The organism is Methylobacterium sp. WL8 (assembly GCF_008040045.1).
GTDB lineage: Bacteria > Pseudomonadota > Alphaproteobacteria > Rhizobiales > Beijerinckiaceae > Methylobacterium > Methylobacterium cerastii.
This window is the reverse complement of record NZ_VRVF01000034.1, coordinates 1-51960: the sequence shown is the minus strand read 5'-3', so window position 1 is coordinate 51960 and position 51960 is coordinate 1. Positions and strand designations below refer to the sequence as shown.

55 protein-coding genes and 1 pseudogene are annotated in these 51960 nt (G+C 71.1%); 31 read left to right on the top strand and 25 right to left on the bottom strand.

From position 1 onward, the window contains the following. The 4 genes and pseudogenes from FV234_RS13940 to lgt form a co-directional block, all read right to left on the bottom strand. A pseudogene (locus tag FV234_RS13940) lies at positions 1 to 238 on the bottom strand (porin family protein); the annotation flags it as partial. Positions 239 to 498: 260 nt separating this feature from the next. Further along, positions 499 to 1269 (bottom strand): peptidoglycan editing factor PgeF, encoded by a 771-nt coding sequence (pgeF, locus tag FV234_RS13935; protein WP_147829830.1) that lies wholly within the window; start codon positions 1267 to 1269, stop codon positions 499 to 501. Positions 1270 to 1366: 97 nt separating this feature from the next. Continuing rightward, positions 1367 to 2437: an SAM-dependent methyltransferase gene (locus FV234_RS13930; RefSeq protein WP_147751135.1), complete on the bottom strand. Its 1071-nt coding sequence runs from the start codon at positions 2435 to 2437 to the stop codon at positions 1367 to 1369. Continuing rightward, complete coding sequence (gene lgt / locus FV234_RS13925; protein WP_147829828.1) at positions 2434 to 3339, bottom strand: prolipoprotein diacylglyceryl transferase; 906 nt, start codon at positions 3337 to 3339, stop codon at positions 2434 to 2436. Before lgt ends, FV234_RS13930 begins: the two co-directional genes overlap by 4 nt. Before the next feature lie 172 nt (positions 3340 to 3511). On the opposite strand from lgt, the gene FV234_RS13920 reads away from it, so the two are divergent. Together FV234_RS13920 and FV234_RS13915 are read left to right on the top strand one after the other, a co-directional pair. After that, on the top strand, positions 3512 to 3745 hold the full coding sequence (locus FV234_RS13920; RefSeq protein ID WP_147751137.1) for a type II toxin-antitoxin system Phd/YefM family antitoxin: 234 nt from the start codon (positions 3512 to 3514) through the stop codon (positions 3743 to 3745). Then, positions 3742 to 4128 (top strand): type II toxin-antitoxin system VapC family toxin, encoded by a 387-nt coding sequence (locus tag FV234_RS13915; RefSeq protein ID WP_147751138.1) that lies wholly within the window; start codon positions 3742 to 3744, stop codon positions 4126 to 4128. The genes FV234_RS13920 and FV234_RS13915 overlap by 4 nt, the downstream gene beginning before the upstream one ends. Before the next feature lie 21 nt (positions 4129 to 4149). Here the strand turns inward: FV234_RS13915 and FV234_RS13910 are convergent, their stop codons facing one another. The 5 genes from FV234_RS13910 to FV234_RS13890 all read right to left on the bottom strand — a co-directional run bounded on the left by FV234_RS13910 (position 4150) and on the right by FV234_RS13890 (position 8082). Next, positions 4150 to 5145, bottom strand: coding sequence for a catalase family peroxidase (locus tag FV234_RS13910; protein ID WP_147751139.1), 996 nt, complete (start codon positions 5143 to 5145; stop codon positions 4150 to 4152). Between the two features lie 114 nt (positions 5146 to 5259). Further along, entirely contained in the window at positions 5260 to 6198 is a 939-nt protein-coding gene (locus FV234_RS13905) for a VOC family protein (protein WP_147829826.1), read from the bottom strand. Next, positions 6195 to 7097 carry an SMP-30/gluconolactonase/LRE family protein gene (locus FV234_RS13900; RefSeq protein ID WP_147829824.1) on the bottom strand — a complete coding sequence of 301 codons (903 nt, stop codon included), beginning with the start codon at positions 7095 to 7097 and terminating at the stop codon, positions 6195 to 6197. The genes FV234_RS13905 and FV234_RS13900 overlap by 4 nt, the downstream gene beginning before the upstream one ends. A gap of 11 nt (positions 7098 to 7108) precedes the next feature. Continuing rightward, positions 7109 to 7570 carry a cupin domain-containing protein gene (locus FV234_RS13895; RefSeq protein WP_147751142.1) on the bottom strand — a complete coding sequence of 154 codons (462 nt, stop codon included), beginning with the start codon at positions 7568 to 7570 and terminating at the stop codon, positions 7109 to 7111. A gap of 38 nt (positions 7571 to 7608) precedes the next feature. Next, positions 7609 to 8082: a DoxX family protein gene (locus FV234_RS13890; protein WP_246686195.1), complete on the bottom strand. Its 474-nt coding sequence runs from the start codon at positions 8080 to 8082 to the stop codon at positions 7609 to 7611. Between the two features lie 242 nt (positions 8083 to 8324). Between FV234_RS13890 and FV234_RS13885 the strand changes: the two genes are divergently transcribed. Further along, a complete protein-coding gene (locus FV234_RS13885) occupies positions 8325 to 9893 on the top strand; it encodes a GMC family oxidoreductase (protein ID WP_147751143.1) in 1569 nt (522 codons plus the stop codon). 62 nt (positions 9894 to 9955) lie between these two features. Here FV234_RS13885 and FV234_RS13880 read toward each other — a convergent pair whose 3' ends face one another. After that, entirely contained in the window at positions 9956 to 10813 is an 858-nt protein-coding gene (locus FV234_RS13880) for a carotenoid 1,2-hydratase (protein WP_147751173.1), read from the bottom strand. Beyond that, the gene (crtD, locus tag FV234_RS13875; RefSeq protein ID WP_147829822.1) at positions 10810 to 12348 is read right to left on the bottom strand and encodes a 1-hydroxycarotenoid 3,4-desaturase CrtD; all 1539 of its coding nucleotides are present in this window, start codon (positions 12346 to 12348) and stop codon (positions 10810 to 10812) included. The genes FV234_RS13880 and crtD overlap by 4 nt, the downstream gene beginning before the upstream one ends. 105 nt (positions 12349 to 12453) lie before the next feature. Here crtD and FV234_RS13870 point away from each other — a divergent pair, with 105 nt between their 5' ends. The 15 genes from FV234_RS13870 to FV234_RS13800 all read left to right on the top strand — a co-directional run bounded on the left by FV234_RS13870 (position 12454) and on the right by FV234_RS13800 (position 26205). Beyond that, complete coding sequence (locus tag FV234_RS13870; RefSeq protein WP_147751145.1) at positions 12454 to 13323, top strand: polyprenyl synthetase family protein; 870 nt, start codon at positions 12454 to 12456, stop codon at positions 13321 to 13323. 139 nt (positions 13324 to 13462) lie between these two features. Then, entirely contained in the window at positions 13463 to 14599 is a 1137-nt protein-coding gene (locus FV234_RS13865) for an acetylserotonin O-methyltransferase (RefSeq protein WP_246686194.1), read from the top strand. 86 nt (positions 14600 to 14685) lie between these two features. Beyond that, positions 14686 to 15621 carry a chlorophyll synthesis pathway protein BchC gene (gene bchC, locus FV234_RS13860; RefSeq protein ID WP_147751174.1) on the top strand — a complete coding sequence of 312 codons (936 nt, stop codon included), beginning with the start codon at positions 14686 to 14688 and terminating at the stop codon, positions 15619 to 15621. Next, entirely contained in the window at positions 15618 to 16604 is a 987-nt protein-coding gene (locus tag FV234_RS13855) for a chlorophyllide a reductase iron protein subunit X (RefSeq protein WP_147751147.1), read from the top strand. The genes bchC and FV234_RS13855 overlap by 4 nt, the downstream gene beginning before the upstream one ends. Before the next feature lie 5 nt (positions 16605 to 16609). Further along, entirely contained in the window at positions 16610 to 18196 is a 1587-nt protein-coding gene (gene bchY, locus FV234_RS13850) for a chlorophyllide a reductase subunit Y (protein WP_147829818.1), read from the top strand. Next, complete coding sequence (gene bchZ, locus FV234_RS13845; RefSeq protein WP_147829816.1) at positions 18196 to 19662, top strand: chlorophyllide a reductase subunit Z; 1467 nt, start codon at positions 18196 to 18198, stop codon at positions 19660 to 19662. Before bchY ends, bchZ begins: the two co-directional genes overlap by 1 nt. A 125-nt stretch (positions 19663 to 19787) precedes the next feature. Next, complete coding sequence (locus FV234_RS13840; protein WP_147751150.1) at positions 19788 to 20003, top strand: hypothetical protein; 216 nt, start codon at positions 19788 to 19790, stop codon at positions 20001 to 20003. Between the two features lie 161 nt (positions 20004 to 20164). After that, positions 20165 to 20398: a light-harvesting antenna LH1, beta subunit gene (gene pufB, locus FV234_RS13835; RefSeq protein WP_147730005.1), complete on the top strand. Its 234-nt coding sequence runs from the start codon at positions 20165 to 20167 to the stop codon at positions 20396 to 20398. A gap of 11 nt (positions 20399 to 20409) precedes the next feature. Further along, positions 20410 to 20592 (top strand): light-harvesting antenna LH1, alpha subunit, encoded by a 183-nt coding sequence (pufA, locus tag FV234_RS13830; RefSeq protein ID WP_147730006.1) that lies wholly within the window; start codon positions 20410 to 20412, stop codon positions 20590 to 20592. A 156-nt stretch (positions 20593 to 20748) separates the two neighbouring features. Beyond that, a complete protein-coding gene (gene pufL, locus FV234_RS13825) occupies positions 20749 to 21573 on the top strand; it encodes a photosynthetic reaction center subunit L (protein ID WP_147751151.1) in 825 nt (274 codons plus the stop codon). Positions 21574 to 21669: 96 nt separating this feature from the next. Beyond that, positions 21670 to 22650, top strand: coding sequence for a photosynthetic reaction center subunit M (gene pufM / locus FV234_RS13820; protein ID WP_147751152.1), 981 nt, complete (start codon positions 21670 to 21672; stop codon positions 22648 to 22650). After that, positions 22647 to 23777: a photosynthetic reaction center cytochrome PufC gene (gene pufC / locus FV234_RS13815; RefSeq protein WP_147751153.1), complete on the top strand. Its 1131-nt coding sequence runs from the start codon at positions 22647 to 22649 to the stop codon at positions 23775 to 23777. Before pufM ends, pufC begins: the two co-directional genes overlap by 4 nt. Positions 23778 to 24328: 551 nt before the next feature. Continuing rightward, positions 24329 to 24454 carry a type B 50S ribosomal protein L36 gene (gene ykgO, locus FV234_RS13810; protein WP_003601867.1) on the top strand — a complete coding sequence of 42 codons (126 nt, stop codon included), beginning with the start codon at positions 24329 to 24331 and terminating at the stop codon, positions 24452 to 24454. Positions 24455 to 24565: 111 nt separating this feature from the next. Beyond that, on the top strand, positions 24566 to 25192 hold the full coding sequence (locus FV234_RS13805) for a hypothetical protein (protein WP_147829814.1): 627 nt from the start codon (positions 24566 to 24568) through the stop codon (positions 25190 to 25192). Further along, complete coding sequence (locus tag FV234_RS13800; RefSeq protein ID WP_147829812.1) at positions 25189 to 26205, top strand: alpha/beta hydrolase; 1017 nt, start codon at positions 25189 to 25191, stop codon at positions 26203 to 26205. The genes FV234_RS13805 and FV234_RS13800 overlap by 4 nt, the downstream gene beginning before the upstream one ends. A gap of 36 nt (positions 26206 to 26241) precedes the next feature. Here FV234_RS13800 and FV234_RS13795 read toward each other — a convergent pair whose 3' ends face one another. The 4 genes from FV234_RS13795 to FV234_RS13780 all read right to left on the bottom strand — a co-directional run bounded on the left by FV234_RS13795 (position 26242) and on the right by FV234_RS13780 (position 29847). Beyond that, a complete protein-coding gene (locus FV234_RS13795; RefSeq protein ID WP_147829810.1) occupies positions 26242 to 26433 on the bottom strand; it encodes a DUF1737 domain-containing protein in 192 nt (63 codons plus the stop codon). Positions 26434 to 26503: 70 nt separating this feature from the next. Next, complete coding sequence (gene pyk, locus FV234_RS13790; protein ID WP_147764211.1) at positions 26504 to 27940, bottom strand: pyruvate kinase; 1437 nt, start codon at positions 27938 to 27940, stop codon at positions 26504 to 26506. Between the two features lie 137 nt (positions 27941 to 28077). Then, entirely contained in the window at positions 28078 to 28467 is a 390-nt protein-coding gene (locus tag FV234_RS13785; protein WP_147728959.1) for a DUF1036 domain-containing protein, read from the bottom strand. Between the two features lie 72 nt (positions 28468 to 28539). Next, complete coding sequence (locus FV234_RS13780; protein WP_147829808.1) at positions 28540 to 29847, bottom strand: glycerate kinase; 1308 nt, start codon at positions 29845 to 29847, stop codon at positions 28540 to 28542. Positions 29848 to 30058: 211 nt separating this feature from the next. Between FV234_RS13780 and FV234_RS13775 the strand changes: the two genes are divergently transcribed. From FV234_RS13775 to FV234_RS13765, 3 genes are all read left to right on the top strand, one after another. Then, positions 30059 to 30826, top strand: a complete 768-nt coding sequence (locus FV234_RS13775) for an N-formylglutamate amidohydrolase (RefSeq protein WP_147829806.1) — start codon at positions 30059 to 30061, stop codon at positions 30824 to 30826. 60 nt (positions 30827 to 30886) lie between these two features. Beyond that, positions 30887 to 31195 (top strand): DUF1244 domain-containing protein, encoded by a 309-nt coding sequence (locus tag FV234_RS13770; protein WP_147829804.1) that lies wholly within the window; start codon positions 30887 to 30889, stop codon positions 31193 to 31195. A gap of 88 nt (positions 31196 to 31283) precedes the next feature. Next, on the top strand, positions 31284 to 31562 hold the full coding sequence (locus tag FV234_RS13765; RefSeq protein ID WP_147727302.1) for a DUF2312 domain-containing protein: 279 nt from the start codon (positions 31284 to 31286) through the stop codon (positions 31560 to 31562). Between the two features lie 208 nt (positions 31563 to 31770). On the opposite strand, the gene FV234_RS13760 is transcribed toward FV234_RS13765, so the two are convergent. From FV234_RS13760 to FV234_RS13720, 9 genes are all read right to left on the bottom strand, one after another. Further along, complete coding sequence (locus tag FV234_RS13760) at positions 31771 to 33063, bottom strand: aminotransferase class I/II-fold pyridoxal phosphate-dependent enzyme (protein WP_147829802.1); 1293 nt, start codon at positions 33061 to 33063, stop codon at positions 31771 to 31773. 220 nt (positions 33064 to 33283) lie between these two features. Then, positions 33284 to 33670, bottom strand: coding sequence for a response regulator (locus FV234_RS13755; RefSeq protein ID WP_147751161.1), 387 nt, complete (start codon positions 33668 to 33670; stop codon positions 33284 to 33286). A gap of 75 nt (positions 33671 to 33745) precedes the next feature. Next, entirely contained in the window at positions 33746 to 34072 is a 327-nt protein-coding gene (locus FV234_RS13750) for a YnfA family protein (protein ID WP_147751162.1), read from the bottom strand. An 89-nt stretch (positions 34073 to 34161) separates the two neighbouring features. After that, a complete protein-coding gene (locus FV234_RS13745) occupies positions 34162 to 35349 on the bottom strand; it encodes an HWE histidine kinase domain-containing protein (protein WP_147829800.1) in 1188 nt (395 codons plus the stop codon). Between the two features lie 312 nt (positions 35350 to 35661). Continuing rightward, positions 35662 to 37293 carry an AarF/UbiB family protein gene (locus tag FV234_RS13740; RefSeq protein WP_147751164.1) on the bottom strand — a complete coding sequence of 544 codons (1632 nt, stop codon included), beginning with the start codon at positions 37291 to 37293 and terminating at the stop codon, positions 35662 to 35664. A 121-nt stretch (positions 37294 to 37414) separates the two neighbouring features. Continuing rightward, positions 37415 to 39085 carry a SpoIIE family protein phosphatase gene (locus FV234_RS13735; protein WP_147829798.1) on the bottom strand — a complete coding sequence of 557 codons (1671 nt, stop codon included), beginning with the start codon at positions 39083 to 39085 and terminating at the stop codon, positions 37415 to 37417. Beyond that, a complete protein-coding gene (locus tag FV234_RS13730) occupies positions 39082 to 39939 on the bottom strand; it encodes a GGDEF domain-containing protein (protein WP_147829796.1) in 858 nt (285 codons plus the stop codon). The genes FV234_RS13735 and FV234_RS13730 overlap by 4 nt, the downstream gene beginning before the upstream one ends. Further along, positions 39936 to 40325 (bottom strand): DUF1987 domain-containing protein, encoded by a 390-nt coding sequence (locus tag FV234_RS13725; RefSeq protein WP_147829794.1) that lies wholly within the window; start codon positions 40323 to 40325, stop codon positions 39936 to 39938. The genes FV234_RS13730 and FV234_RS13725 overlap by 4 nt, the downstream gene beginning before the upstream one ends. A 13-nt stretch (positions 40326 to 40338) precedes the next feature. Next, positions 40339 to 40893, bottom strand: a complete 555-nt coding sequence (locus tag FV234_RS13720) for a SiaB family protein kinase (RefSeq protein ID WP_147829792.1) — start codon at positions 40891 to 40893, stop codon at positions 40339 to 40341. Positions 40894 to 41281: 388 nt separating this feature from the next. On the opposite strand from FV234_RS13720, the gene FV234_RS13715 reads away from it, so the two are divergent. The 3 genes from FV234_RS13715 to FV234_RS13705 all read left to right on the top strand — a co-directional run bounded on the left by FV234_RS13715 (position 41282) and on the right by FV234_RS13705 (position 45299). Beyond that, entirely contained in the window at positions 41282 to 42562 is a 1281-nt protein-coding gene (locus FV234_RS13715; protein ID WP_147829790.1) for an O-acetylhomoserine aminocarboxypropyltransferase, read from the top strand. 217 nt (positions 42563 to 42779) lie between these two features. After that, positions 42780 to 43694: a manganese catalase family protein gene (locus FV234_RS13710; RefSeq protein WP_147829787.1), complete on the top strand. Its 915-nt coding sequence runs from the start codon at positions 42780 to 42782 to the stop codon at positions 43692 to 43694. Positions 43695 to 44018: 324 nt separating this feature from the next. Continuing rightward, positions 44019 to 45299 (top strand): MFS transporter, encoded by a 1281-nt coding sequence (locus tag FV234_RS13705; protein ID WP_147751171.1) that lies wholly within the window; start codon positions 44019 to 44021, stop codon positions 45297 to 45299. Positions 45300 to 45350: 51 nt separating this feature from the next. Here the strand turns inward: FV234_RS13705 and FV234_RS13700 are convergent, their stop codons facing one another. Continuing rightward, positions 45351 to 46616, bottom strand: coding sequence for a flagellar biosynthetic protein FliO (locus FV234_RS13700; protein ID WP_238272515.1), 1266 nt, complete (start codon positions 46614 to 46616; stop codon positions 45351 to 45353). A 264-nt stretch (positions 46617 to 46880) separates the two neighbouring features. Here FV234_RS13700 and flgB point away from each other — a divergent pair, with 264 nt between their 5' ends. The 7 genes from flgB to FV234_RS13665 all read left to right on the top strand — a co-directional run. Beyond that, a complete protein-coding gene (gene flgB / locus FV234_RS13695; RefSeq protein ID WP_147754435.1) occupies positions 46881 to 47285 on the top strand; it encodes a flagellar basal body rod protein FlgB in 405 nt (134 codons plus the stop codon). Between the two features lie 35 nt (positions 47286 to 47320). Continuing rightward, positions 47321 to 47728 (top strand): flagellar basal body rod protein FlgC, encoded by a 408-nt coding sequence (gene flgC / locus FV234_RS13690; RefSeq protein ID WP_147754436.1) that lies wholly within the window; start codon positions 47321 to 47323, stop codon positions 47726 to 47728. A gap of 13 nt (positions 47729 to 47741) precedes the next feature. Beyond that, positions 47742 to 48056, top strand: a complete 315-nt coding sequence (gene fliE, locus FV234_RS13685) for a flagellar hook-basal body complex protein FliE (RefSeq protein ID WP_147754437.1) — start codon at positions 47742 to 47744, stop codon at positions 48054 to 48056. Positions 48057 to 48134: 78 nt separating this feature from the next. Further along, on the top strand, positions 48135 to 48401 hold the full coding sequence (gene fliQ / locus FV234_RS13680) for a flagellar biosynthesis protein FliQ (RefSeq protein WP_147728151.1): 267 nt from the start codon (positions 48135 to 48137) through the stop codon (positions 48399 to 48401). A gap of 38 nt (positions 48402 to 48439) precedes the next feature. Further along, positions 48440 to 49204, top strand: coding sequence for a flagellar biosynthetic protein FliR (fliR, locus tag FV234_RS13675; protein ID WP_147829783.1), 765 nt, complete (start codon positions 48440 to 48442; stop codon positions 49202 to 49204). Between the two features lie 185 nt (positions 49205 to 49389). Next, the gene (gene flhB / locus FV234_RS13670) at positions 49390 to 50457 is read left to right on the top strand and encodes a flagellar biosynthesis protein FlhB (RefSeq protein WP_147764916.1); all 1068 of its coding nucleotides are present in this window, start codon (positions 49390 to 49392) and stop codon (positions 50455 to 50457) included. A gap of 160 nt (positions 50458 to 50617) precedes the next feature. Beyond that, positions 50618 to 51960: PAS domain-containing protein (locus FV234_RS13665; protein ID WP_147829781.1), on the top strand; the 1343-nt coding region annotated here is incomplete at its 3' end.

The following is a 51960-nucleotide window of genomic DNA, read 5'->3' as shown; positions in this document are numbered from 1 at the left end:
CGGCCGGGCCGGCGAAGATCGCGTTGCCGGGCGAGACGCCGACGACGGTCGCGCCGCGGCGCTCGCTGGCATCGAAGCCGTAGCCGGCGTTGATACCGAAGTAGGCGCCGGTCCAGGTGAACACCGGGACGGGCGTGAACACCGGCGGCGGCGCGCGACGGGGAAGGTCGGCAGCGAAGGCGGAGCCGGCAAGCGCGATGCCGGCGAGGGCGGTGACGCCCCGAAGCATGGATTTCATGGTCTGGTCCTCATTCCATCTGGTGCCGCCGGACTTTTGCCCCGTCCGGCACCGATTGCCCGTCTTTAAGTCAACGGCTCCAAGGATGCTGTTGCATCGCGGTAACGCCGACCGTCCTGAAGACGGCCCCTTTGTGGCGCCCCGCCGTTATCCCTTGGTACCTGAAGCGATAAACACCCTCGAATGGTCAAGGTTCACTTGCGGCCACGCTTTTTTCCCGTCTCAGCGTTGGACAGATTGTCGCATCCCGGGAACCGGCTTCATGGGGTCAGGGCGATGGCGGAGATCAGCCGCCCGTAATCCGCTTCTCCGCGGTGGGTGGTTCGACGATAGCTGTAGAAGCGCTCGGCGTCGGCGTAGGTGCACAGGCCGAGGATCGCGGCTTCGCCGATCTCCGCCTGCTCCAGACGCAGGCGCACGAACCCGGACAGGTCGAATTGCGCGTGGCCGGGGCGCGAACCGTCCGAAAAGAACCGGTCGGACCCCGGCGCCTCGTCGCGGAAGCGCGCCATGAAGTCGGCGCCGACCTCGTAGGCGGCCTGCGAGATCGTCGGGCCGAGGACGGCGACGATCGCTCCGCGCCGGGCGCCGAGCCCTTCCATGGCCGCGACCGTCGCCTCGACCACGCCGGTCAGCGCCCCCTTCCAACCCGCATGGGCGGCGCCAACGACGCCGTTTTCGGGATCGGCGAACAGGATCGGGCCGCAATCGGCCGTCGCGATCCCGAGCGCGAGGCCGGGAACCCGCGTCACCATGGCGTCGGCCTTCGGGCGCTCGTTCATGGGGAACGGCGCCGCGACCACGACGGCCTCAGCGGAATGCACCTGGTAGAGGCTCGCCATCCGATCGGCGGGCAGCCCGAGCTGCGCGCACATCCGCGCCCGGTTCTCGGCGACGGCCTCGGGCCTGTCCTGCGAGCCGAGCCCGCCGTTGAAGGAAGCGTAGAGGCCCTCGGAGACGCCGCCCTGCCGGGTGAAGAACGCGTGGCGGATGCCCGAATGCGAGCTGAGTTCCGGCGCTTCGACGAACATGGCGGCTCCTAGCGAGGGTTGGCACCCGCGATGCGGGATCACGTCGGCCCCGTCGATAACCGAAGGCGGCGAGGCTGACGATGGCTCGCCCGCCGCTTCAGCCCGGCGCGAAGCCCGGCGGAGCGAGCGCGGGATGGGTGATCGCCATCGCCTTGAACAGGCTCCCCATGCCGCCGGGGGCCGGATCGGTGAGGCGTCGCGCCGCCGCCGTGATCGCCTCGGCCTGGGCCGGCGTCGCCCTCGCCGTCAACCGCGCCGCGCGGGCGGGCAGGCCTAGGGAGTCGAGGAAGTCGCGCTGGTCGATCGGGCCGTGGATCGCGGCGCCCGCCTCCGAGGCCGCGCGTGCCAGCGCCGGGAAGTCGACGTGGACCGTGAGGTCGGCCTCGCCCGGCGCATCGAGCGGCCCGACGAAGCGATGCGCCGCCACCGCCTGCAGCGTGTCGCCGAAGCCCGGCTGGGCATGACCGTAATCGATCACCAGAACGGCACCGCCCTGGTCGCGGACGCGTCGCGCCAGGGCACGGGTCAGGTCGAGCGCGAGCGCGGGCAGGGTCATCACGGCGCCCTCAACTGCGACGGCGCCGATCGCGGGGTTCGGGTCCGGTGCGAGCCCGAAGGCGAGCGCACCGTCCGAGACGCCGACCAGCCGCTCGCACCACCCGCGGGCGGTGCGCACGAACTGGCGCACGGGCAGGCAGTCGAAGAACTCGTTGGCGACCACGATGGCCGGGCCGTGCGGCACCGCGGCGACGTCGGCATGCCAGGTCGGCGCGGCGGCCGCGAGCGCCGCCGCCTGCGCCGTCTGCAAGACCGGGCTGGTCTCGACGAGATGGAGGTCGATCGCGGCCGTCGGCGCCACGGTGCGCAGCGCCCGCAGCGCGTCGGCCATCAGTGTGCCGCGGCCGGGGCCGAGCTCGACCAGGCGCAGCGGGGCCGGCGCCCCCATCGCAGCCCAGACCGAGGCGATCCAGATCCCGATCAGCTCGCCGAACATCTGGCTGATCTCGGGGGCGGTGGTGAAGTCGCCGCGCGGGCCCAAGGGGTCGCGGGTGTAGTAGTACCCGTGCACCGGATGCCCGAGGCAAAGCGCCATGTAGCGGTCGATCCCGATCGGGCCGGTCTCGCGGACTAGCGTGGCGATCTCGGCGCCGAGCGGCGTAGCGCTCAAGGCCGCACCGAACCGTCCGGTGCCGGCGCCACGGGAACCGGGGCGGCCTCGGCCGGGTGTCGTGGTCGCGTCACGCCGCGGGCGGCGAGCCCGATGAAGACGAGCCCGACGAGGGCCATCGGGACGCAGAGCAGCATGCCCATGGTCACGCCGCCGCCCAGCGGCCCGAGATGGTCGCCGAACAGGTAGCCGAGTTGGCGGTCCGGCTCGCGGAACAGCTCGCACACGGTCCGCGCGACGGCGTAGCCGAGGACGAAGATGCCGCCGAGAAGGCCCGGCTTCCGGAAGCCGAAGCGGTTCACCGCCAGCGCCATCACAATGAACAGCAGCAACCCCTCGGTCGCGGCCTCGTAGAGCTGGCTCGGGTGGCGCGGCAGCGGGCCGCCGGTGGGGAAGACGACGGCGTAGGCGAAGTCGGGCGCGACCCGGCCCCACAGCTCGCCATTCACGAAGTTGGCGATGCGGCCGAAAAACAGCCCGATCGGCACCACCACGGCGGCGAGGTCGAGCGCCGTGTAGCCGCCGAGCTTGCGCGAGCGCGCGAACAGCAGCATCGCCAGCACCGCCCCGAGGAAGCCGCCGTGGAACGACATGCCGCCATTGCGGATCGCCAGGATCTCCATCGGATCGTCGAGGTACATCGGCAGATTGTAGAACAGCACGTAGCCGATCCGCCCGCCGAGGACGACGCCGAGCGCCACCCAGACGATCATGTCGTCGATGTCCACGGTGGTCGGACGGCGCACCACGCCCCAGTAGCGCTCGGCCATCACGAGGCGGCGCGCATAGAACCACCCGCCGATCAGCCCGGCGATGTAGGCCAGGGCGTACCACTTGATGGTGATCGGCCCGATCGCGACGGCGACCGGGTCGATGGCCGGAAAGGGCAGGGCGAAAAGCATCGGGGCCTCCCGTGGAAACGGCGGCATTGGACGCGGGGGCCGGGGGGCGTCAAGCCCGGGGTGTCGGTCCTGGGTTCGGCTCGCGACTCGATATCAGACGGGCGACGTCCATGCGCCTTGAAAGGTTAGTCGAGTTAGCTAAGATCGCGACGTTTCGCGATGAGAGTTCGCCATGCAGGTCACCGTTCACGCAGCGAAGACTCAGCTGTCCAAGCTGATCGAGGCGGCTTTGCGTGGCGAGGAGGTCATCATCGCCCGCGGAAGCGAGCCCGTCGTACAACTGGTCGCCATCCCGAAGACCACCTTCAAGATCGGGCTCTTGGAAGGTCAGGTCGCAGGTTCGGGTCCCGATTTCTTCGAACCAATGAACACCGAGGAACTCGCCCTGTGGGAGGGTGAGCGTTGAGCGCAAGTCTCCTTCTGGACACGCATACCTGGGCTTGGTCGCTGACGAACGATCGTCGCCTATCGCAGGTGGCACGGCAGAGCATATCTGCCGCTACGACCGTCTATGTGAGTCCGATCACGTTCTTCGAGATCGGTCAGAAGGTCCGCCTCGGCAAATGGCCAGACATGGCCCCCTTCGCCGACAGCCTCGTTGACCTCCTACTGAGGCAGGGCGGAAGATCTGCGTCGCTGACCAGTGATATCTGCCTGATGGCCGGCAGCATGGATTGGCCGCTTCGCGATCCGTTCGACCGTCTCCTGGCGGCAACGGCTTTGATCCACGCGATGCCGCTGGTCTCGGCCGATGCCGTCTTCGACGGCCGCGTCACCCGCATCTGGTGAAACGGGCGATGCGCCGAGCCTCTACTGCGAGCGCCGCCCGAATGAGACCGCGTAGGCCTGGACCCGCGCGTCGATCAACGGGTCGTCCGACACCTCGACTCCGTCGGTGAGGGCGTTCGGAAGATACAGCAGCGCCTTCTCAGCGCTCGCGCTGTCGGCGACGGGCTTGGTCAGCGTCAGGGTGCCCATGTCGACCAACCGGCGCTCCTCGGGCCAGGGCTTGGTCGCGTCGTCGGTCCGGTCGCCGGCCTCGGCGAGCTGGGCTAGCACCTTGTAGGCGACCGGCGCCGTGCCGAGCCGCGTGCGGATCTCGGACATCAGGTAGTCCGGCGCCTGCTTGGCGCCCTCCTCGGCCGCGAGCAGCTCCTCGCCCTCCACCGGCACGATACGGTAGCGGAAGGCCTGCCGCTTGCCGGCCGCGTCGACGAGGACGAAGGCGTTGACGCCGTTGTAGGTCTGACGCGCCAGGCTCGTCGGCGTCCTGGCGGTGGCGCCGGCCTTGCCGGCGGCCGGATGGCTCGCAACGAAGGCCTCGGCCGGCGTCGGCGTCCCGGCATCCTTCCCGCTCTTGGCGATCGCGACGAGCAGGTCGCGGAACTCCTCGCCGGTGGCGACCGGGAAGTATTTCAGGCTGTTGGTGACGACGTCCATCTCGCTGCCGTCGGCCAGCTTGAACTTCAGCGAGAGCCCGTGCGGGTTGGCGTCGGCCGAGCCGTCGGGGATGGTCGGGATGCCGGTCGCGTCCGAGAACCGCCCGGTGACCGGAACAGCGGGGCCGGCGAAGACCGAGGCCTTGCTGAGCCTGGCCGCCTCTGTGCTCGGGGTAAAGCTGCCCTCGACGACCGTGCCCTTGGCGTGGTTCGCCCGCATGCCGGGATGCTGCCCCCACAGTTTGTTCATCGCGTCGACGGTCTGCTCGGCGGTGGTGGCCTCTTCGGCGGATGTCGGTGCGACGGCCAAGCCGGCGAGCACGACGCCGCCGATTACGACGTGGCGGAGGAGCGGGAAACGGGTCATGCGGGTCTCCGGGCCGAGGCGGCCGCCACCTGGGACAGGGCCGGCGGAGCACGGCACATGCCACGATCTGCAGTTGCAGTGAAGAACCCGATTGCGCACAACGGACGAGGGTGGTTACCGGTCCGACGCGCCGCCCGCGCCGCCCGCGCTGCCGACGACCCGGAGCCCGTGCCCGTCCGGACCCTCGGCGTAGGCACTGCGTCCGTCGGCCGACAGGCGGACCCGGTAGCCCGCCCGCCGGATCGCTTCCGTGGTGGCGGTGACGTCGTCGGCTTCGAACACGAGCCGCGTCGTCGCCGGGTCGCGCGGGCCGTAGGGGGCCGGCGTCGGCCGCTTCGTGTCGGGCCGACGGTAATGCAGGAGTTCCAGGTGCGGCGTGACGCAGACCGGCGGTTCGAGGCCGACGACATCGACGACGGGATCGGGAACACCGTCGAGGCGCGCCTGGGTCTCGCCCGCGTTCAGCCCGCGCCCGGCCACGCGTAACCCGAGCAGGTCGGCATAGAAGCCCAACGCGCGATCGAGGTTCGTCACGGTGATCGCCGAATGGTCGATGCCGAGGAACAGGCCCGGCGCCGTCCGCCATCGCTCCGCGGCCGGGCCGCCGGGGAAGGCGATCAGTTCGAGGGGATGCCCGTCGGGGTCGCGGAACTTGTAGGCGGTGACGCCGCCCGAACTCTCGGGCAGCACCTGCGGCCCGCCGTGGCTGATGGACTGCGGCGACAGTCGCAGGAGTTGCGCGTGGGCGGCCTCCATCGCACGCACGGGGATCGCGAGATGCTGGAACACCGGATCGTTCGCGAGCGGCACATCCGGGTAAGGCGCACCCGGCGGGTCGAAGGCCAGGAACGCCACGAACTGTGCGCCGAGCCGCATCGTCAGGCGCGCGGCCACGGCGCCGTCTGAGCCGTAAGCGTCGGCGATTGCCGCCGGCAGCGGCTCGATCGACCCGACCTGCGCAAACCCGAGCCCGTCGCGGTAGAACGCTTCCGTCCGCGCAAGGTCCGCAACGGTGCGCTCAAAGCCGGTGATCCCTCGGATGCCCGCGCTCACAGGAGGCGCGCCCCGCGCCGGTTGGTGTAGATCGCATACAGCGTGTGCGAGGCGCAGAGGAACAGGCGGCTGCGGTTGCGCCCGCCGAAGGCGAGGTTCGAGACCGTCGCCGGCACCAGGATCTTGCCGACACGCTCGCCGTGCGGATCGATGCAATGCACGCCGTCGCCGGCGCTCGACCAGAGGAAGCCGTCCTCGTCGAAGCGGAAGCCGTCGGCGAAGCCCGGCTCGACGGTATGGAAGAGTCCGCCGCCCGAGAGCGACCCGTCCTGCGCGACGTCGAAGACGCGGATGAACCGCTTCGTGTCGTCGGCGAATTGCAGCCCGCTCTCGGCGACGTAGAGCCTGGTCTCGTCGGGCGAGAAGGCGAGGCCGTTCGGCCCGTCGAAGTCGTCGGCGACCACGTCGAGCGAGCCGTCGCGCGGGTCGAAGCGGTAGAGTGCGGCGGGAAGCTCCGCCTCCTGCTTGCCGCCCTCGTAGTCGGTCTGGATGCCGTAGGGCGGGTCGCTGAACCAGATCGTCCCGTCGGACTTGCAGACGATGTCGTTCGGCGAGTTCAGCCGGCGCCCCCGATAGCGCTCGACCAAGACGGAGATCGTGCCGTCGTGTTCGGTGCGGGTGATCCGGCGGTCGCGGTGCGAGCACGAGAGCAGGCGCCCCTCGCGGTCGCGGGCGTGCCCGTTCTCGAAGCCGGTGCCCGAACGGTACACCGACACGCCGCCGGATTCGCTCCAGCGCATCACCCGGTCGTTGGGCAGGTCCGAGAACAGCAGCTCGTCGCGGTCGCCGAACCAGACCGGCCCCTCGCACCAGCGGAAGCCTTCGGCGAGCGTCTCCAGCGGCGCGTTCGGCAGCACGAAGGCCTTGAACCGCGGCTGCGTGACCTCGAAACCATCCATCGCCGCCAAACCTATTTGAAGCGTCCGGGCTGGTTCACGGTCGGCGTCACGTCGAGGCCGGTGACGATCATCGTGCACGGCTCGGTCCCGACCGTGCCGGAAAGGTGGCCCTTCCGTCCGTCGCGCGCCCTGGTGTTCTGGTCCTCGCCCATCATCAGCTCGCCCGGCCCCATCTCGACGCGGGTGCCGTCCATGGTCTCGACGAACCAGCGACCCGACAGGATCGCGATCCATTGCGGCCGCGGGTTCTCGTGCCACTGCCCGACCCAGCCGACCGGCAGCACCGTGAAGGTGACGTTGGCCTTCGACGGCTCCTGCTTGTCGTTCCATTGCGGCGCAGTCTGCGGCTCGATGCCTTCGAACGTGAAGTCCGAAAGCGCGAAGCGCTCCTGCCGGCTGACACCCTCGGCGTCGGTGTAGACGTGCCAGTAGGGCATCGTGGGCGGCGGACCGCCGTTCTGTTGATCGGCCATGTCGGTTTCCCTATCGGAGTGTACAAGCGCGCGGGTCGTCAACGGTCGGCGGCGGACACGGCCGGGGCGGCCTGCGGACCGCTCGAGAGCGGGTGGGCGACCACCTGCGAGGCCGGCGCATAGGCGCCGCCGACCACCACCAGTAGAAGCCCGCCCACGAGTCCGAAGTTCTTGAAGAAGTCCCAGACATGGGAGCGGCCCTCGCCGTCCTTCGACCAGAAGCCCGGGAAGCGCCAGAACGGGTGGTACATCAGCGCGGTGACCGCACAGAAGCCGGCGAGCACGAAGGCCGCCGCGCGGTCGAAAACGCCGACGACGATCAGCACCGGCGTCACCGCCTCGACGAGGATGCCGAGCACGAGCAGCAGCGCCGGGAAGGGCAGGGGGCCTGAGCGTGCCTGCCCCATCGCCTCGTCCCAGTGCGCGACCTTGTCGTAGGCGCTGAGCGGAAACATGAAGACGAGGCAGACCTTCGCCAGCAGCGGCAAAGCCACGAGATCGAACCACATCATCGGGCGCCTGGGGTGACGGGCATTGAGGGATCCAAGCAGGGACACGGGAAGGGCGGCATCGGGTTTCGTGGGGCCAACGCCGCTCGCCCGCCGCAGTTGCCCGGCCGGATGCGCGAGGCGGGCCCGTTTGCTGCATCGCAGCGCGCACGATGCCGTGACCGGCCGACCCGGAACGCCGCCTGCCTTGTGCCGTTGGCCGGCGAACGCGTTCTCTCGAGCATACCGCAGTGCGAGGCCGACCGATGCGAGAAGACCATTACGACGTCATCGTGATCGGCTCGGGCCCCGGCGGCGGCTCCCTGACGTCGCGGCTGGCGAAGACCGGCAAGCGCATCCTGCTGCTGGAGCGCGGCGACTACCTTCCGCGCTCGCAGGACAACTGGTCGTCCAAGACCGTCTTCGTCGACGGCGCCTACCAGGCGAAGGAGACCTGGTACGGCGGCGACGGGCGCACCTTCAGCCCGGCGCTGCACTACTATGTCGGCGGCAACTCGAAGGTCTACGGCGCGGCCCTGTTCCGGATGCGCGAGCGCGACTTCGGCGAGGTCCGCCACGTGGACGGCCTCTCGCCGGCCTGGCCGGTCTCCTACGCAGAATTCGAACCGTACTACGCGCAGGCCGAGGCGCTGTTCGCGGTGCACGGCCAGCGCGGCGAGGACCCGAACGAGCCGTGGTCGAGCGCCCCCTACGACCACCCCCCCGTCAGCCACGAGCCGCGCATCCAGAAGCTCTCGGACGATTGGGGCAAGCTCGGCCTCAACCCGTTCCACTTGCCCCTCGGGATCAAGCTCGACGAGCGCGACGGCAAGCCGACCCCGACGAGCATCTGCATCCGCTGCGACGCCTTCGACGGGTTCCCGTGCCTGCTCAACGGCAAGGCCGACGCGCAGGTGATGACCGTCGACCCGACGCTGGCCCGGCACGACAACGTCACCCTGCTCGTCAACGCCTACGTCTCGACGCTCGAGACCGACCCGTCCGGCCGCACGGTGAGCGCGGTCAACGTCACCCGCGAGGGGAGGGCGGAGCGCTACTCGGCGGACGTGGTCGTGGTCGCCTGCGGCGCGCTCTCCTCGGCGCTGCTGCTGCTGCGCTCGGCCAATTCGGCCCATCCGAACGGGCTCGCCAACGGGTCGGACCAGGTCGGGCGCAACTACATGCGCCACACCATGTCGGTGCTGATGGCGCTCTCGAAGGAGGTCAACGACACCGTCTTCCAGAAGACGCTCGCGGTCTCGGACTTCTACTTCGAGTCGAAGGACTGGGAGTTCCCGATGGGGCTGATCCAGATGTGCGCCAAGACGCATCCGGAACAGATCCGCGGCGAAGAGTTCCCGAAATGGACCGGCTTCCTGCCCGACGCCCCCTTCGACATGGTGGCTCGCCACTCCATGGATTTCTGGCTGCAGAGCGAGGACCTGCCGCACCCCGACAACCGGGTGATGCTCGGCCATGACGGCCGGGTCGTCCTCGACGTGCGCGAGACCAACCGCAAGGCGCACGACCGCCTGCGCGGCAAGCTCGAGGACCTGCTCCGGCCCGGCGGCCTCTACACCTACCTGTTCGAGCGCTCGCTCTACCTCGGCAAGGACATCCCCTTAAGCGGTACCGCGCACCAGGCCGGCACGCTGCGCTTCGGCACAGACCCGAAGGCGTCGGTGCTCGACCTGAATTGCAAGGCGCACGAGCTCGACAACCTCTACGTCACCGACGCGAGCTTCTTCCCGTCGATCGGCGCGGTGAACCCGACGTTGACGATCATCGCCAACGCGCTGCGCGTCGCCGACCACATCGCCGAGCGGCTGGGGTGACCCGCTACTCTCAAACCGCTCCGGCGCGGCGGGCGCGGCGCTAAACCGACGGCACCAAGCCGTCACGCCCGGCGTGGCATCCGGAACGGCAGCATCAGCCGCACCAGCGGGTTGCGGAATCGGTCGAGCGACAGGCTCTCGTGGACAGGGCGCACCGCCTCGCCAGCAAGGCGCGCCGAGAGCAGCGAACGGGAATAGAACGGCGTGTCTTCGAAGGTCCGCACCACCTCGGCCCGCCCGTCGTCGCTGCGGGTCTCCCGCGGCACGCGCCAGAACCGCGTCGCGGGCAGGGCGGCGGCGAGTGGCGGGCGGATGTCGCGGCGGGTGCCGTCGCGGTCGAAGCGGAGCGAGAGGTTCTGGCCCGAGCCATCGCGGCGGCGGACGTCGTAGAGGATTGCCGCGCCGTCGCTGAGGTCGGCCCGGCACCAGGTCCAGCTCGTGAAGGCGTCGGCCAGCGGCGTGTCGCCGTGGTTGGTGTCGAAGTAGGCGGTGCCGGACCAGCGCATCGCGGGCGCATCGAGGGCGACCTCGACGGGCGAGGACGGCGCCATCGGCCACCAGCGATGCGCGCCGTGCGCGTCGAGGGTGAAGGGGCCAGGCGTGATCCCGGCGGGATAGAGCTTGACCGTGCCGCGCACCCGGGAGGGGATCGGCGCCGTGGTCTCGTCGAGGGTGATGGTCAGCGCCGTGCCGTCCCAGGCCATGCCGCTCGGCCCGATGCGGATGCTGTTCGCGTCGCGCGACAGGGACTTGCTGCCGCGCTCGGTCATGCAGAAGCGGTTCTCGCGCGCGCCGTAGAGGACGACGTTGACGGCGCAGTGCTCGAACGGGTTCCGCGTGGCGTCCCAGGCGTAGTACGGCGAGAACACGCTGCCGATGAAGGCGATGATGGTCAGCCCCTGGCTGCCGTCCGCGCTCAGGGCGTCGACGTACCACCAGACGTAGCCGTCGCGGGCGACCGGCGTGTCGAAACGGGGCGCGCCGCCCGCCTGTCCGCCAGCAGCGTGTCCGCCGCGATCCGCCCCGACTGCGCCGCCATCGGCACCCCCGGCCCCGGGTGCACGCTGCCCCCCGCCAAGTACAGGCCCGGGAGCCGCGTCCGTGCGCCCATCCGCTTGAACGTCGCGCTCCAGCCGTGCGAGGCCCGGCCGTAGAGCGCGCCCCCCGTCGCCGGGAACAGCGTCGCGAAGCCGGCCGGCGTAGTGGTCGCCGTCTCGGCCGCCGCGATCGTCAGGCCGCACGCCGCCAGCCGTGCCCGCATCGTCGTCTCGCATGCGTCGATCTCCGGTTTCGTGAAGGGCCGCTCGCCCACGGCCGGCGCGTTGACGAGGCAGAGCAGGCGCTCCGGCCCGTCCGGCGCCGCGTCGCCGACCCTGTCCTGCGCGCAGACGTAGGTGGTCGGGTCCGCCGGCAGCCGCCCGCGGCGGATCGCGTCGAACTCCCCCCGGTAGTCGTTCGAGAAGAATACGGTGTGGTGCGCCAGCGGGAAGCCCGCGGTGCGGGCGTTCAGGCAGAAGGTCACCGCCGAGAGCGAGCGCTCGGCCGGGGGCACCGGGTCGGCGGCGCCGACCGCCTCCGGCCCGAGCAGCCCCGCGGCCAGAGCCGAGACGTCGCCGTTCATCACCACGGCGTCGGCGGCGATCCGTTCGCCGCCGACGAGCATGACGCCCGAGACGGCGCCCCCCGAGACCAGGATGCGCTCGACCCGGGCGCCGGTGCGGAGGGTCGCGCCGCGCTCGGACGCGAGCTCGGCGATCGCGGCGGCGAGCCGGCTCAAGCCTCCCGCGATCGACCAAACGCCCGCCTGCTCGACATGGGCGACGAGCATCAGCGTGGCCGGCGCCTGATACGGCGACGAGCCGCAATAGGTCGCGTAGCGGGCAAACAGCTGCCGCAGCCGCGGGTCGCGAAAATAGTCGCCGAGCGCGCCCCACAAGGTGGCGAAGGGCTGGATCCGCCAGAGGTCGCCCAGGCCCGACAGGCCGGCGCGGCGGGCGAGGTCCACCGGACCCGGCCGGGCGCCGCGGATGAACGGCGCGTCGAGGGTGCGGAAGACCTGCTCGCTGCGCGCGCAGAAACGGCGATAGCCGTCGGCCTCGCGCGGCCCGGCGAAGTCGGCGATGGCGTCGGCGGCGGCGTCGATGTCGGCGAACAGGTCGAGGCGCTCGGTCGCGCTCCAGGCGTGGCGGGCGAGGGTGCGCGCGGGCGCGAGCGCGACGCGGCTGCCGAGCTCCGCGCCGGCTTCCGCGAAGATCTCGTCGAGGATCCAGCGCATGGTGAAGACGGTGGGCCCGGCCTCGATCCGGGTCCCGCCGACGGCGACGCTGCGCATCTTGCCGCCGGGCGCGTCGGCCGCCTCGAGCAGCGTCACGTCGCATCCGGCGCAGGCGAGCCGCAAAGCGGCGACGAGCCCGCCGATGCCGCCCCCGATCACCACGACCCGCTCGATCGCCATCGTTCCTCCGCGGCGCTGACAATCCGGCATTGATCTCCGGAGCCGCAAGTGTCAATCATGGATGACACTTGAGAAAGTCAACGCAAATTGACACGGGAGGTCACGGTGGACGCAGGCCAGCGCATCGAACGGACCCTGGACATCGCCGTCGCCTACGCGGAAGCGCCGGGCGCACCACCGCGGCTCGCGGAGGCGATCCGCTATGCGGTGTTCCCAGGGGGCCACCGCATCCGACCGCGGCTCTGCCTCGCGGTGGCCGCCGCCTGCGGCGACGACGACCCGCAGGGGGCCGAAGCCGCAGCCGCCGCGATCGAGCTGCTGCACTGCGCGTCCCTCGTCCACGACGACCTGCCCTGCTTCGACGACGCCGAGACGCGTCGGAAGAAGCCCGCCGTCCACGTCGCCTTCGGCGAGCCGCTGGCGGTGCTCACCGGCGACGCGCTGATCGTGCTGGCGTTCGAGACGCTGGCCCGCGGTGCAGCCAAGCGCCCGCAGCGGCTGGCCGCGCTGGTCGGGCTCGTCGCCCGCGCCGTCGGCTCGCCGGCCGGCATCGTCGCGGGGCAGGCCTGGGAGTCGGAGGCCGAGGTCGCGCTGTCGAACTACCAGCAGGCCAAGACCGGCGCCTTGTTCGCCGCCGCCACCGTGGCGGGCGCGGCCGCCGCGGGCGCCACGCCGCTGCCCTGGCGGCTTCTCGGGGAATGCCTCGGCGAGGCCTATCAGGTCGCCGACGACCTGCGCGACGTCGCCTGCCGCCAGGAGGAGATCGGCAAGCCGGCCGGCCGCGACGCCACCCTCGGGCGCCCGAACGCCGCCCTGCTCCTCGGCCGCGGCGGCGCGCTCGATCGCCTGAAGCGCCTCTCGGCCGAGGCGATCGAGGTGATCCCGACTTGCCCCGGCGCCGACGCGCTCCGTGCCGAGATCGCCGCACAGACCCGGCTATTCCTGCCCGCGAGCCTCGCCCACGAATTCGCCTGAGGCGGGGTTTTCCATGCTGTCGGAGGTGGATGCCGGTCCGGTCGCGGGTCCCCTCGTCCAAGGGGAGAGGGACAGTGTGAGGGGCGTCACCTTTCCGGACAACGCACGCTCCTCACTCCAGCCCTCTCCCCCTGGGAGAGTGCACGCACGCGGCCCGCGCCCCACCCTTCGCGAGCGCTTTCGCGCGTTCCGCATCGCCCGGGTGGCGAGCCCGGCGTTCCAGCGCTGGGCCGCCGGGTTTCCCCTGACGCGGCGCATCGCGCAGCGGAACACGCGGGCGCTGTTCGACCTGTGCGCCGGGTTCACCTACTCGCAGGTGCTGTTCGCCTGCGTCCGCCTCGACCTGTTCCACACGCTGCGACCCGGCCCGCTCCCGACCGCGGTCCTGGCCGAGCGTTTCCGCCTCGCGCCGGAGCGGGCGGAGCGTCTGTTGAAGGCCGCCGCCTCCCTCGACCTGATCGCCCGCCTGCCCGACGGGCGCTGGGCGCTGGCCGACCTCGGGGCGGCGCTGATCGGCAACCCCTCGGTGGCGGCGATGATCGAGCATCATGCCATGCTCTACGCCGACCTCGCCGACCCGGTGGCGCTGCTGCGCGGCGAGACGGGGCCGACGCGTCTTTCCGGCTACTGGCCTTACGCGATGGCCGCCGAGCCCGACGCCGCGGAGGCTGACGCGGTGGCCGGCTACAGCCGTCTGATGGCGGCCTCGCAGGCGCTCATCGCCGAGGACGTGTTGGACGCCTATTCGCTCGCCTCGCACGCCTGCCTGATGGATGTCGGCGGCGGGGAGGGCGCCTTCGTCACGGCCGCCGCCGCCCGCCACCCCGGCTTGCGCCTAATGCTGTTCGATCTGCCGGCCGTCGCCGCGCGGGCAGAGGCGCGGCTCGGGGCCGCCGGCCTCACGGTCGCCTGCCGCGGCGGCAGCTTCTTCTCCGATCCCCTGCCGCGGGGCGCCGACGCGATCTCGCTGGTGCGGATCGTCCACGACCACGACGACGCCCGCGTCGCGGTGCTGCTGCGCGCGGCCCACGACGCGCTGCCGTCCGGCGGCACGCTTTTGGTGGCCGAGCCGCTGGCTGGGACACCGGGGGCCGAGCCCATCAGCGACGCGTATTTCGGCTTCTACCTGCTGGCGATGGGCAGCGGCCGCGCCCGCACCGCCGAGGAGTTGTCGGCGATGCTTCGCGCCGCGGGCTTCGCCGAAATCCGAAGTGTGAAGACTCGCCGTCCCCTGCTGACACGCCTGATCGTGGCCCGCAAATCGGCAAAAGTGTAAATTTGACTTGACGCTTTGTGTTGTCATTCTAGGATGACTGATCGGCCGACCGGGAGAGTCGGACAGGGATGGAAGGGGCACCGCACATGGACGCGCTCGCCGTCGTTCTCGAAAGACCGGAGGTGTTGGCGCTCGATCGCCTTCCGCTGACCCCGGCCGCAGAGGGCGACGCGGTGGTCGCGGTCACCTGGAGCGGGATCTCCACCGGCACCGAGCGCCTGCTCTGGACCGGACGGATGCCGAGCTTCCCCGGCATGGGCTACCCGCTGGTGCCCGGTTACGAGTCGGTCGGGATCGTCGAGATGGCACCCGAAGGCTCCGGCCTCAGCGTCGGGCAGGCGGTCTTCGTGCCGGGCGCGCGCTGCTTCGGCACGGTGCGCGGCCTGTTCGGCGGCGCCGCCTCCCACCTGATCGTCCCGGCCGAGAAGCTGGTGCCGGTCGAGGCGAGCCTCGGAGAGAAGGCGATCCTGCTGGCGCTGGCCGCCACCGCCTACCACGCAATGGCCGCGAGCGCCCCGGGCGAGCGCACCCTGATCGTCGGCCACGGGGTGCTCGGGCGTCTGCTCGCCCGGCTCGTCGCCCTGTCCGGCGCGGTGCCGACCGTGTGGGAGACCAATCCAGTGCGGTCGCGGGGCGCGTTCGGCTACCCGGTCGTCCACCCCGACCAGGACGAGCGCCGCGACTACGCCACGATCACCGACGTCAGCGGCGATGCGAGCCTGCTCGACACGCTGATCGGGCGGCTTAGCCCCGGCGGCGAGATCGTGCTTGCCGGCTTCTACGAGGCACCGCTCTCCTTCGCGTTCCCGCCGGCCTTCCTGCGCGAGGCCCGGATCCGGGTCGCCGCCGAGTTCCGGCCGCACGACCTCGCAGCGGTGGGCGCGCTCATCGCCCGCGGCGCCCTCTCGCTCGACGGCCTGATCACCCATCGGCGCCCCGCGTCGGAGGCGGAGCAGGCCTATCGCACGGCCTTCGGCGATCCCGAGTGCCTGAAGATGGTCCTCGACTGGAGGAACGCATGAACATGCACCTGACCAACGCCGCGTTGCGCGCGGAGGCGGCGATCGAGCCGGATCCGGTGGTGACCGCGCCGGCGAAGAAGGAGACGCAGATCATCGCGATCTACGGCAAGGGCGGCATCGGCAAGTCGTTCACCCTGGCCAACCTCAGCTACATGATGGCCCAGCAGGGCAAGAAGGTCCTGCTCATCGGCTGCGACCCGAAGAGCGACACCACCTCGCTGCTGTTCGGCGGCCGGGCCTGCCCGACCATCATCGAGACCTCGACCAAGAAGAAGCTCGCCGGCGAGGCGGTCGCCATCGGCGACGTCTGCTTCAAGCGCGACGGCGTCTACGCGATGGAGCTCGGCGGCCCCGAGGTCGGACGCGGCTGCGGCGGCCGCGGCATCATCCACGGTTTTGAGCTCCTAGAGAAGCTCGGCTTCCACGAATGGGGATTCGACTTCGTCCTGCTCGACTTCCTCGGCGACGTGGTCTGCGGCGGCTTCGGCCTCCCGATCGCCCGCGACATGTGCCAGAAGGTCATCGTCGTCGGCTCGAACGACCTGCAGTCGCTCTACGTCGCCAACAACGTCTGCTCGGCGGTCGAATACTTCCGCAAGCTCGGCGGCAACGTCGGCGTCGGCGGCCTCGTCATCAACAAGGACGACGGTACCGGCGAGGCCCAGGCCTTCGCCGACGCGGTCGGCATCCCGGTGCTGGCCTCGATCCCGGCCGACGACGACATCCGCAAGAAGAGCGCGAACTACGAGATCATCGGCCGGCCCGACGGGCGCTGGGGCTCGCTGTTCTCGGATCTGGCCCAGAACGTCGCCGACGCCAAGCCCAACCACCCGACGCCGCTCTCGCAGGACGGCCTCCTCGGCCTGTTCTCGAGCGAGCACACCGGCCGCGACGTGGTGCTGGTGCCGGCGACCTTCGAGGACATGTGCGGCGTCGCCCACGTGACCAAGCCGTCCCTCGAAGTCGTCTACGACGAGGTCTGAGCCGCATGGCCGTCACCCTTGACATCGCAGCGCTTCGCGCCCGCCGGGAGGTCCCGGCCTCCGCCCTGGAAGCCCTCCAGGCGCCGGTCCCCGCCGCTCCGATCGATGTCGCTGCGACCAAGGGCGACGGGCTCGGCTGCCATTCCGGCAAGGACGTGATGCGGGCGGCCGCCGAGGCCGCCGGCATGTCGGAAACGCTGGAGCAGCTCAAGACAGATTATCCGGTCGGGCCCCACGACCAGCCCCAGAGCATGTGCCCGGCCTTCGGCTCGCTCCGGGTCGGCCTGCGCATGCGGCGCACCGCGACGATCCTCTCCGGCTCGGCCTGCTGCGTCTACGGGCTGACCTTCACCTCGCATTTCTACGGCGCCAAGCGCTCGGTCGGCTACGTGCCGTTTAACTCCGAGACGCTGGTCACCGGCAAGCTGTTCGAGGACATCCGCGAGGCGGTGTTCCTCACGGCCAAGCCCGCCGACTACGACGCCGTCGTGGTGATCAACCTCTGCGTGCCCACCGCCTCCGGCGTGCCGCTGCGCCTGCTACCGAAGGAGATCGACGGCGTCCGCATCATCGGCATCGACGTGCCGGGCTTCGGGGTTCCGACGCACGCCGAGGCCAAGGACGTGCTCGCCGGCGCGATGCTGAAATTCGCCCGCACCGAGGCCGAGCAGGGACCGGTCCAGGCGCCGCGCGCCGGCCGCTCCGAGCGCCCGACGGTGACGCTTTTGGGCGAGATGTTCCCGGCCGACCCGGTGGTGATCGGCGCGATGCTGGAGCCGCTGGGGCTCGCCGCCGGCCCCGTGGTCCCGACACGCGAGTGGCGCGAGCTCTATGCGGCGCTCGACGGCGCGGCGGTGGCGGCGATCCACCCGTTCTACACCGCGAGCATCCGCGAATTCGAGGCCGCCGGCCGGCCGATCGTCGGCTCGGCGCCGGTGGGCGTCGACGGCACCAGTGACTGGCTCGATCGGATCGGCGAGGCCTGCGCCGTGCCGCGGAGCCTGGTCGAGGCCGCCAAGAATCGCCTGCTGCCGCCGATCCGCACCGTGCTCGCGGCGGCCCCGATCAAGGGCCGGATCACGCTCTCCGGCTACGAGGGCTCGGAGCTTCTCGTCGGGCGTCTGCTGGTCGAGAGCGGCGCGGATCTCCGCTACGTCGGCACCGCCTGCCCGAGAACCCCCTGGGCCGAGGCCGACCGCGACTGGCTCGAGGCCCGTGGCATCCAGGTCAGGTTCCGCGCCTCGCTAGAGGACGACCTCGCCGCGATGCGCGAATACCGGCCGGACCTCGCCATCGGCACGACCCCGGTGGTTCAGAAGGCCAAGGAGGCCGGGACGCCGTCCCTGTACTTCACCAACCTGATCTCGGCCCGGCCGCTGATGGGCGTCGCCGGCGCCGGCTCGCTCGCCACGGTGATCAACGCCGCGCTGGGCAACAAGGGCCGCTTCGACGCGATGCGGGACTTCTTCGAGGGCGTCGGCACCGGCCACGCCGCCGGCGTCTGGGAGGACGTGCCGCAGCTCCGCAAGAGCGTATCGCGGGCGCCCGCGCCGAAAAAGCACGACCACGACCCGATTGGGGAGATGGCCTGATGCTCGTCCTCGATCACGACCGCGCCGGCGGATACTGGGGTGCCGTCTACGTCTTCACGGCGATCAAGGGCCTGCAGGTCATCATCGACGGCCCCGTCGGCTGCGAGAACCTGCCGGTCACTTCCGTCCTGCACTACACCGACGCGCTGCCCCCGCACGAGCTGCCGATCGTCGTCACGGGCTTGGGCGAGGAGGAACTCGGCCGCCACGGCACCGAGGGCGCGATGAAGCGGGCGCACGCGGTGCTCGATCCGGGCCAGCCCAGCGTCGTCGTCACCGGCTCGATCTCCGAGATGATCGGCGGCGGGGTGACGCCGGAGGGCACCAACATCCAGCGCTTCCTGCCGCGCACCATCGACGAGGACCAGTGGCAGACCGCAGACCGGGCGATGCGCTGGCTCTGGCAAGAATACGGCGCCAAGCGCTTCGCGAAGAAGGGCATTCCGGCGCGCCCCGCCCGCAAGGACGGCGAGCGCCCGCGGGTCAACCTGATCGGGCCGGCCTACGGCACCTTCAACATGCCCTCGGATCTCGCCGAGATCCGCCGGGTGGTCGAGGGCATCGGCGCCGAGATCAACCTGGTCTTCCCCCTCGGCTCGCATCTCGCCGACGTGCCCAAGCTCGTCAACGCCGACGCCAACGTCTGCCTCTACCGCGAGTTCGGGCGCCTGCTCTGCGAGGACCTGGAGCGGCCCTACCTACAGGCCCCGATCGGCGTGCTCTCGACCACCAAGTTCCTGCGCTCGCTCGGCGAGATCCTCGGCCTCGACCCCGAGCCGTTCATCGAGCGCGAGAAGCACACCACGATCAAGCCGGTCTGGGACCTTTGGCGCTCGGTGACGCAGGACTTCTTCGGCACCGCGAGCTTCGGCATCGTCGCGACCGAAACCTATTCGCGCGGCGTGCGCCACTTCCTCGAAGACGAGATGGGGCTGCCCTGCACCTTCGCCTTCGCGCGGAAGCCCGGCGCCAAGCCCGACAACGAAGCGGTCCGCGAGGCCATCGCGAAGACCCCGCCGCTGGTACTGTTCGGCTCGTTCAACGAGCGGATGTACGCGGCCGAAAGTGGCTGCCGCGCGGTCTTCGTGCCGGCCTCGTTCCCCGGCGCGATCATCAGGCGGCACACCGGCACCCCGTTCATGGGCTACTCGGGCGCGACCTACCTCGTGCAGGAAGTCTGCAACGCGCTGTTCGACATGCTCTTCCACATCCTGCCGCTCGCCCGCGACATGGATGCGGTCGAGGCGACGCCGGCGCGGATGCACCGCGAGCTGCCGTGGGACGAGGCGGCGCGCGCAGCCCTCGACGCGCATGTCGAGAGCCAGCCGGTCCTGGTCCGGATCTCGATGGCCAAGCGCCTGCGCGACGCCGCCGAGCGCGACGCACGCCGCGACGGCGCCGCCCGCGTCGGGTCCGCGCACGTCGAGACCGCCCACGGCGCCATCAAGCTCGGGGTGGCCGCATGAGCGCCGCCGCGAGCCTGCCCGGCCTTTCCGCCCTCACCCCTTCGCCCCGGCCCCGGCCGGGCGAATCCGCCCGCACCCCGCCGAGCCCGCGCACCGCGCCGGCCCAAGCGTCCAGGAGGACATCCATGGCCCGATCGATCGATGCGACGTCCCGGCTCCATCAGGAGGAGGTCCAGTTCAAGATCATCCTCGGTGCGACCTACCCGTTCTTCCTCGCCGCCGCGGTCGCCCAGCGCGTGATGCCGGCGCGCGAGGCCGGGCGCCCGGCTCAGCGCCGCTCGGTCTTCGGCGAGGCCAGGGCCATGGCGGTCTCGGCCATCCCCTACGCCTTCATGGGCTGACGCTTTCGGGCCGAGCCGGACGCGCACCGCGCAGCCCGGCCCTTCGAGACGCTTCCGTCCGGGCAACGGGTGGAAGTCCGGTCGTGGCACCTCAACGCCGCCACGGCGCTCCCCCCCGCGCGACGCTGCCGCGCGGTCAGCCAAACGGAGGTACTTCAACCATGGCCAATCCCGGAACGCTCGAACGTCCGAGCAGCCTCTCGGGGCTGACGGAACCTGAAGCCAAGGAGTTCCACGCGATCTTCCTGACGAGCTTCATCATCTTCACCGCGATCGCCGTGGTCGCGCACATCCTGGTCTGGATGTGGCGCCCCTGGCTGCCCGGGCCGAAGGGCTACGCCATGCTCGAGGGCGGAGCCCAAGCGGTCCACGGCCTCGTCTCGATGATCTCGTAAGGGAGGACACCATGCACAAGGTCTGGCTCCTGTTCGATCCCCGCCGCACGCTGGTGGCTCTGTTCACCTTCCTCTTCGTGCTCGCGTTGCTGATCCACTTCATCCTGCTCAGCACCAGCCGGTTCAACTGGCTGGAGGGCGCCAAGGACTCCAAGGCGGCCTCCCTCCAGATCGTCGCGCCGACCCCGGCGTGACCCGGCCCCGCGGCGGCCGGCCGGGCGTGCCCGGAAGGCCGTCCCGCGGGACGCCTCGCAACGACCGCGGCGGGCCGGAGGATCGATCCTCCCGCCCGCTGCGCCCGACGCCGACCGCCGCCCGACGGCCGCAGACCCATCCGGAGGCATTTCGCCATGGCGATGCTGAGTTTCGAGAAGAAGTACCGCGTCCGCGGCGGCACCCTCGTCGGCGGCGACCTGTTCGATTTCTGGGTCGGGCCGTTCTACGTCGGCTTCTTCGGCGTCACGGGCCTGTTCTTCACCCTGCTGGGCACGGCGCTGGTCGTCTACGGCGCCGCGCTGGGACCGACCTGGAACATCTGGCAGATCAACATCGCGCCGCCCGACATCAAGTACGGGCTCGCGCTGGCGCCGCTCAAGGAGGGCGGCCTCTGGCAGATCATCACCTTCTGCGCGATCGGGTCGTTCTCGTCCTGGGCGCTGCGCGAGGTCGAGATCTGCCGCAAGCTCGGCATGGGCTACCACGTGCCCTTCGCCTTCTCGATGGCGATCTTCGCCTACGTCGTGCTGGTGGTGGTCCGCCCGTTCCTGATGGGCGCCTGGGGTTACGGCTTCCCCTACGGGATTCTCAGCCACCTCGATTGGGTTTCGAACACCGGGTACCAGTACCTGCACTTCCACTACAATCCGGCGCACATGCTCGCGGTGACCTTCTTCTTCACCACGACGCTGGCGCTCGCCATGCACGGCGGCCTGATCCTCTCGGCCACGAACCCCGCCAAGGGCGAGACCGTGAAGAGCCCCGAGCACGAGGACACCTTCTTCCGCGACACGATCGGCTACTCGATCGGCACGCTGGGCATCCACCGCCTGGGCTTGTTCCTGGCGCTGTCGGCCGGCTTCTGGAGCGCCGTCTGCATCGTGATCAGCGGCCCGTTCTGGACCCAGGGCTGGCCGGAATGGTGGGGCTGGTGGCTGAACCTGCCGGTGTGGCGCTGAGCGCATGAGAGACCCGGCCGCGCCCCGCGCGGCCGGCACGGGGACGGTGACGGCCGACACGTCGCTTGAAGAACGCTCCCGGAAAGGGCCGAGGCAATGGCGTACTACCAGAACATCATCACGCAGGTGCAGGTCCGGCCGATCGAACCGGAGCACGGCGTGCCGGTCGCGGTCGACGCCCGCTGGGGCACGCCGTTCCACAGCTACCTCATGGGGCTGATCGGAAACGCGCAGGTCGGCCCGATCTACATCGGCTACCTCGGCGCGCTGTCCTTCGCCTGCGGGCTGATCGCCTTCGAGATCATCGGCCTCAACATGTGGGCTTCGGTGAACTGGGACCCGATCCAGTTCGTGCGCCAGCTGCCCTGGCTGGCGCTGGAGCCGCCACGGCCGCAATACGGCCTGCGCATCCTTCCGCCGCTCAACGAAGGCGGCTGGTGGCTGATCGCCGGCTTCTTCCTCACCGCCTCGATCCTGCTGTGGTGGGTTAGGCTCTACCGCCGCGCCGCGGCGCTCGGCCTCGGCAAGCACGTGCCCTGGGCCTTCGCCTCGGCGATCTGGCTCTATCTCGTGCTCGGCTTCATCCGCCCGATCATGATGGGCTCGTGGAGCGAGGCGGTGCCCTTCGGCATCTTCCCGCACCTCGATTGGACGGCGGCGTTTTCGCTGCGCTACGGCAACCTGTTCTACAACCCCTTCCACATGCTTTCGATCGTCTTCTTGTATGGGTCGACGCTGTTGTTCGCGATGCACGGCGGCACGATCCTGGCGGTGAGCCGCTACGGCGGCGAGCGCGAGATCGACCAGATCGTCGACCGCGGCACCGCCACCGAGCGCGCCGCCCTGTTCTGGCGCTGGACCATGGGCTTCAACGCCACGATGGAATCGGTCCACCGCTGGGCCTGGTGGTTCGCCGTGCTGACGACGCTGACGGGCGGCATCGGCATCCTCCTCACCGGCACCGTCGTCGACAACTGGTACCTCTGGGCGGTCAAGCACGGGGTCGCCCCGTCCTACCCCCAGGTCTACGGCCCGATCGTCGATCCCTCCAGCGTCGCCCCCTCGGTGCACCCATGAGAACCCTGCTCGCCGTCGCCGGCGCGGTCGCCGCGCTGTTCCTCACGATCGCCATGCTCGGTACCGCCGGCTGGACCCGCCCGCCGATGGCGCAACAGCAGACCGGGTTCCGCGGCACTGCGATGGACGTCATCGAGACCAAGGCGAACAAGGCCGCCAAGATCGAGGCCAACCAGGCGCCCGCGCCGGCCGACCCGGCCGAGCCCGGGGGCGAGAAGGCCTCGGCGGTCTACGAGAACGTCAAGGTTCTCGGCGACCTCTCCGCCGACAACTTCAACCGCCTGATGGCCTCGATGACCGAGTGGGTCGCCCCCGAGCAGGGCTGCACCTACTGCCACAACACCGAGAACATGGCCGACGACAGCCTGTACCAGAAGCGCGTCGCCCGGCGGATGCTGCAGATGGTCCAGCACATCAACTCGACCTGGAAGGAGAACCACGTCCACGAGGCCGGCGTCACCTGCTACACCTGCCACCGCGGCCAGCCGGTGCCGAAGAACATCTGGTTCGAGAACCCCGGCCCCAACGCCGGCCACGGCGTCATCCCGCGCAACAACGGGCAGAACGTCGCCAGCCCCCAGGTCGGCCTGACCTCGCTGCCCTACGGCGTCTACGCCGCCTTCTACGCCCACAAGAACACGCCCGAGGACGCGATCCGGGTCAACGCGACCTCGGCGCTGCCCGAGACCAAGGGCAAGCCGATCCAGGACGCGGAGAAGACCTTCGCGATCATGATCAGCATGGCGCAGTCGCTCGGCGTGAACTGCACCTACTGCCACAACACCCGCTCGGTGGCGGATTGGAGCACGAGCACGCCGAACCGGGTCGCCGCCTGGCACGGCATCCGCATGGTCCGCGACCTCAACGAGGACTACATGCTGCCGCTGTCCTCGACCCTGCCGCCGAACCGTCACGGCCCGATGGGCGACGTCCCGAAGATGAACTGCGCCACCTGCCACAACGGCGCCAACAAGCCGCTCAACGGCGCCCACGTGGTCGAGGCCTACCCGGAGCTCGCCGGGCCGGTCGCCTCCGCGGACATGCCCGCCGGCGTGCCCGTCCAGCCCGCGACGGCGCCCGCCGCGGCACCGGACCCGGCGATGCCGGCGCCCGCGCCGAAGCCCTGACACTCGCGGCCGGGGGGAGCCCCGGTCGAACCTCGCGATCCCAGGACGGCCGCCGGACACGGGTCCGGCGGCCGTTTTCGTTCGGAACGCGTGATGCCTTCTCCGGGCCTACTTGGGTCCATCCTGCAGTTTGTTGGCGGCGTCGAAGCGAGCGAGAACGCGGGGCTCGACCGCTCAGGATCGGATTTCGAACCGGGCGCTCCCGGGTCGCGAAACCCACATCGTCATCCCGGGGCGCCGCAGGCGAGCCCGGGATCCGGAGCCGCCGGCAGCGCCATGCCCGGCACCGACGGCGGTCCTGGATTCCGGGTTCCGCTGCGCGGCCCCGGAATGACGGGATGGGATCACCACCCGTGCCATAAGTTCTGCGTTCAACTTCATCGGGAGCCCTGGGTCGGCCGCGGAACGCCTTGCCTCGCACGGGCGAATCCTGATATGGGGCCGCTCCTTCCGCGATGCGTCCGCCGCCATCGCCGTGCGCCCGCCAGGGCGTGCGATCCCGACACCCTTTCGATGGACGGCCGGTCCGACCCGCGCCGCGTGCAAGACCGATGAAGATTCGCAACTCCCTCAAGTCGCTCCGTGGCCGTCACCGCGACAACCAGCTCGTGCGTCGCAAGGGCCGGGTCTACGTGATCAACAAGACCCAGAAGCGCTTCAAGGCCCGCCAGGGCTGAGGCCCGCCGCCTCCGTCCGCGACGGAGGCCCGGACCGGGCGGCGCAGGCGCCGCCCGCCGCGCGGCATCCCGCGCGTTGACGGCGGCGGGCGGGGGGACCAAGCTTCCCCCATGGCGCCCATCGCACGACCTTTCCTGTTCGCCCTGCTCGCCACCGTCGCGACGGCGGCCGCCGCGGCGCCGTCCCGCACGCCGGACCGCGAGCCGCCGCCCACCGAGCTCAAGGCGCAGGACCGCAAGCCCTCCACCAGCCAGCCCGCCGCCGGCCTGAACGAGCTCTACGAGCGTCTTCGCGACGCCGGGGACGACGTCGAGGCCAAGGGCGTCGCGACCCTGATCGAGCGGCGCCTCGACCGGTCCGGCAGCGCCACCGTCGACCTCCTCACCGACCGCGCCCGCCAGGCGATGACCACGCAGGATTTCGCGCTGGCCGCCGAGCTGATGGATCGCGTCACCGCGATCGAGCCGGCCTGGTCCGAGGGCTGGAACCGCCGCGCGACGGTGTTCTGGCTGCTCACCGACAAGAGCACGGCGATCGCCGACCTGCAGCGCGCCCTGATCCTGGAGCCGCGCCACTTCGTGGCCTGGGCGGCGCTCGGACGGATCTACCTGTCGATGGACGACAAGGTGCGGGCGATGAACGCCTACCGCCGCGCGCTCGCGATCTATCCCCGCATGCCGAAGCTCAAGGACGCGATGGAGCGTCTTTCGCCCGAGGTGGACGGTCGCGACCTGTGAAGGCCGTGCTCCTCGTGCTCGCGGGCCTGTTCGGCCTCGTGGCCGCCCTCGTCGGCGCCGTGCTCGGCGCGGGCGCGGTGGCGACCCTGATCATCACCGCCCGCATCTCGGCGCAGCATCCGCCGGAAGGGCCGTTCGTCGCGGTTCGCGGCGGCCGCCTCGCCACGATCCAGGCCGACCCCGAGACCGGGGCCCGCGCCACGATCGTGCTGCTGCACGGGGCTTCGGCCAACGCCTCCGACCCGATGGAGGGCGTCGGGCGGACGCTCGCCGCACAGGGTTTTCGCGTCGTCGCCTTCGACCGGCCGGGCTTCGGCTGGAGCGACCGGCTCTCGGGGGCGGACGCCGCCGCCCCGGCGGTCCAGGGCGCCGCCATCGCCGAGGCGCTGTCGCGGATGGGGATCGGCCCGGCGATCGTGCTCGGGCATTCCTGGGCCGGCGCCCTGGCGCTCAGCCTCGCCCTCGACCATCCCGAGCGCGTCTCCGGGCTGGTGCTGGTCGCGCCGGTGGCGCTGCCGTTCCGCGAGGCGCGGACGCCGCCGTGGTACTGGCGCCTCGCGCTGCAGCCGCCGGTGGCGTGGCTGCTGAGCCGGACGCTCGGCCCGCCGCTCGGCCTGCGCTTCCTCGAGCCTGCGGCGCGCAACGTCTTCCAGCCGCAGCCGGTGGCGGAGGGCTACGTCGAGCGCAGTCGCGCCGCCCTGGTCCTGCGCCCGGACACCCTGCTCGCCAGCGTGCAGGACCTGGTCGCGCTTCCCGCCGCCCTCGCCGCGCAGGCGCCGCGCTACGGAACGCTGCGCGTGCCGACGACGATCGTCACCGGCGACGCCGACGGTGCCGTCGGGAACACGACGCAAGCCGACCCGCTGAGCCGGGCGATCCCGGGCGCCGACCTCGTGGTGCTGCCGGGAATCGGCCACATGGTGCCGTGGGTGGCGACGCAGGCGCTGGCCGACGCGGTGTCGAAGCTGGCCGAGCGGGTCGCGGCGCCGGAGGCCGCCCCGGTCGCACCCTGAGGCGCCGCGCGGACCAGCCGGCGGGCGCATCGACCGTCAGCGCGACGCGGAAGGCCAGACGACGGCTTGGGCCACGACGACGTGGGTGCCGTTGAAGGTCGCCGCCGGCGATCCGTACAGGACGTAGCCGAGGGCGAGGGCGTCCGAGACGCGACGGCAGAACGCCGCGTCGTCCTTGCCGGTCAGCAGGCGATAGGCCGGGAGGCCGTCGGGCGGCTGCGACGTCATCGGAAGCCTCGTTACGATTGCCGCCCGAGCGGGGGCTCCGTCCCGCCGAAGAACGGGACGGAGCGGTCGATCACGCCTTCGCGGCGTGCTCGCGGGTGATGAAGGCGATGCGCACGAGGTTCGTCGCGCCCGGCGTCCCGAACGGCACGCCGGCGACCACGATGATGCGGTCGCCGACCTCGGCGAAGCGCTCGCGCACGGCGAACTTCGCGGCTCGGAAGGCCATGTCGTCCACGTCGCTGGCGTCGTTGGTGACGATCGGGTGCGTGCCCCAGGCGATGGCCAGGCGGCGCGCGGTCTCGCGCTTGGGGGTCAGCGCGATCACCGTGGCGTTCGGGCGCTCGCGCGAGAGGCGGAGCGCCGTCGAGCCCGAATGGGTCCAGGCCATGATCGCCTCGAGGTCGAGGGCGTCCACCATCTGGTGTGCGGCGGCCGCGATGGCGTCGGCGGCGGTGTGGTCCGGCGTCGAGTTCTGCGCGCGGATGATCGACCAGTACAGCGCGTCGCGCTCGACCTCCTCGGCGATGCGGCTCATCATGGCGATGGCTTCGAGCGGGAACGCGCCGGACGCGCTCTCGGCCGAGAGCATCACCGCATCCGCGCCCTCGTAGACCGCGGTCGCCACGTCCGAGACCTCGGCGCGGGTGGGCACGGGGGCCGTGATCATCGATTCGAGCATCTGGGTGGCGACGACCACAGGCTTGCCCTGCCGCCGTGCGCTGCGGGTGATGCGCTTCTGCACGCCGGGCACCTGCTCAAGCGGCATCTCGACGCCGAGGTCGCCGCGGGCCACCATCACGCCGTCGGAGATCTCCATGATCTCGTCGAGGCGGGTCAGCGCCTGCGGCTTCTCGATCTTGGCCATCACCAGGGCGCGGCCGGCGCAGACCTTCTTGACCTCGGCCACGTCCTCGGGCCGCTGCACGAAGGACACCGCGATCCAGTCGGCGCCGACGTTGAGGCCGGCCTCGAGATCGCCGCGATCCTTGTCGGTCATCGCCGGCAGCGGGATGACGGTGTGGGGCAGCGAGACGCCCTTACGGTTCGAGATGCGGCCGCCGACCTCGACGCGGGTGACCGCGCGGGCCTCGCTCACCTCGGTGACGGTGAGGCGCAGCTTGCCGTCGTCGATGATGACCGAGTGGCCCGGCTCCAGGGCGGACAGGATCTCGGGGTGGGGCAGGTAGCAGCGGTGGACGTCGCCCGGCGTTGGGTCGCCGTCGAGGACGAAGCTCGCGCCGTTCTCGATCATCGCGAACCCCTCGGCGAAGGCGCCGAGGCGGAGCTTCGGCCCCTGGAGGTCGACGAGGATGCCGATCGGCCGCTTGAACTCGCGCTCGACCGCGCGGATCGCCTCGACCTTCTCGGGCAACTTTTCGCGCGGCAGGTGGCTCATGTTCAGGCGGAACACGTCGACGCCGGCCCGGAAGAGCTTCGCGATCATCTCCGGGGTGTCGGAGGCCGGCCCGAGGGTGGCGACGATCTTCGTGCGGCGTGAGCGTTTCATCGGGCCTCCTGGGGGCACATCGCTGCCGTCGCGTGCCCCTTGCGCGTGCCCCTTGGCGGAGCATCATGAAGTCGTGACGACGGGCATGGAGCCAGAAGCACCGGTCGTGCTGCCCCGTCAAGGCGGGGAGGGACGGCTCACGGCTGCGGCGCGGCCGGCTGGTTCGGATCGGAGAGCTGGATCGTCCAGCTCTTCTGCTCGCCGGTGTCGACCTCGAAGAAGCCGTTGCGGTCGTAGCCGCGGGCGAGGCAATCCTCGACGCCGCGGATCGTGAACTCGCTGTCCCGGGTGCACATCAGCGAGCGGCCGCTCCACTCGCCGCCGCGCGTGTAGTCGACGGCGAAGACGTAGTAGAACCGGGCGGCGAGGGCGCCCTTCAACAGGGTCTCGCAGGCCTTCGGCGTCAGGTCCCACCAGCCCTCCGTCACCCAGCCCTGCGGGTCGCGGTAGCCGAGCGCGATGCCGACCTTGCTCGGGGTGAGGTTGCACAGGCGCAGGTCCGCGCGGGCCGGCGAGGCACCGAGCATCGCGACGCCCAGGACAGCGCCGGCAAGGACCGCGCCGGCAAGGAGAAGACGCAACGAAAACCCTCCAAAAGATCAGCCGACGAGGATGATGCGGCAATCGTTGACGTTGGTCTTGGTCGGACCGGGCTGAACCAGGTCGCCGATCTCCGCGAAGAAACGGGTCGAATCGTTGTCGGCCAGCATCGCGGCCGGATCGAGGCCCGCCGCCCGCGCCCGCGCCAGGGTGGTGGGGTCGACGAGGCCGCCGGCCGGGTCCGTCGCCTCGCCGCGGCCGCCGTCGGTGCCGTCGGTGTCGGCGGCGATCCCGGCGATCCCGGCCTCGCCGTCGAGCGCGATGGCGAGCGCCAGCGCATATTCCTGGTTCGGACCGCCATGGCCCTCGCCGCGGATCGTCACGGTGAGCTCGCCGCCGGAGATCAGCGCGACCTTGCGGCCGGACGCCTTGATCTCGCGGGCGATGCGGGCGTGCTCGGCCGCGACCTCGCGGGCCTCGCCCTCGAGGTCGGCGCCGAGCATGACCGGCTCGTAGCCGGCGGCCTTGGCGGCGGCGGCCGCCGCCTCCAGCGCGTCGATCGGCCGGGCGACGATGCGGTATTCGGCCCGGGCGAAGGCCGGGTCGCCGGCCTTCGGGGTCTCGTTCAGGGGATCGTTCAGGAGCCGAATCCCGGTCTCGGGCAGGGGGATGCCGCGGCGCTCGCAGATGGCGCGGGACTCGGCCAGCGTCGAGGGGTCGGGCACGGTCGGCCCCGAGGCGATCACCGCGGGGTCGTCGAACGGCACGTCGGAGATCGCCAGCGTCAGGATCGAGCGCGCGTTGCGCGCGGCCACCGCGAGGCGGCCGCCCTTGATCCGCGAGAGGTGCTTGCGCACGGTGTTGATCTCGCCGATCGGCGCGCCGGAGCGCAGCATCGCGCGGGTGATCGCCTGCTTCTCGGCGAGCGTCAGGTCGCCGGCCGGGGCGATCCAGTTGGCCGAGCCGCCGCCCGAGAGCAGCACCAGGACCTCGTCGTCCGGGCCGGCGGCGGTGGCGAGCGCCAGCGCCTCCCTGGTCGCGGCGATGCCGGCCTCGTCCGGCACGGGATGACCGGCCTCGACCATGCGGATGCCGGGCGCGTCCTGCCCGTAGCCGTGGCGGGCGACGGCCAGCCCGACGATGCGGTCGTCGCCGAGCCCGTGCTGCTCGCGGTAGAACCGGCTCGCCACCGCGGCCATGCTGCCCCCGGCCTTGCCGGCGCCGAGGATGATCAGCCGGCCGGGCGTCGGCGGCGGCAGGTGGCTCGGCAGGCAGGTGTCGGGGTGGGCGGCCTTGATCGCCGCGGCCAGGAAGCCGTCGAGCAGGGTCCGCAGGGCGCGCGTGGCGGGGTCGATCTCAGGCGTCATCGGTCGGGTTCTCGCGCGTCGTTTCCTCGTTCGTGCGGTCCTCGCCTTCTCGACCCGCGGGGGCGGGCAGGGGCGACGGGCTTTTTGAGCGACGGGCCTGTTTCTTGCCGTGCCCGTTTCTTGCCGTGAACGCACGATCCTTGATACGTGCTCTGCCCGAGGCTCGCCGCGACGGCAAGGCCTCGCAGCCTCCGCGAACCGAACCGGACCCGTGCCCCTGTCCCACAGCCTCGAGACACACCCGCCCCATCCCGTCGAGACGATCCCCGGCGACCCCGCCTGCGGCCTGGTCCTGGTCTGCGACCACGCCTCGAACCACGTGCCCGACGACATCGCGCTCGGGGTGCCGGAGGGCGAATTCCGCCGCCACATCGCCTACGACATCGGCGCGGCGGGCGTGACGCGGCGGCTCGCGGCGCTGCTCGGCGCCCCGGCGATCCTCACGAACTTTTCGCGGCTGATCATCGACCCGAATCGGGGGCGCGCCGACCCGACGCTGGTGATGCGCCTGTCGGACGGGGCGGTGGTGCCGGGCAACGCCCGGATCGACGAGGCCGGCAAGCAGGCGCGGATCGCCCGCTTCTACGATCCGTTCGACCGGGCGATCGACGCCGCGGTGGCGGCGGCGGAGGAGGCCGCCGGGCCGCCGACGATCCTGACGATGCACAGCTTCACCCCGTTCTGGCGCGGCGTCGCCCGGCCCTGGGAGGTCGGCATCCTCTACGACCAGGACGAGCGCCTGAGCGCCCCGCTGATCGCCGGCCTGCGCGCCGACCCGGCCGGCCTGACGGTGGGCGACAACGAGCCCTACGGCGGCGGCCTACCGGGCGACACCATCGACCGGCACGCCACCGCGCGGGGGCTCGCCAACGCGCTGGTCGAGATCCGCCAGGACCTCATCGCCGAGGAAGCCGGGCAGGAGGCGTGGGCCCGGCGCTTCGCCGGGCTTCTCCGGCCCTTGATGACGCCGCGCGCTTGACTCGCGCGCCGCCCGCCCCGACCTCGGGCGGAGTTTCGAGAGACAGCGCGCGAGAGACCGATGACCGAGATCGATCCGAAGACCCAGACCGAGTTGGAGGCGGCGGTCTACCGGCGCCTGGTGGCGCATCTCCAGGCGCGCACCGACGTCCAGAACATCGAGATGATGAACCTCGCCGGCTTCTGCAGGAACTGCCTGTCGAACTGGATGAAGGACGCCGCCGACGCCGAAGGGCTCGGCCTGACCAAGGACGAGGCCCGCGAGCGCGTCTACGGCATGCCGTTCCCCGAGTGGAAGGCGAAGTACCAGACCGAGGCCAGCCCCGAGCAGCAGGTCGCCTTCGCCAAGGCTGCGGCGGAGCCGCACTGACCGTGCCGCGACGGGGCGGCGCGGGCGGTCCCGGCTAAGCTCCCGGTAAGTTTACTCCCCTACGAACCGGGCAGGACAGGAGAGAACCATGAACGCGCATGCCATGCCGACCCCCGGCGACGTGTCATCATCCGAGGGCGTGGCCGCCGACGAGCTGCGGGCGTTCATCGAGCGCATCGAGCGCCTCGAAGAGGAGAAGAGCGGCATCGCCGGCGACATCAAGGAAGTGATGGCCGAGCTGAAGGGCCGCGGCTTCGACGTGAAGGCGGTCCGCACCATCCTGCGCATGCGCAAGAAGGACCACAGCGAGCGCCAGGAGGAGGAGGCGATCCTCGAGCTCTACATGCAGGCGCTCGGCATGGTCTGAGGGCCGATCCGACATCGATCGAGCCTGACCGGCGGTCACCGACGTTCCACTCGGTCCCCCTCCTCATCCTGAGGTGCCGCCTCAGCGGCCTCGAAGGAGCCCTCCAGCGGTCGCGCGATCCCTGGAGGGCTCCTTCGAGGCTTCCGCTTCGCGAAAGCGCCTCAGGATGAGGTGTGGGGGTGGGATTCGAGGGCTTGCGACGCGGCTCTCAGCCGACCTGGGCCAGGGCCTGCTCGATGTCCGCGACCAGGTCCTCGACGTTCTCCAGGCCGATCGACAGGCGGACGGTGTCGGGGCCGACGCAGGCCGCCTCCTTCTCGTCCTTCGGCAGCTGGCGGTGGGTCGTCGTGGCGGGATGGATCGCCAGCGACTTGATCTCGCCGATGTTCACCAGGTGCGAGATCAGCTCCAGGCTGGTGATGAACTTGAGCGCCGCCGGCTCGCCGCCCTTCAGGGCGAAGGTGAAGATCGAACCCGGCCCCTGCGGCACGTAGCGCTGCGCCAGCGCCTCGCCGGGTTGCCCGGGCAGGCCGGGATAGCTGACCCAGGCCACCGCCGGATGATCCTTGAGGTAGGCGGCGACCGTGCGCGCGTTGGCGCAGTGGCGCGCCATCCGGAGCGGCAGGGTCTCGATGCCGGTGAGCGTCAGGAAGGCGTTCATCGGCGAGAGGCCGGGGCCGAGGTCGCGCAGGCCGAACAGGCGGCAGGCGACGGCGAAGGGGTTGTCGGGGAAGCGCTCGGTGATGACGAGGCCGTCGTAGTCGGGCCATTCCCCGGTGATCAGGTTGTAGTGGTCGGTCTTCGCCCAGTCGAACCGGCCGGCGTCGCAGATCACTCCGCCGATGGTCTGGCCGGAGCCGCCGAGGAACTTCGAGGTCGAGTGCACGACGATGTCGGCGCCGTGCTCGATCGGCCGGATCAGGGCCGGCGAGGCCAGCGTGTTGTCGACGACGAGCGGCAGCCCGTGGCGCCGGGCCACCTCCGCGATGCCTTCGACGTCCATCACCGTGGCGCACGGGTTGACGATCGACTCGCAGATGATCGCCCGTGTCTCCGGGGTGATCGCCGCCTCGAAGTCGGCCGGCGTCAGGCCCTTGGCGAAGAGCGGCTTGAGGTCGTAGCGCCCGTCGAGCCGGCGCATCAGCCCGAGCGAGCCGCCGAACAGCCGCGGCGAGGCGACGTAGGCGTCGCCGCTCTTCATCAGGGTCAGCATCACGAGGAGCAGCGCCGACTGCCCCGAGGACACGGCGACGGCGGCCTTGGCGCCTTCGAGCGCGGCCACGCGCCGCTCCAGGGCGGCGACGGTGGGGTTCGAGCCGCGCGAGTACGAGAACCCGGTGCGGCGCATGTTGAAGATGTCGGCGGCCTGCTCGGTGGAATCGAACACGAAGCCGTTGGTGAAGTAGATCGGCTGCGCCCGCGCGCCGGTGGCCGGGTCGGGGCTCGCGCCGGCATGAATCGCCTGCGTGGCGAAGCGGGGGGTCTTCGGCGTGTCGGTCATCGGGTTCGGTCCTCGGACCCACGCCCTATCACGGCCGACCGGGGGCAGGGCAACCGCGCTGCGACCGGCGGAAGGCGATCGTTGGAAGCCGCGTCCGGCGGCTTCAGGGCGCGAAGAGCGCCCCGCGGAGCGAAAGCCTCGAGCCGCGCGCCGGCGATTGAGGCCGAAGACGAACAGGGCAGGCGCTCTCGAGCGCTGGCCCTGGGCTCGGTGGAAGACCCTAGGCGGCGCGGTGGATGAAGGAGCGCAGGGTCCGGACCAGGGTGTTGGGCTCGTAGGGTTTCGGGATGAAGCGGGCGCCGTCGGGCATGTCGTAGGGGCCGGGCGTCCCCATGCCGGACACGACGAGGACCGGGATCGTCGGCCAGCGGTCGGCCACGAGGCGGGCGAGGGCGAAGCCGTCCATCGAGCCCTGCGGCATGTCGACGTCGGTCATCAGGACCTGCACGTCGTGCCGGTTCTCCAGGACCTTGAGGGCCTTGTCCGCATGGCTCGCTTCGAGAACCGTGAAACCCGCGTCGGCGAGGGTGTCGGCGGCTTCCATCAGAAGAAGGCCGTCGTCTTCTACCAGGAGAACGACGGGTTGATCTGTCGGGCTGTCGGTCATCAGGCCTGCGGAGACTGTCTTTGAAAACCAGCCCCGGGGCCTATTCCCCGGTGTCCGCCCCGTCAAGGCGCGGCCTCATGCGGCCCGCGGCCCCCACAGGATCAGCCCCGCGCCGGCGAGGCACATCCCCGCGCCGACGCAATCCCACCGGTCCGGGACGCGGCCCTCCACCAGCCAGAGCCAGGCGAGGGAGAGCGCGACGTAGACCCCGCCATAGGCGGCGTAGGCGCGCCCGGCCCCCTCCGCCTCGACGCGGGTGAGGAGCAGCGCGAACAGGCCGAGCGCCACGGCGCCGGGAATCAGCCAGAGCGGCGATCGGTCGAGCCGGAGCCAGGCCCAGGCGGCAAAGCAGCCGGCGATCTCGCAGAGGCCGGCCGCGACGTAGAGGAGGAGCGTGGACACGCGCGCTCACTCGCACGCGCGACGAAAAGCACCAAGCGGGCCGGCGACTTTTGGGGGCGGAAAGACCGCTCCGGCGCCCCAGCTCGCGGTCAGGCGGCGACGACCGAGGCGAGCGGCGCCTCCAGGGTCAGCACCGCACCGGTCGGCGGGAAGCCGAGGGAGACCGCGCCGCCGAAATCGTGGCTCAGGCTCCGGGCGATCAGGCGCGTGCCGAACCCGGAGCGCGTCGGCGGCGCGACGGGCGGTCCGCCGATCTCCTCCCAGCGGAAGCGCAGGCGCGCCTCCGGCTCCGGTCCGGCGACCTCCCACGAGATCGCCACCTGGCCGGGGGCGGTGGAGAGCGCGCCGTACTTGGCGGCGTTGGTCGAGAGCTCGTGCAGCATCAGCGCCAGCGTCAGGCCGTGGCCGGCATCGAGGGTCACGTCGGGGCCGCTCACTGCGAAGCGCCCGGGCGCCCCGTCGCCGTGCAGGGCCACCGCGCCCGCGACGAGGCCCGACAGCGAGGCGCTCGACCACGCCCCCTGCACCAGCACGTCGTGCGCGTGGGCGAGGGCCACGAGGCGGGCGTCGAGGGCCTGCCCCGCCTGCTCCAGCGAGACGGCGTTGCGCAGGGTCTGCGCCGCCACCGCCTGGACCAGGGCGAGGGTGTTCTTCACCCGATGCGCGAGTTCCTGCATGTGCAGGGTCTGGCGCGCCTCGTTCCGCTTCAGGTCGGTGATGTCGCGCGACACCGCCAGGATGCGTTCGGGACGGCCGTCGGCGCCGGCGACCGGCGTCACCGCCACGTCCCACCAGCTCGGCGCGTCGGCGCCCGTCATCGCCTGGACCCGGCACGGCCGACCGGCGCGCGCCGCATCGAGGGCGTTTCGGATTCCGGCGCGGCTCTCGGGGAGGGACCAGGCGTCGATCCAGGGGCGGCCGACGCATTCGGCGGTCGACGCCCCCAGGAGCGCGGACCCGTTCTCGCTCACGCGGAGCAGGCGCCCGTCGCGGTCGAGCACCATGACGACGTCGGTGGTGGTCCAGAGGACGTGCCGGTCGAGGGGGTCGGCAGGGCGCGGATTGGCGTCGGACCCGTCCGCATCGACGCGGCGCTCGGGCACGACGATGGGCTCTTGAAGACCGAAGTCGATGCGCTCTTGGAGCGTAGCGTCCGTGGCGTCCACGCCGCCCTGCCGGGTCGCCGCGCCCGAGCGCCGGTTCTCCGCATCGAGGGCGGAGAGGCGCCGGTCGCCGACCACGGCCTGGAACGCCGAGACATCGTAGCCCGCGTCCATCGCATTCGCTCCCCCGATGCCCGTCGCGCGGCGCCGGCGGGCGCGTCCGCGCGGCGTGCGAGGGTGGATCGGCCCAGGGAACGTGAAGGCTTGGGCGACGAGGTGTCGAGATCGGAGCGCCGCCGGCGGATGCTCCCGCTTCTGGCCGCGCCCCACCCGCATCCTCACGAATCGATGGGCTGCGTTAAGCTAGCATACCGCTCCCGCCTCGCAAGATGGGATTGTACTGCCGTCGGCTCGACCAAGACGGAGACTGGTCGAGGCCCGGACGTTACAGGCCTCGGGACTTACGCGCCTCGCATCGTCCGGCCGTCACTTCTTCCGGCCGAGCAGGACCAGCCAGCCGACCCCGAGGGTGAAGACGATCAGGCCGATCGTCACGAAGACCGGCGTCCCGAGGTCGATCAGGCGCGGGGCGAGCTGGGTGGCGAAGGCGGCCACGACCAGCGCCACCGCGACGCGGGCGGCCGCCCGCTCGATGCCGCGGGTGACCTTGTCGAGGCCTTTCACCTCGATCTCCACGGTGACGCGCCCCTGCTTGAGCCGCACCAGCATCAGGTGGATCAGCGTCGGCAGCTCGGAGGCCGCGCCGTAGAGGCCGACGCCGAGCGCCTCGGCCTTGGTCTTGAGGCCGCCGAGGGAGAACTGCGACTTCATGCTCGCGCGCACGGTCGGGCCGGCGGCGGCGAACAGGTCGAAGTCCGGGTCGAGGTGGCGCATCACGCCGTCGGCGGTGACGAGACCCTTGAACAGGATCGCGAGGTCGGTCGGCATCGCGAGGTCGTTCTCGCGCGCCATGGTCATGAAGTCGGTGAGCACGAGGCCGAGGTTGAGCGGAATCGAGGAATGGCTTTCGACGAAGGACTGCGCCGAGCCTTCGAGCCGGGTCAGGTCCGGACTGCTCGAGCCCGTCCAGTCGAGCAGCACCGCCATCAGCCCGTCGGCATCCTGTTTGAGCATCGCGCCGATCAGCACGAGGAGCTGGTTGCGCCGCTTCTGCGACAGGCGGCCGATGATGCCGAAATCGATGAAGCCGATGCGGTTGCCCGACATCGCCAGCATGTTGCCCGGGTGCGGGTCTGCGTGGAACACGCCCTCGATCAGCGCCATCTTCAGGAACGCGTCGGTGCCCTTCTGGGCGAGCAGCTTCTTGTCGACGCCGGCGGCGGCGAGCCGCGCCTCGTCGTTCGGGGGGATGCCGTGGATGAACTCCTGCACCAGCACCCGCTCGGAGCACCATTCCCAGTGGATCTTCGGGAAGACGATGTCGTCGCGGTCGGAGAACAGCGAGGCGAGCAACTCGCAGTTGCGCGCCTCGTTCAAGAGGTCGAGCTCGCCGTTCAGGCCGGCGGCGAGGTGGCGCATCTGCTCGCCCGGCTGGTAGCGGGCCATGTCCGGCCACTCGGTCTCGACGATGCGGGCGCCGTGCGCCATCAGGCGCAGGTCCGCGTCGATGATCTTGCGCAGGCCCGGGCGCAGCACCTTGACGATGACGTCCTCGCCCGAATGCAGCTTGGCCCGGTAGACCTGGGCGATCGAGGCCGAGGCGATCGCGTCGGTGTCGAACTCGGCGAAGATCTCCTGCGGCGGCGCCCCGAGGTCTGCCTCGAGCTGCGGGCGGATCGTCTCCCACGAGACCGGCGAGACCTGGCTGTGGAGCTTGGCCAGCTCCTCGGTCCACATCGGCGAGAGCAGGTCGGGGCGGCTCGCGAGCACCTGCCCGAACTTGATGAAGGTCGGCCCCAGCGCCTCGATCGCCCGGCGCAGGCGCTCGGGCTCCGACAGGCGGGTGACGTCGATCTTCGGCTTGCGGCGCGGAAGGATGGGGATGTAGCGCAGCCCGAGCCGGTCCACGACCTTGTTGACGCCGAAGCCGATCAGGATCGAGGCGATCTCCGACAGCCGCTGACGGTCGCGCGCAGCAACGAAGGCGGTTTTCAGCATAAGGGCGGGTCGATCCGTGCGAAGGCGGGAAGCCGCCGGGACAGCACGAGCATCGGGTCTTTTTTAGGGTCGGCTCCGCTTTAAGGCCGGTCCCGGCGCGATGCGATCCGAGCCGCGCCCGTCAGCGCGGCCGGAAGGCGATCAGGGTCATGTCGTCGCGCCGGACCTCCGGCCCGCGATAGGCCGCCAGCTCAACCTCCAGGGCCGCGACCTGCTGCGCCAGGGGGAGGGCGGCGTGGGCGGCGAGCCGCCCGGTCACCGCCTTCTGGCCGATCAGGCGGGCGGGGCGCGCGGGATCGGGCCGCCCCATCTGGTCGGTGATGCCGTCGGTCATCAGGTAGAAGGTCGCGCCCGCGACCGGCACGGAGACGTCGCGCTCCGGCAGCACCTCGCGCCCGGTGCGGGGATAGCCGAGGCCGCGCTTCTCCCCGCGGATGCGCTCGGCGACGCCGTCGCGGATCACGGTGAGCGACAGGCCGGCGCCCGCGAACAGGAGGGTGCGCGCATCCCGGTCCCAGACGCAGATGCCGCAATCGAGGCCGTCGTCCGACTCCGAGCCGCGGCCGTCCTGGCGCAGTTGCGCCCGCACCATCGTGTCGAGACCGGCCAGGATCGCGGCAGGCGAGCGCAGGCCGCGCTCGTGCAGCAGGCGGTCGAGGGCGGTGGCCACGATCAACGTGAGGAAGGCGCCGGGCACGCCGTGGCCGGTGCAGTCGGCGACCACGACGAAGCTCAACCCGTCGACCTCCTCGAGCCAGAAGTAGTCGCCGCCGACGAGGTGGAGCGGCTCCCACAGGATCGCGACCTCGATGCCGGCCCGGTCGAGGGCGGCGTGGTCGGGCAGGACCGAGGACTGGATGCGGCGGGCGTAGCCGATGCTCTCGATCACGAGGCGGTTGGCCTGCTCCAGCTTGGCGTGGGCGGCCGCGAGGTCCCGCAGCAGCTGCTTGGCCTCGTCGCCGGAGCGCAGGCCCTCCACCATGTTGTTGAAGGCCTGGGTGATCACGTCGATCTCGTTGCGCGGGCGGAACTCGCCGTCCATCGCGACGGTGGCCCAGCGCTTGTGCTCGACCTCGCGCATGGCGACGAGCAGGCGCTTCAGGCGGGCGATCACGTGCCGCCGCACCGTCCTGTGCAGCGTCGCCACGAAGGTCAGCATCAGCAGCAGGCTGATCGCCAGCGAAAGCATCGCCTGCTTCTCGGCGCTGGCGCGGAGGGCCGCGGTGGAGAGCACGACCGTGAGGCTGCCCTCCGCCCGGGTGCCGCCCGCGGGCACGAGGTCGGCGGAGACGTGGGCCAGCTCCCACGGGCGCGTGCGCGGCATCTGCCCGGCCGCGACCACGGTCCGGCCCGACGCGTCGTGCAGGGCGGCGTAGCGGAAGGCGGGGTCGCGGGTCAGCGCGTCGAGGGCGGCGCGGGACCGGGCGGGATCGCGGTTCCAGCCGGGCTGCGCGATGCTGGCGGCGACCAGCGTCGCCATCACCTCGGCGCGCTCGGTGTAGAGCCGATACTGGTCGTTGTAGTTCACCCAGGCGATGGCCGCCTGGGTCAGGAGCACCACCATGGCGATCACCGGGTAGATGCGCAGGAACAGGGTGTAGGCGACGCTGTCGAGGTTGCGCCCGCGGGCGGCGCCGCGCAGGGCGCCCGGCCGCATGATGTCGGCGACGCCCTCTTCCGCGGCCACGTCCGCGAAGCCGAGGTTGGCGGCGAGGTCGTCGCGGCTGAGCGGCCCCAACCCGCGCAGGGACCGGCGCCGAAGCGGGACGGCGGGGCTGGCGCTGTCGCTCATCGTGCCTCTCCGCGCCCCGTCCCGTCCTCGGCCTCCGTGCCGCGGACGCAGTCGCGCCCGGCCGCCTTGGCGGCGTAGAGCGCCGCATCCGCGCGCATCAGCGCCGTCTGCAGCGCCTCGTCCGGCCGGCCGGCGGCGAGCCCGACGCTGACCGACACAGGGATCGCCCCCTGCTCGACCGAGACCGTCAGGGCGGCCACGGCGCGGCGCAGGCGCTCGGCGACCTCGCGCGCGACCGCCTCGCCGGTGTCGACCAGCACGACGGCGAACTCCTCGCCGCCCATGCGCCCGAAAAGGTCGATCCCGCGCAGGTTCGCGCGGCAGGCCTCGGCGAAGGCGACGAGGGCGGCGTCGCCCCCCGCATGTCCGTAGCGGTCGTTGATGGCCTTGAAGCGGTCGAGGTCGAGCATCAGCACGCAGGCGGTGCTGCCGGAATCCTGGCTCCCCCGCCACGCGCGCTCGCCGAGGGTGAGGAAGCAGCGGCGGGTCATCGCGCCGGTGAGGGCGTCGGTGTCGGCCAGCCGCCGCAGCTCGGATTCGAGGCGCCGGCGATGGTCGATCTCGCTCGACAGGGCTTCGTTGAGGCTCTGGAGGTCGCGCTGCTGCTCCGCCAAGCGGGCGTTGGCCTGCTGCAGGTCGCGCTGCATCCGGTCGCTGAGCCGGACGAGGCGGCGCTGCTCGCGGGTGCCGCGGCGATAGGCGCCGGCGAGCTCCTTCACGCCGCCGGCCATCTCGGCCAGGCGGGTCTGCATCGCGTCCGCCCGCGCGATCACCGCCTCCTCGTTGTCGAAGAGGCTGAACGCGTCCTCGGCCGGGACCGGGGCCGCCGCGAAGGCGCTGCGCGCGCCGGTCATGCGACGACGTCCTTCACCATTTCGAAGCGGGCGTGGTCGAAGTCGGCGGCGAAGTCCTCGCCGGCCTCCTCGATCGTGTCGTCGCCCTCGGCGAAGTGCCAGCGGATCGTGACCGGGCGCCCTTCGGCGGCCGCGTCTTCCAGGGGCATGAACAGGTTCATCAAGGCCTTCGCGCTCGACGAATTGAAGTAGGCGAGCGAGAGGTCGAAGCTGATCGGCTCCGGGCTCGGCGTCTCGAGGTAGCCGCGCAGGGATTGCAGCAGCGGGCCGAAGAACGCGGCCGCGTCCTCGGGGTAGGATTCGCCGCGCATGGCGAGGCGGCCGCCGTCGAAGTCGAAGTCGACCTCCGGCGAGCGGTCCGTCGGCGGGAGTTGGATGCGGGTCATGGCGCCGGCGTCCTCAGATGTACGCCTTGAGGCAGAACAGGCTTCGGTCATCGCCGATCTCCTGGATATCGTACTCGACGGGCGCGCTCGATCGCCGGGCGATCTCGATCAGGCCGATGCTGCCGCCCAGGCTCCCCTCGTCGGGGGCCTGGCGGAGCTTGTCGCGGTAGAAGCGCTTCAGCTCGTCGGCCGACAGCCCGACGATGTGGTCCAGGCGCTCGCGCAGGCGCGGCACGTCGCCCCGGCCGACCTCGTTGCCGCAGACGACGAAGAAGCGCCCGCCCTCCGAGCCGACCACGATGATGCCGCCGCTGACGCGGGGCTGCTCGGCCTCGGTCGCCGACGCGACCCGGTCGGCTGAGTAGCGGATCACGTTCTGCGCCTGCTCGACGAAGATCGAGAACACGCGCTTGGCCACCGAGGCGTCGGTCTCCTCCTGGCGCATGCGCAGCTTCAGCACCTCGCCCAGCGAGAACAACACGTTCTCCGACAGGTCGCCCCCGAAGGAGAGGATCACGCCGTTGCGCTTGGCGGCGTCGTGGAACGCCATGAAATCCTGCGCGAGCAAAGCATCCTCCCGGTCGAAGGCGGACCGCGCACGACGAGCCAACGATCCGCCGTCGAAACCCTTGGGCAGAAATCGTGAATAGCCAGTTAAAGTATTCATTATGCGACTATGGCAACAATCGCTCGTTGTAGATATTGCGCCGCCTGAAGCCTGACTCTATCGGCTGATGCATAACAAGCGTTTGCGTAGATGCTTGATCACTGTGCATCTATTGCCTCTTGTGAAGGCATCATGCCGTCCGGACCGGAGGCGCCTTGCTCAGCCCGGAGGCGCCTTGCTCAGCCCGGAGGCAGGCAGGTCGTGGGCACGGGCGCGGCGAGACCTTGCCCCCTCGCGCCGCGCGGGCGTACACGGCGGTGACGGGCCCGCGGGCCTAGGAGGCAACACGATGAGCGACCGGCTGCCCGGCTTCAACACCCTGGCGATCCACGCTGGCGCGAGCCCCGACGCGGCCACGGGCGCGCGGGCGACGCCGATCTACCAGACCACGAGCTTCGTGTTCGACGACGTCGACCACGCCGCCTCGCTGTTCGGGCTCCAGGCCTTCGGCAACATCTACTCGCGCATCACCAACCCGACGAACGCCGTGCTGGAGGAGCGCATCGCGGCGCTGGAAGGCGGCACCGCGGCGGTCGCCGTGTCCTCGGGCCACGCGGCCGAGTTCCTGACCATGCACGCGCTGATGCAGCCGGGCGACGAGTTCATCGCGGCCAACAAGCTCTACGGCGGCTCGATCAACCAGTTCAACCACAGCTACAAGAACTTTGGCTGGAGCGTGGTCTGGGCCGACACCGACGACCCGTCCTCGTTCGAGCGCGCGATCACGCCGCGCACCAAGGCGATCTTCTGCGAGTCGATCGCCAACCCGGGCGGCGTCATCACCGACATCGCCGCCCTGTCGGAGATCGCCAAGCGCCACAACATCCCGCTCATCGTCGACAACACGATGGCGACGCCGTACCTGATCCGGCCGTTCGAGCACGGCGCCGACATCGTCGTGCACTCGGCGACGAAGTTCCTCGGCGGCCACGGCAACTCGATCGGCGGCCTCGTGGTCGACGGCGGCACCTTCCCGTGGGCCGGCGACGCGCGCTACCCGATGATGAGCGAGCCGCGGCCGGAATATGCCGGCATGGTGCTGGCCGAGACCTTCGGCAACTTCGGCTTCGCCATCGCCATCCGGGTGCTGGGGCTGCGCGACCTCGGCCCGGCGCTGTCGCCGTTCAACGCCTTCCTGATCCTCAACGGCATCGAGACCCTGCCGCTCAGGATGCAGCGCCATTGCGACAACGCGCTCGCCGTGGCCACGCACCTGGCGAGCCACCCGGCGGTGTCGTGGGTGAGCTATCCGGGGCTCGAGGCCGACCGCTACCATGAGCTCGCCAAGCGCTACACGCCGCACGGCTTCGGCTCGGTCTTCACCATCGGCCTGAAGGGCGGCTACGACGCGGGCGTCAAGCTCGTGGGCGGCCTGCAGCTGTTCTCCCACGTGGCCAACATCGGCGACACGCGCTCGCTGGTGATCCACCCGGCCTCGACCACGCACCGCCAGCTCACCGACGCGCAGAAGACCGCGGCCGGCGCCGGGCCGGAGGTGGTCCGCCTCTCGATCGGCCTCGAAGACCCGGCCGACCTGATCGACGACCTCGACGGCGCGCTCACCGCGTAGCCGTCCTTTACGCGGGCACGCGGCGCGCGAAAAAACGCCGTTCGGAGGACCGCCGACCCGCCCCGCCTCCGTGCGGGGAGGCGCCGACGCGTGCCTGCCGCCCGGGGACCCGAGCGGAAGAGGGTGCGGCGGCGATCGGGCCTTATCCAGGAACAAGGTCGGCGCTGGTCGGTAGCACCAGGGCGTCCCGGCTCTCCGGCGATAAGGATCCCCACCCATGTTCATGCGCATCGACAAGCTGCAGGCCGAGCTCCCGCAGCCGAAGCGACCCGATCCGAACGCCGCGGCAGCCCTGCAGGAACTGCTCGGCGGCAAGTACGGCGAGATGTCGACGCTGGGGAACTACATGTTCCAGAGCTTCAACTTCCGCAACAAGAGCAAGCTGCGACCGTTCTATAGCCTGGTGTCGAGCATCTTCGCCGAGGAACTCGGCCACGTCGAGCTGGTCTCGACCGGCGTGTCGATGCTGAACAACGGCCCCGGCGACGACACCGAGAACGTCGACATCTCCAAGGCGCCGTTCCACGACATGCAGGACATCCGGCTCGCCGGCAGCTTCCTGTCGAACGGCGGCGGCGCGATGCCGATGAACGCGAACGCCGCGTCGTGGAACATGGACATGGTCACGACGACCGGGAACCTGATCATCGACCTGCTGCACAACTTCCACCTGGAATGCGGCGCCCGCATCCACAAGTTGCGCGTCTACGAGACCCTGAAGGACTCGACCGGCCGCGAGGTCTGCGGCTACCTGCTGGTGCGCGGCTCGGTCCACGCCCACGCCTACGCGCTGGCGCTGAAGAAGATCACCGGCGTCGAGATCGAGAAGATGCTGCCAACGCCGAACATCGACCTCAGCCGCGTGCCGGAGTGCCAGAAGTACCTGCAGGAGGGCAGCCACCGCCGGCTCTACACCTTCAGCCCGAAGGACTACGCGGAAGCCGCCGGCGTCTGGTCGAACGACGAGGTCGCGCTGCCGGGCGATCCGCCCGGCCAGCTCGAGATCGTCGACGGCCACCCCGAAGGCGGCAAGATCCCGGAGCTCGACGGCAATTACGGCGCCTTCGCCCCCGACTACGCGCCGGAGGAGATCTTCGAGATCGCGAGCAAGCTCTACAAGAAGAGCCGCTGATCCTCGCTTAAGACGACGAGGCCGGCGTCCCGAAGGGGGCGCCGGCCTTTTTCGTGGGCTCCGCCGGCGGTCCCGTCGGAAGGCGAGCGTTGGCATGGCGTGGCGGGGAGCGGAATGCCGGCACCTCCGCCGGGTCGCTGACTTCATCGTCGTCTACATCGCGTTCGAGGCGGCGGAAGTGGTCGCGGCAGCAGGATTACAGATCTTGACGTTGTTGCCCCTCGATCCCTGCATCCATCGGGTTTCGACACGCCGGATGCTGTGCAAACGCCGCGCGGTGCACTAACCGGGGCGCATTCCGACCCTGTGCGAACGCGAACCCCCATGCTTCAGACCACGCCGCCCCCCCTCTCGGCCCGCCGGGTCCTCGCCGCGAGCTTCGTCGGCACGGCGATCGAGTTCTTCGATTTCTACATCTACGCCACCGCGACCGCGCTGGTGATCGGTCCGGTGTTCTTCCCGCCCGGCGAGCCCGGCGTGCAGCAGCTCAGCGCGTTCGCGACCTTCGCGATCGCCTTCCTGGCGCGACCGGTGGGCGCGGCGCTGTTCGGACATTTCGGCGACCGGGTCGGGCGCAAGGCGACGCTGGTGGCCTCGCTCCTGATCATGGGCGTCTCGACGGTGCTGATCGGCTGCCTGCCGACCTACGCCACCGCCGGCTGGTGGGCGCCGGCCCTGTTGTGCCTGCTGCGCTGCGGCCAGGGCATCGGCTTCGGCGGCGAGTGGGGCGGGGCGGCGCTGCTGGCGGTGGAGAACGCGCCGCCGGGAAAGCGCGCCTGGTACGGCATCTTCCCGCAGCTCGGCGCGCCGGTCGGCTTCATCCTGGCCAACCTCAGCTTCCTGGCGCTCAGCTTCGGCCTGAGCGCGGAAAGCTTCCAGGCCTGGGGCTGGCGGCTGCCGTTCCTCGCCTCGGCCGCGCTGGTCGGCGTCGGCCTCTACGTGCGGCTCAAGCTCAGCGAGACGCCGGCGTTCAAGGCGGCGCTGGCGCAGTCCAAGCCCGAGCGCGTGCCCTTCGCCGCGATGGTCACCGGCCACGGCCACGCCCTCGTCGTCGGCACCCTGGCGATGGTGGCGGTCTACGCGGTGTTCTACATCTCCACCGTCTTCGCCCTCGGCTACGGCACCGCGGCGCTCGGCTACACCCGGCCCGCCTTCCTGCTGTTCGAGTGCATCGCCGTCTGCTTCATGGCGCTCGGCATCGCGCTCTCCGGCGCGAACGCCGACCGCTTCGGGCGCCGGCCGGTGCTGATGGTCGGCATGGTGGTGGCGTTCAGCCTCGGCGGCCTGCTCGGGCCGATGCTCGGCTCCGGCTCGGGCGCGGTCGTGCTCGCCTTCCTCTGCCTCAGCCTGTTCACGATGGGCTGGATCTTCGGGCCGATGGGCGCCCTGCTGCCGGAGCTGTTCCCGACCCGCGTGCGCTACACCGGCGCCTCGGTGACCTACAACCTCGCCGGCATCGTCGGGGCGTCGGGCGCCCCCTACATCGCCCAGCGCCTGGTCGACTGGGGCGGGATCGCCTGGGTCGGCGCCTACCTCGCCGTGACGGCGATCATCAGCTTCCTCGCGGTGCTGATGATGCCGGAGACGCTGCGCAAGGGCGTGTAATTGAGGGATGGCCCTGCCTCGGCGGGGCCACCCCTAGGAGCGCGCCGCGCGTCAGTTCCGCTTGTCCAACGGCCGGCCGAGCAGGCGCGCGAACTCGGCCTCGATCTCCTCCACCGAGAACGGGTTGGCGGCGGACTTACCCGGCGCGGACTTGCCCGGCGCGGACTTGGCCGGCGCAGGCTCAGCGGCCTTCGGCGGCGGCGCGGGCTCGGCCTTCGGCGGCACGCGCGGCTCGACCGCTGCGGGCGGCGCCGGCGGCACGGGCTCGACCGGCGGCGGCGCCGGCAGGAACGGCTCGGGCTTCGGAGCCGGGGCAGGCGGGATGGCGAACGGCGCCGCGGCGGGCTTTTCCGCCTGCGGAAGCGGTGAGTCCACAGGCGCCGCCATGGCCGCGGCCATCGGGTCGACCGCGGCCGGCGCCTCGGGAGCGGGCGCGGAGACCGGAACCGGGTCCGAGAACGTAGGCGGGGCCGACCGGGCGGGGGCGACGGCCGAGGCCGGACGCGCCAGCGCGGCTTCGAGCTGGCGGGCCATGTCCGAGAGGATCGCCGGATCGACCGGCCGGCGCTCGGCCGGCGGCAAGGGCGGGATCGGCGGGATCGCGCCGGGGACCGGGACCGACGCGGAGGCGGGCTCCTCCGGCGGCGCCGCCTCGGTGCGGGGGCGCTCGGAGGCGACGTCGGGGCGCGGGTTGATCAGCGGCGGCGCGGTCCGGCGCATCGGACGGCGGGCCGGCGCGTCCGGGCGGGGACCGGTGACGATCGCCTCGGAGGCGCGCGGTTCGGAGACGCGGTCCGGGCGCAGCTCGGAATCGTCCAGAAGCGCGGCGTCCAGCGGCGGAACCGCGAGCGACGCGGCGGACGCGAGCGCCCCGCCCGGGCCGGACACGGTCGGGGCGAGCACGATCGGCATGGAGAAGTCGGGCCGGAACGCGGCCTGGGCCTGCGTCTCGAGACCGGAAAACGGGTCGGGCCCCGCCTCGGCCAGGGTTTCGGCGAAGGGCGCCGCGAGGGGCTCGGCCATCGCCTCGGGGCGCAGGGCCGGGTCGCGCTGCTGCCCGCGCTGGATGTGGCGCTCGATCACCACGTCGTTCGGGCCGCCGACGAGCAGCAGGTGCTCGACGTTGTCGCGCCGCAGCAGGATCAGCTGGCGCTGCCGGTCGAGCTCGTACACGTCGACGATGCCCAGCCGCGGCTGGCGCCCGCGCTGGCCGCCGCGCTTCGCGTCGGCGAGGCCGCCGCCGCCGAGGCGCCGCACCACCAGCACGATCACCGTCAGCACCGCGAAGATCACGGCGAAGATGGCGACGTACTGCACGACCGGAGAGCCGTCAGACCCGAACACGGACTGCAACCATTGCACGGACACTACTCTCGTTCTTCACGGGTCCGGGACGGCCCTACGCAAAACCACCCCGTCAGTATCACGGGCGCCCCCCCGCCGGGCAATCATCGTTAAGTCTTCGTTAACAGCTTCGCTCCGCGTGCCGCGGCCAAAAGTTTAACCCGACGTTAACCATGAGGGCGGCAGATTTTGCCGGGCGGCCGGAGACAGGGCCGCCGCGCAATCCGGAGCCCCACCGTGGCCGTCACCGACATGCCGCTGCTCGGAATGCTCCGCACCAAGATGCAGTGGCATCAGGCGCGCCAGAAGCTGCTCGCCGAGAACGTCGCCAACGCCGACATGCCGGGCTTTCGCCCGCGCGACCTCGCGCAGCCGAGCTTCGACCGCGCCACGGGCCTCGCGGCCTCGACGGGCAGCGGGATGACGCTGACCAATGCCGGCCACATCGCCGCCTCGGGCGACGCGGGCGTCGGCGCCGACCCGCGCCGCGTGACGGAATTCGAGATCCGCCCGAGCGGCAACGGGGTCAACCTCGAGGACGAGATGATGAAGTCCGGCGACAACCAGTCGGACTACCAGCTCGCCGCGTCGATGTACCAGAAGAGCCTCGACGTCCTGAAGATCGCCATCGGCAAGAAATGACCGGCGGACCAGACGTGATCGGAAGGGACTGAGCCATGGATTTCAACAAGTCGCTCACGATCGCCGCCGCCGGCCTCAAGGCGCAGTCCGGCCGGATGCGGATCATCGCCGAGAACATCGCCAACGCGGATTCCGCGCCCCAGAGCGCCAACGGCGAGCCCTACCGGCGCAAGATCCCGACCTTCAGGAGCCACGTCGACCGCGAGACCGGCGCGAACCTCGTCGAGGCGGGCCGCGTGCGCCGCGACATGACCGCCTTCCGGACCAAGTACGATCCCGGCAACCCGGCCGCCGACGCCAAGGGCGAGGTGCGCATGCCCAACGTCAACGGGCTGATCGAGAACATGGACATGCGCGAGGCCCAGCGCTCCTACGAGGCGAACCTCAACATGGTCACCACCGCGCGCCGGATGATCTCCCGCACCCTCGAGATCCTGAAGTAGGCGGAAGACCACCATGGCCAGCAGCAACTTCGCGGCGGGCGCCTACGCCGCCGTCCAGAACGTCGGCGCCTTCAAGGGCGCGCCGAAGATCCAGCCGACGCAAGGGGCGGGCGGCGACTTCACCCAGCTCCTGGGCCGGGCGCTCGACGGCGTCGGCGACGCCGGCCGCAAGGCCGACGCCCAGGGCATGGCGGTGGCCGCCGGCAAGGCCAACGTGGTCGACGTGGTCACGGCGGTGGCCGAGAGCGAGACCGCGCTGCAGACCATGGTCGCCGTGCGCGACCGGATGATCTCGGCCTACGAGGAGATCATGCGGATGCAGATCTAGCCGGACCAGGCCCGCCCCCGTTCCCGGGGCGGGCCGAGGCGTCACATCCCCCAACGGTTCGAGCAAGCATCCAGACCCATGACCGGACTCGCCATCCTCGACGTCGCGCGCGACGGCATCTTCGTCTTCCTCAAGGTCGCCGGCCCGCTGATGCTGGTGGCGCTGGCCGTCGGGCTCGTGGTCTCGCTGGTCCAGGCGCTGACGCAGATCCAGGAGCAGACCCTGATCTACGTGCCCAAGATCGTCTCGGTGTTCGCGGCCTTGCTGCTGATGCTGCCGTTCATGGGCGACGCGCTCGCCGGCTACATGACCCGCATCGCCGCGCGCATCGCCGCCGGACAGTGAGAAGAGACGAAGCGGGCGGCCTGCTGCTATGACGGCGCATGAACCTGCTCCTGCCCGGGATCGCGGCGGCCTACCTGCTGACCTTCGCCCGGGTCGGCACGCTGATCATGCTGATGCCGGGCGTCGGCGAGCAATCGGTCTCGCCGCGCATCCGGCTGTCCTTCGCCCTGCTGGTCTCGCTGCTGCTGTTTCCCATGGTGCGGCCGCTGCTGGCGGTGGGTGCCGACGCGATCGGCACGCCCCGGCTGATCGGCCTGCTGTTCTCGGAGACGCTGGTCGGGCTTGTGATCGGGCTGACCGTGCGGATGATCCTCGCCGCGCTCCAGACCGCGGGCCTGATCATCTCGCAGCAGGTCGGCCTGTCCTACGCCATGACCGTCGACCCGTCGCAGGGCGGCCAGCAGCCGGCGCTCGGCAACTTCCTCTCGCTTCTCGGCATCACGCTGATCCTGGCGGCCGACCTGCACCACGTGGCCCTCGACGCGATCGGGCGGAGCTACGCGGTGCTGCCGCCGCAGGCGGTGCCGGCCTTCGGCGACGCGGCGACCCTGGCGCTGAAGGCGATCGGCCGCGGCTTCACCCTCGGCGTGCAGATCGCCTCGCCGTTCATCGCCTTCGGCATCCTGTTCAACCTCGGCCTCGGGGTGCTGTCGCGGCTGATGCCGCAGCTGCAGGTGTTCTTCGTCGCGGTGCCGGCCTCGGTGCTGATCGGCATGCTGATCCTGTTCGGCTCGCTCGGCGTGATGATGACCGTGTTCCTGGACGACCTCGGCCGCTACCTGCTGGAATTCGCCGGACGGTGAGCCGGTGTCGGACCATCGCGTGGTCGAGGCGCAGGTCCCTTCTCCCAGGGGGAGAAGGACAGGATGAGGGGCGTGAGTTTTCCGGCGAGGTCACGACCCTCACCCCAGCCCTCTCCCCATGGGAGAGGGGGCAGGTCGGCGCCGAACGTGGACATATCCTGGTCCGTCTCGGGAGCGGCTGAGCCATGTCCGAGGGCACCGAGCAGGAAGACAAGACCGAAGAACCGACCCAGCGGCGCCTCGACCAGGCGATCGAGCAGGGCAACGTCGCGACCAGCACCGAGATCAACACCTTCGCGATCCTGGCGGCCTTCACCCTGGCGCTGGTGATCGCGGGGCCGAGCATCGCCCGCGGGCTCGTCGCCGAGATGCGCGGCTTCCTGATGAACGCCCACGCGGTGCCCGACGACCCGCACGCCATGGTGGGCATCGCGGGCCGTACCCTGACGATCTGGCTGCAGGCGCTCGCGGTGCCGGCCGGGCTCGTGGCGGTGGCGGGTCTGGCCGCCGGCCTGCTGCAGCACCCGCTGGTCTTCACCACCGAGACGCTCGGGCCGAAGTTCGAGCGGATCTCGCCGATGGCCGGCGTCAAGCGCATCCTCGGGATGGAGGCGCTGTTCCAGTTCGTGAAGGGCCTTGCCAAGATGGCGGTGGTCGGCGTCGTGGTCGGGACCCTGCTGTGGCGCGACCGCGACCGCCTCGAGGTGTTCGCCCGCCTCGACCCCGCCGCCTGCCTCACGGCGATCCTCGGCATCAGCATCAAGCTGCTCGGCGGCGTGCTCGCCATCCACCTCGCGATCACGATGGCCGACGCCCTGTACCAGCGCTACCGCTGGCGCCAGCGCCTGCGCATGTCCAAGGAGGAGATGAAGCAGGAGATGAAGGAATCCGACGGCAACCCCGAGGTGAAGGGGCGGATGAAGCAGATCCGCATGCAGCGGGTGAAGAAGCGGATGATGGCGGCGGTGCCGACCGCCACGGTGGTCATCACCAACCCGACCCACTACGCGGTGGCCCTGCGCTACGAGGCCGGGATGGGCGCGCCGGTCGTCGTCGCCAAGGGCGTCGACTCCCTGGCCTTCCGCATCCGCGAGCTCGCCAAGTCGCACGACGTGCCGGTGCTGGAGAACCCGCCGCTGGCGCGTGCGCTCCACGCCACCGTGGAGATCGACGAGGCGATCCCGGCCGAGCACTACAAGGCGGTCGCCGAGGTGATCGGCTTCGTCATGCGCCTGCGCCGCCGGGCCGCGTGAGCGCGCCGAACGCACGGTTTGTCCACCTTCCTCGGCCAGACTAAGCCGGGACCGACCGGAAGGCGGCCCCCGTCGGAAGTCGGCGCGTCCCGAAAGACAGCGCTTGCCGATCGGCGGGGTGAGGGCATAACCGGTCCTTCGTTTGTGGATTCAAGGCCCGATGCCGGATCTGAGTGGACCCACGCCCGCGGTTTCGGGCTCGATCGACCGGTCAGAACGGCCCGGGCGGGTCGGATTGCTGCTCGTGCTCGCCGGGCTGCTGGTCGGGGCGGCGATCGGGCTGTCGTTCGTGGCCAACGAGCAGGCGCAGTCGCTGATCATCTGGCTGCTGGCGCTGCTCGCCATGGCCGGCGTGTTCTTCCTGTTCGCGATGGCGATCGGGGCGATCCAGCTCAGCGGGCAGGGCGGGCGCGACGACATCACCAAGGCGATCGTCGACGCCGCCCCCGAGGCCACCGTCGTGGTCGAGGAGGGCGGCCGGCTGATCTACGCCAACGAGGCCTACCTGAACGTGGCGGGCGGCGACAGCTTCTCGACGCTGCGCCCGGTCGAGCGGATCTTCGTCGGCTCGCCGGAGGTGTCGGAGGCGATCTACCGCCTGTCGCAGGCCGCCCGCGACGGGCGCAGCCACGCCGAGGAGGTGCGGATGTCGCCGCCGCCGGCGGGCGGCGCGCGGGGGCGCGACTTCGCCTGGTACCGCATCCAGGTCCGGCCGCTGCCGCGGCCGGGACGGGCCGCCTCGCTCTGGACGGTGGGCGACATCACCGCCGAACGCGAGCGCCAGGAGAACGTCTTCCAGGAACTCCAGCACGCGATCGACTACCTCGACCACGCGCCCGCCGGCTTCCTCTCGATCGATCCGACCGGCGCGATCGTCTACATGAACGCGACGCTGGCGGCCTGGCTCGGCTACGACCTCGCGGTGGTCGGCCCCGGCGGCCCGCACCTCTCCGAGATCGCGCCCGCCGCCGACGCGCTGATCCAGAACGCCGGGCTCCCGGGCGAGGTCCGCACCGACCGGTTCGACCTGGATCTCCGCCGCCGCAACGGCCACCCGATGCCGGCCCGGCTCTACCACCGCGTCGCCTTCGGCAAGGACGGCAAGCCCGGCGCGTCGCGCACCTTCGTCATCAACCGCTCCGCCGGCGCGGAGAGCGACGAGCCGCAGCGCGCGGCCGAGGTGCGGCTCGCGCGCTTCCTCAACAACTCGCCGATCGCCATCGCGACGCTGGACCGCTCGGGCCGGATCGCCAGGGCCAACGCCTCGTTCGCCCGCCTGTTCGGCACCCTGCCGCGCCATGCGGTGGCCGAATCCGCGGCCGGCGCCGAGGAGCCGAACTTCGCCGAATCGGTGGTCGAGCGCGACCGCCCGGCCCTCGATGCGGCGCTCGCCAAGGCGGCGAGCGGGCTCTCCGAGATCGAGCCGATCGAGGTCATGCTGGTCGGCAACGCCAACCGCTCGGCCCGGGTCTGGCTCAGCACCGCGGGCGGGGAGGGCGCCCC

Coding starts and splice junctions, on each gene's coding strand:
- FV234_RS13770 (WP_147829804.1), top strand. CDS start 30,887: ATGACCGAGATCGATCCGAAGACCCAGACCGAGTTGGAGGCGGCGGTC.
- FV234_RS13705 (WP_147751171.1), top strand. CDS start 44,019: ATGCTTCAGACCACGCCGCCCCCCCTCTCGGCCCGCCGGGTCCTCGCC.
- pufC (WP_147751153.1), top strand. CDS start 22,647: ATGAGAACCCTGCTCGCCGTCGCCGGCGCGGTCGCCGCGCTGTTCCTC.
- bchY (WP_147829818.1), top strand. CDS start 16,610: ATGGCCGTCACCCTTGACATCGCAGCGCTTCGCGCCCGCCGGGAGGTC.
- pgeF (WP_147829830.1), bottom strand. CDS start 1,269: ATGTTCGTCGAAGCGCCGGAACTCAGCTCGCATTCGGGCATCCGCCAC.
- FV234_RS13780 (WP_147829808.1), bottom strand. CDS start 29,847: ATGACGCCTGAGATCGACCCCGCCACGCGCGCCCTGCGGACCCTGCTC.
- bchZ (WP_147829816.1), top strand. CDS start 18,196: ATGCTCGTCCTCGATCACGACCGCGCCGGCGGATACTGGGGTGCCGTC.
- pufA (WP_147730006.1), top strand. CDS start 20,410: ATGCACAAGGTCTGGCTCCTGTTCGATCCCCGCCGCACGCTGGTGGCT.
- flgC (WP_147754436.1), top strand. CDS start 47,321: ATGGATTTCAACAAGTCGCTCACGATCGCCGCCGCCGGCCTCAAGGCG.
- pufB (WP_147730005.1), top strand. CDS start 20,165: ATGGCCAATCCCGGAACGCTCGAACGTCCGAGCAGCCTCTCGGGGCTG.
- FV234_RS13890 (WP_246686195.1), bottom strand. CDS start 8,082: ATGATGTGGTTCGATCTCGTGGCTTTGCCGCTGCTGGCGAAGGTCTGC.
- FV234_RS13900 (WP_147829824.1), bottom strand. CDS start 7,097: ATGGATGGTTTCGAGGTCACGCAGCCGCGGTTCAAGGCCTTCGTGCTG.
- FV234_RS13730 (WP_147829796.1), bottom strand. CDS start 39,939: ATGACCGGCGCGCGCAGCGCCTTCGCGGCGGCCCCGGTCCCGGCCGAG.
- fliQ (WP_147728151.1), top strand. CDS start 48,135: ATGACCGGACTCGCCATCCTCGACGTCGCGCGCGACGGCATCTTCGTC.
- fliR (WP_147829783.1), top strand. CDS start 48,440: ATGAACCTGCTCCTGCCCGGGATCGCGGCGGCCTACCTGCTGACCTTC.
- FV234_RS13760 (WP_147829802.1), bottom strand. CDS start 33,063: ATGACCGACACGCCGAAGACCCCCCGCTTCGCCACGCAGGCGATTCAT.
- FV234_RS13745 (WP_147829800.1), bottom strand. CDS start 35,349: ATGGACGCGGGCTACGATGTCTCGGCGTTCCAGGCCGTGGTCGGCGAC.
- FV234_RS13785 (WP_147728959.1), bottom strand. CDS start 28,467: ATGCTCGGTGCCTCGCCGGCCCGCGCGGACCTGCGCCTGTGCAACCTC.
- FV234_RS13765 (WP_147727302.1), top strand. CDS start 31,284: ATGAACGCGCATGCCATGCCGACCCCCGGCGACGTGTCATCATCCGAG.
- FV234_RS13910 (WP_147751139.1), bottom strand. CDS start 5,145: ATGACCCGTTTCCCGCTCCTCCGCCACGTCGTAATCGGCGGCGTCGTG.
- FV234_RS13795 (WP_147829810.1), bottom strand. CDS start 26,433: ATGACGTCGCAGCCGCCCGACGGCCTCCCGGCCTATCGCCTGCTGACC.
- FV234_RS13840 (WP_147751150.1), top strand. CDS start 19,788: ATGGCCCGATCGATCGATGCGACGTCCCGGCTCCATCAGGAGGAGGTC.
- FV234_RS13805 (WP_147829814.1), top strand. CDS start 24,566: ATGGCGCCCATCGCACGACCTTTCCTGTTCGCCCTGCTCGCCACCGTC.
- FV234_RS13735 (WP_147829798.1), bottom strand. CDS start 39,085: ATGAGCGACAGCGCCAGCCCCGCCGTCCCGCTTCGGCGCCGGTCCCTG.
- flhB (WP_147764916.1), top strand. CDS start 49,390: ATGTCCGAGGGCACCGAGCAGGAAGACAAGACCGAAGAACCGACCCAG.
- ykgO (WP_003601867.1), top strand. CDS start 24,329: ATGAAGATTCGCAACTCCCTCAAGTCGCTCCGTGGCCGTCACCGCGAC.
- bchC (WP_147751174.1), top strand. CDS start 14,686: ATGGACGCGCTCGCCGTCGTTCTCGAAAGACCGGAGGTGTTGGCGCTC.
- FV234_RS13715 (WP_147829790.1), top strand. CDS start 41,282: ATGAGCGACCGGCTGCCCGGCTTCAACACCCTGGCGATCCACGCTGGC.
- pufM (WP_147751152.1), top strand. CDS start 21,670: ATGGCGTACTACCAGAACATCATCACGCAGGTGCAGGTCCGGCCGATC.
- lgt (WP_147829828.1), bottom strand. CDS start 3,339: ATGCTTTTCGCCCTGCCCTTTCCGGCCATCGACCCGGTCGCCGTCGCG.
- pyk (WP_147764211.1), bottom strand. CDS start 27,940: ATGAAACGCTCACGCCGCACGAAGATCGTCGCCACCCTCGGGCCGGCC.
- FV234_RS13895 (WP_147751142.1), bottom strand. CDS start 7,570: ATGGCCGATCAACAGAACGGCGGTCCGCCGCCCACGATGCCCTACTGG.
- FV234_RS13755 (WP_147751161.1), bottom strand. CDS start 33,670: ATGACCGACAGCCCGACAGATCAACCCGTCGTTCTCCTGGTAGAAGAC.
- FV234_RS13920 (WP_147751137.1), top strand. CDS start 3,512: ATGCAGGTCACCGTTCACGCAGCGAAGACTCAGCTGTCCAAGCTGATC.
- fliE (WP_147754437.1), top strand. CDS start 47,742: ATGGCCAGCAGCAACTTCGCGGCGGGCGCCTACGCCGCCGTCCAGAAC.
- FV234_RS13885 (WP_147751143.1), top strand. CDS start 8,325: ATGCGAGAAGACCATTACGACGTCATCGTGATCGGCTCGGGCCCCGGC.
- pufL (WP_147751151.1), top strand. CDS start 20,749: ATGGCGATGCTGAGTTTCGAGAAGAAGTACCGCGTCCGCGGCGGCACC.
- FV234_RS13725 (WP_147829794.1), bottom strand. CDS start 40,325: ATGACCCGCATCCAACTCCCGCCGACGGACCGCTCGCCGGAGGTCGAC.
- FV234_RS13855 (WP_147751147.1), top strand. CDS start 15,618: ATGAACATGCACCTGACCAACGCCGCGTTGCGCGCGGAGGCGGCGATC.
- FV234_RS13710 (WP_147829787.1), top strand. CDS start 42,780: ATGTTCATGCGCATCGACAAGCTGCAGGCCGAGCTCCCGCAGCCGAAG.
- crtD (WP_147829822.1), bottom strand. CDS start 12,348: ATGGCGATCGAGCGGGTCGTGGTGATCGGGGGCGGCATCGGCGGGCTC.
- FV234_RS13740 (WP_147751164.1), bottom strand. CDS start 37,293: ATGCTGAAAACCGCCTTCGTTGCTGCGCGCGACCGTCAGCGGCTGTCG.